This window comes from Pseudomonas sp. TCU-HL1, assembly GCF_001708505.1.
Taxonomy (GTDB): domain Bacteria; phylum Pseudomonadota; class Gammaproteobacteria; order Pseudomonadales; family Pseudomonadaceae; genus Metapseudomonas.
In genome coordinates, this window is sequence record NZ_CP015992.1 from 964,970 (window position 1) to 1,020,248 (window position 55,279).

Annotated in this window: 58 protein-coding genes (2 of these 58 cut by a window edge); 38 read left to right on the plus strand and 20 right to left on the minus strand. The window is 65.1% G+C overall.

The features are described 5' to 3' along the window. Together THL1_RS04450 and THL1_RS04455 are read left to right on the plus strand one after the other, a co-directional pair. Positions 1-1,177, plus strand: partial view of an amidohydrolase family protein gene (locus THL1_RS04450; protein WP_069082132.1) — the 3' portion only. Its footprint begins 221 nt before the window's first position; 1,177 of the gene's 1,398 nt are visible here — the last part of the coding sequence; its start codon lies off the left edge, out of view; it ends in the stop codon at positions 1,175-1,177. Positions 1,178-1,243: 66 nt separating this feature from the next. Further along, positions 1,244-2,077: a nucleoside-binding protein gene (locus THL1_RS04455; protein ID WP_069082133.1), complete on the plus strand. Its 834-nt coding sequence runs from the start codon at positions 1,244-1,246 to the stop codon at positions 2,075-2,077. A 174-nt stretch (positions 2,078-2,251) separates the two neighbouring features. On the opposite strand, the gene THL1_RS04460 is transcribed toward THL1_RS04455, so the two are convergent. Beyond that, the gene (locus THL1_RS04460) at positions 2,252-3,337 is read right to left on the minus strand and encodes an endonuclease/exonuclease/phosphatase family protein (RefSeq protein WP_145928256.1); all 1,086 of its coding nucleotides are present in this window, start codon (positions 3,335-3,337) and stop codon (positions 2,252-2,254) included. A gap of 88 nt (positions 3,338-3,425) precedes the next feature. Between THL1_RS04460 and THL1_RS04465 the strand changes: the two genes are divergently transcribed. Together THL1_RS04465 and THL1_RS04470 are read left to right on the plus strand one after the other, a co-directional pair. Beyond that, complete coding sequence (locus THL1_RS04465; protein ID WP_069082134.1) at positions 3,426-3,674, plus strand: CDGSH iron-sulfur domain-containing protein; 249 nt, start codon at positions 3,426-3,428, stop codon at positions 3,672-3,674. A gap of 53 nt (positions 3,675-3,727) precedes the next feature. Next, the gene (locus THL1_RS04470; protein WP_237234770.1) at positions 3,728-3,967 is read left to right on the plus strand and encodes a hypothetical protein; all 240 of its coding nucleotides are present in this window, start codon (positions 3,728-3,730) and stop codon (positions 3,965-3,967) included. Here THL1_RS04470 and THL1_RS04475 read toward each other — a convergent pair. The 4 genes from THL1_RS04475 to THL1_RS04490 form a co-directional block, all read right to left on the minus strand. Next, complete coding sequence (locus THL1_RS04475; protein ID WP_069082136.1) at positions 3,961-4,398, minus strand: VOC family protein; 438 nt, start codon at positions 4,396-4,398, stop codon at positions 3,961-3,963. The two genes, THL1_RS04470 and THL1_RS04475, sit on opposite strands and share 7 nt — an antisense overlap. A 103-nt stretch (positions 4,399-4,501) precedes the next feature. Next, positions 4,502-5,164: a YciC family protein gene (locus THL1_RS04480; protein WP_069082137.1), complete on the minus strand. Its 663-nt coding sequence runs from the start codon at positions 5,162-5,164 to the stop codon at positions 4,502-4,504. A 195-nt stretch (positions 5,165-5,359) separates the two neighbouring features. Continuing rightward, positions 5,360-6,085 carry a transporter substrate-binding domain-containing protein gene (locus THL1_RS04485; protein WP_069082138.1) on the minus strand — a complete coding sequence of 242 codons (726 nt, stop codon included), beginning with the start codon at positions 6,083-6,085 and terminating at the stop codon, positions 5,360-5,362. Positions 6,086-6,247: 162 nt separating this feature from the next. Beyond that, positions 6,248-6,814 (minus strand): cysteine hydrolase family protein, encoded by a 567-nt coding sequence (locus THL1_RS04490; RefSeq protein ID WP_069082139.1) that lies wholly within the window; start codon positions 6,812-6,814, stop codon positions 6,248-6,250. An 84-nt stretch (positions 6,815-6,898) separates the two neighbouring features. Here THL1_RS04490 and THL1_RS04495 point away from each other — a divergent pair, with 84 nt between their 5' ends. Continuing rightward, entirely contained in the window at positions 6,899-7,378 is a 480-nt protein-coding gene (locus THL1_RS04495) for an NYN domain-containing protein (RefSeq protein WP_069082140.1), read from the plus strand. A gap of 24 nt (positions 7,379-7,402) precedes the next feature. Next, the gene (locus THL1_RS04500) at positions 7,403-8,014 is read left to right on the plus strand and encodes a 3'-5' exonuclease (RefSeq protein ID WP_069082141.1); all 612 of its coding nucleotides are present in this window, start codon (positions 7,403-7,405) and stop codon (positions 8,012-8,014) included. A 51-nt stretch (positions 8,015-8,065) separates the two neighbouring features. Here the strand turns inward: THL1_RS04500 and THL1_RS04505 are convergent, their stop codons facing one another. Next, positions 8,066-8,542 carry an Lrp/AsnC family transcriptional regulator gene (locus tag THL1_RS04505; RefSeq protein ID WP_069086405.1) on the minus strand — a complete coding sequence of 159 codons (477 nt, stop codon included), beginning with the start codon at positions 8,540-8,542 and terminating at the stop codon, positions 8,066-8,068. Positions 8,543-8,704: 162 nt separating this feature from the next. Here THL1_RS04505 and yedA point away from each other — a divergent pair, with 162 nt between their 5' ends. From yedA to THL1_RS04545, 8 genes are all read left to right on the plus strand, one after another. Next, positions 8,705-9,631, plus strand: a complete 927-nt coding sequence (gene yedA / locus THL1_RS04510) for a drug/metabolite exporter YedA (RefSeq protein ID WP_069082142.1) — start codon at positions 8,705-8,707, stop codon at positions 9,629-9,631. A gap of 61 nt (positions 9,632-9,692) precedes the next feature. Then, on the plus strand, positions 9,693-11,021 hold the full coding sequence (locus THL1_RS04515) for a DEAD/DEAH box helicase (protein WP_069082143.1): 1,329 nt from the start codon (positions 9,693-9,695) through the stop codon (positions 11,019-11,021). 208 nt (positions 11,022-11,229) lie between these two features. Continuing rightward, positions 11,230-12,054: a response regulator transcription factor gene (locus THL1_RS04520; RefSeq protein WP_069082144.1), complete on the plus strand. Its 825-nt coding sequence runs from the start codon at positions 11,230-11,232 to the stop codon at positions 12,052-12,054. Positions 12,055-12,516: 462 nt separating this feature from the next. Further along, positions 12,517-13,635 (plus strand): ABC transporter ATP-binding protein, encoded by a 1,119-nt coding sequence (locus THL1_RS04525; protein WP_069086406.1) that lies wholly within the window; start codon positions 12,517-12,519, stop codon positions 13,633-13,635. Positions 13,636-13,709: 74 nt separating this feature from the next. After that, positions 13,710-14,855: an ABC transporter substrate-binding protein gene (locus THL1_RS04530; RefSeq protein WP_069082145.1), complete on the plus strand. Its 1,146-nt coding sequence runs from the start codon at positions 13,710-13,712 to the stop codon at positions 14,853-14,855. Positions 14,856-14,944: 89 nt separating this feature from the next. Continuing rightward, positions 14,945-15,856 (plus strand): ABC transporter permease, encoded by a 912-nt coding sequence (locus THL1_RS04535; RefSeq protein WP_069082146.1) that lies wholly within the window; start codon positions 14,945-14,947, stop codon positions 15,854-15,856. Next, on the plus strand, positions 15,856-16,668 hold the full coding sequence (locus tag THL1_RS04540; protein ID WP_069082147.1) for an ABC transporter permease: 813 nt from the start codon (positions 15,856-15,858) through the stop codon (positions 16,666-16,668). Before THL1_RS04535 ends, THL1_RS04540 begins: the two co-directional genes overlap by 1 nt. Positions 16,669-16,687: 19 nt before the next feature. After that, the gene (locus THL1_RS04545) at positions 16,688-18,154 is read left to right on the plus strand and encodes an aldehyde dehydrogenase family protein (RefSeq protein ID WP_069082148.1); all 1,467 of its coding nucleotides are present in this window, start codon (positions 16,688-16,690) and stop codon (positions 18,152-18,154) included. Positions 18,155-18,240: 86 nt separating this feature from the next. Here the strand turns inward: THL1_RS04545 and THL1_RS04550 are convergent, their stop codons facing one another. The 4 genes from THL1_RS04550 to THL1_RS04565 form a co-directional block, all read right to left on the minus strand. Then, positions 18,241-18,702 carry a PAS domain-containing protein gene (locus THL1_RS04550; RefSeq protein WP_069082149.1) on the minus strand — a complete coding sequence of 154 codons (462 nt, stop codon included), beginning with the start codon at positions 18,700-18,702 and terminating at the stop codon, positions 18,241-18,243. A 3-nt stretch (positions 18,703-18,705) separates the two neighbouring features. Then, complete coding sequence (locus THL1_RS04555; protein ID WP_237234815.1) at positions 18,706-19,680, minus strand: response regulator; 975 nt, start codon at positions 19,678-19,680, stop codon at positions 18,706-18,708. Positions 19,681-19,833: 153 nt separating this feature from the next. Then, positions 19,834-21,060, minus strand: a complete 1,227-nt coding sequence (locus THL1_RS04560) for a TIGR03862 family flavoprotein (RefSeq protein WP_069082151.1) — start codon at positions 21,058-21,060, stop codon at positions 19,834-19,836. A 218-nt stretch (positions 21,061-21,278) separates the two neighbouring features. Then, positions 21,279-22,220: a histone deacetylase family protein gene (locus THL1_RS04565; protein ID WP_069082152.1), complete on the minus strand. Its 942-nt coding sequence runs from the start codon at positions 22,218-22,220 to the stop codon at positions 21,279-21,281. A gap of 69 nt (positions 22,221-22,289) precedes the next feature. Here THL1_RS04565 and THL1_RS04570 point away from each other — a divergent pair, with 69 nt between their 5' ends. The 5 genes from THL1_RS04570 (at position 22,290) to THL1_RS04590 (ending at position 26,355) form a co-directional block, all read left to right on the plus strand. Further along, positions 22,290-22,844 carry a GNAT family N-acetyltransferase gene (locus THL1_RS04570; RefSeq protein ID WP_069082153.1) on the plus strand — a complete coding sequence of 185 codons (555 nt, stop codon included), beginning with the start codon at positions 22,290-22,292 and terminating at the stop codon, positions 22,842-22,844. After that, a complete protein-coding gene (locus THL1_RS04575) occupies positions 22,841-24,445 on the plus strand; it encodes a SagB/ThcOx family dehydrogenase (protein WP_069082154.1) in 1,605 nt (534 codons plus the stop codon). Before THL1_RS04570 ends, THL1_RS04575 begins: the two co-directional genes overlap by 4 nt. A gap of 31 nt (positions 24,446-24,476) precedes the next feature. Beyond that, positions 24,477-25,346 carry an acyl-CoA thioesterase II gene (tesB, locus tag THL1_RS04580; protein ID WP_069082155.1) on the plus strand — a complete coding sequence of 290 codons (870 nt, stop codon included), beginning with the start codon at positions 24,477-24,479 and terminating at the stop codon, positions 25,344-25,346. After that, entirely contained in the window at positions 25,343-25,948 is a 606-nt protein-coding gene (locus THL1_RS04585; protein ID WP_257785006.1) for an HAD family hydrolase, read from the plus strand. Before tesB ends, THL1_RS04585 begins: the two co-directional genes overlap by 4 nt. A 71-nt stretch (positions 25,949-26,019) precedes the next feature. Next, the gene (locus THL1_RS04590) at positions 26,020-26,355 is read left to right on the plus strand and encodes an endonuclease domain-containing protein (protein ID WP_069082157.1); all 336 of its coding nucleotides are present in this window, start codon (positions 26,020-26,022) and stop codon (positions 26,353-26,355) included. 131 nt (positions 26,356-26,486) lie between these two features. Here THL1_RS04590 and THL1_RS04595 read toward each other — a convergent pair whose 3' ends face one another. Both THL1_RS04595 and THL1_RS04600 read right to left on the minus strand, forming a co-directional pair. Beyond that, entirely contained in the window at positions 26,487-27,359 is an 873-nt protein-coding gene (locus THL1_RS04595; protein ID WP_069082158.1) for a KPN_02809 family neutral zinc metallopeptidase, read from the minus strand. Between the two features lie 100 nt (positions 27,360-27,459). Continuing rightward, a complete protein-coding gene (locus tag THL1_RS04600) occupies positions 27,460-27,894 on the minus strand; it encodes a DUF411 domain-containing protein (RefSeq protein ID WP_069082159.1) in 435 nt (144 codons plus the stop codon). A 140-nt stretch (positions 27,895-28,034) separates the two neighbouring features. Between THL1_RS04600 and THL1_RS04605 the strand changes: the two genes are divergently transcribed. Then, positions 28,035-28,421 carry a DUF4345 family protein gene (locus tag THL1_RS04605; protein WP_069082160.1) on the plus strand — a complete coding sequence of 129 codons (387 nt, stop codon included), beginning with the start codon at positions 28,035-28,037 and terminating at the stop codon, positions 28,419-28,421. 147 nt (positions 28,422-28,568) lie between these two features. Here the strand turns inward: THL1_RS04605 and trmA are convergent, their stop codons facing one another. Both trmA and THL1_RS04615 read right to left on the minus strand, forming a co-directional pair. Further along, positions 28,569-29,663 carry a tRNA (uridine(54)-C5)-methyltransferase TrmA gene (gene trmA, locus THL1_RS04610; protein ID WP_069082161.1) on the minus strand — a complete coding sequence of 365 codons (1,095 nt, stop codon included), beginning with the start codon at positions 29,661-29,663 and terminating at the stop codon, positions 28,569-28,571. Further along, positions 29,663-30,955 (minus strand): NCS2 family permease, encoded by a 1,293-nt coding sequence (locus THL1_RS04615; RefSeq protein WP_069082162.1) that lies wholly within the window; start codon positions 30,953-30,955, stop codon positions 29,663-29,665. Before THL1_RS04615 ends, trmA begins: the two co-directional genes overlap by 1 nt. 195 nt (positions 30,956-31,150) lie before the next feature. Here THL1_RS04615 and THL1_RS04620 point away from each other — a divergent pair, with 195 nt between their 5' ends. Further along, the gene (locus THL1_RS04620; protein ID WP_069082163.1) at positions 31,151-31,717 is read left to right on the plus strand and encodes a DJ-1 family glyoxalase III; all 567 of its coding nucleotides are present in this window, start codon (positions 31,151-31,153) and stop codon (positions 31,715-31,717) included. Positions 31,718-32,015: 298 nt separating this feature from the next. Here the strand turns inward: THL1_RS04620 and THL1_RS04625 are convergent, their stop codons facing one another. Beyond that, on the minus strand, positions 32,016-33,224 hold the full coding sequence (locus tag THL1_RS04625; RefSeq protein WP_069082164.1) for an MFS transporter: 1,209 nt from the start codon (positions 33,222-33,224) through the stop codon (positions 32,016-32,018). A gap of 292 nt (positions 33,225-33,516) precedes the next feature. Here THL1_RS04625 and THL1_RS04630 point away from each other — a divergent pair, with 292 nt between their 5' ends. The 8 genes from THL1_RS04630 (at position 33,517) to THL1_RS04665 (ending at position 42,776) form a co-directional block, all read left to right on the plus strand. Continuing rightward, positions 33,517-36,345 carry a xanthine dehydrogenase family protein molybdopterin-binding subunit gene (locus THL1_RS04630; RefSeq protein ID WP_069082165.1) on the plus strand — a complete coding sequence of 943 codons (2,829 nt, stop codon included), beginning with the start codon at positions 33,517-33,519 and terminating at the stop codon, positions 36,343-36,345. Next, the gene (locus tag THL1_RS04635) at positions 36,338-36,877 is read left to right on the plus strand and encodes a (2Fe-2S)-binding protein (RefSeq protein ID WP_069082166.1); all 540 of its coding nucleotides are present in this window, start codon (positions 36,338-36,340) and stop codon (positions 36,875-36,877) included. The genes THL1_RS04630 and THL1_RS04635 overlap by 8 nt, the downstream gene beginning before the upstream one ends. A gap of 2 nt (positions 36,878-36,879) precedes the next feature. Beyond that, positions 36,880-38,100: a cytochrome c gene (locus tag THL1_RS04640; protein WP_069082167.1), complete on the plus strand. Its 1,221-nt coding sequence runs from the start codon at positions 36,880-36,882 to the stop codon at positions 38,098-38,100. Positions 38,101-38,117: 17 nt separating this feature from the next. Beyond that, on the plus strand, positions 38,118-39,089 hold the full coding sequence (locus THL1_RS04645) for an XdhC family protein (protein ID WP_069082168.1): 972 nt from the start codon (positions 38,118-38,120) through the stop codon (positions 39,087-39,089). Positions 39,090-39,253: 164 nt separating this feature from the next. Beyond that, positions 39,254-39,835: a nucleotidyltransferase family protein gene (locus tag THL1_RS04650; protein WP_069082169.1), complete on the plus strand. Its 582-nt coding sequence runs from the start codon at positions 39,254-39,256 to the stop codon at positions 39,833-39,835. A gap of 341 nt (positions 39,836-40,176) precedes the next feature. Then, a complete protein-coding gene (locus THL1_RS04655; RefSeq protein WP_069082170.1) occupies positions 40,177-41,616 on the plus strand; it encodes a cytochrome ubiquinol oxidase subunit I in 1,440 nt (479 codons plus the stop codon). 2 nt (positions 41,617-41,618) lie between these two features. Continuing rightward, positions 41,619-42,626, plus strand: coding sequence for a cytochrome d ubiquinol oxidase subunit II (gene cydB, locus THL1_RS04660; protein WP_069082171.1), 1,008 nt, complete (start codon positions 41,619-41,621; stop codon positions 42,624-42,626). Between the two features lie 9 nt (positions 42,627-42,635). Continuing rightward, entirely contained in the window at positions 42,636-42,776 is a 141-nt protein-coding gene (locus THL1_RS04665) for a DUF2474 domain-containing protein (RefSeq protein WP_069082172.1), read from the plus strand. Positions 42,777-42,939: 163 nt separating this feature from the next. Here the strand turns inward: THL1_RS04665 and THL1_RS04670 are convergent, their stop codons facing one another. Next, entirely contained in the window at positions 42,940-44,064 is a 1,125-nt protein-coding gene (locus THL1_RS04670; RefSeq protein ID WP_069082173.1) for a methyltransferase, read from the minus strand. A gap of 83 nt (positions 44,065-44,147) precedes the next feature. On the opposite strand from THL1_RS04670, the gene THL1_RS04675 reads away from it, so the two are divergent. After that, complete coding sequence (locus THL1_RS04675; RefSeq protein ID WP_069082174.1) at positions 44,148-44,924, plus strand: ferredoxin--NADP reductase; 777 nt, start codon at positions 44,148-44,150, stop codon at positions 44,922-44,924. 99 nt (positions 44,925-45,023) lie between these two features. Here THL1_RS04675 and THL1_RS04680 read toward each other — a convergent pair whose 3' ends face one another. Together THL1_RS04680 and ccoN are read right to left on the minus strand one after the other, a co-directional pair. Continuing rightward, complete coding sequence (locus tag THL1_RS04680) at positions 45,024-45,269, minus strand: cbb3-type cytochrome c oxidase subunit 3 (protein WP_145928257.1); 246 nt, start codon at positions 45,267-45,269, stop codon at positions 45,024-45,026. After that, positions 45,262-46,698 (minus strand): cytochrome-c oxidase, cbb3-type subunit I, encoded by a 1,437-nt coding sequence (ccoN, locus tag THL1_RS04685; RefSeq protein ID WP_069082175.1) that lies wholly within the window; start codon positions 46,696-46,698, stop codon positions 45,262-45,264. Before ccoN ends, THL1_RS04680 begins: the two co-directional genes overlap by 8 nt. Before the next feature lie 305 nt (positions 46,699-47,003). On the opposite strand from ccoN, the gene THL1_RS04690 reads away from it, so the two are divergent. The 3 genes from THL1_RS04690 to THL1_RS04700 all read left to right on the plus strand — a co-directional run bounded on the left by THL1_RS04690 (position 47,004) and on the right by THL1_RS04700 (position 50,988). Then, positions 47,004-48,674, plus strand: coding sequence for a nitrite/sulfite reductase (locus THL1_RS04690; protein ID WP_069082176.1), 1,671 nt, complete (start codon positions 47,004-47,006; stop codon positions 48,672-48,674). Next, the gene (locus THL1_RS04695; protein ID WP_069082177.1) at positions 48,671-49,147 is read left to right on the plus strand and encodes a DUF934 domain-containing protein; all 477 of its coding nucleotides are present in this window, start codon (positions 48,671-48,673) and stop codon (positions 49,145-49,147) included. Before THL1_RS04690 ends, THL1_RS04695 begins: the two co-directional genes overlap by 4 nt. A 278-nt stretch (positions 49,148-49,425) precedes the next feature. Beyond that, positions 49,426-50,988: a TerC family protein gene (locus THL1_RS04700; RefSeq protein ID WP_069082178.1), complete on the plus strand. Its 1,563-nt coding sequence runs from the start codon at positions 49,426-49,428 to the stop codon at positions 50,986-50,988. Positions 50,989-51,112: 124 nt separating this feature from the next. Here THL1_RS04700 and mscL read toward each other — a convergent pair whose 3' ends face one another. Beyond that, the gene (mscL, locus tag THL1_RS04705) at positions 51,113-51,523 is read right to left on the minus strand and encodes a large-conductance mechanosensitive channel protein MscL (protein WP_069082179.1); all 411 of its coding nucleotides are present in this window, start codon (positions 51,521-51,523) and stop codon (positions 51,113-51,115) included. A 190-nt stretch (positions 51,524-51,713) separates the two neighbouring features. Between mscL and THL1_RS04710 the strand changes: the two genes are divergently transcribed. The 3 genes from THL1_RS04710 (at position 51,714) to radA (ending at position 53,723) form a co-directional block, all read left to right on the plus strand. Further along, positions 51,714-51,959, plus strand: coding sequence for a YdcH family protein (locus tag THL1_RS04710; RefSeq protein WP_069082180.1), 246 nt, complete (start codon positions 51,714-51,716; stop codon positions 51,957-51,959). A gap of 78 nt (positions 51,960-52,037) precedes the next feature. Beyond that, positions 52,038-52,316, plus strand: a complete 279-nt coding sequence (locus THL1_RS04715; protein WP_069082181.1) for a hypothetical protein — start codon at positions 52,038-52,040, stop codon at positions 52,314-52,316. A gap of 42 nt (positions 52,317-52,358) precedes the next feature. Next, positions 52,359-53,723 carry a DNA repair protein RadA gene (gene radA, locus THL1_RS04720; RefSeq protein ID WP_069082182.1) on the plus strand — a complete coding sequence of 455 codons (1,365 nt, stop codon included), beginning with the start codon at positions 52,359-52,361 and terminating at the stop codon, positions 53,721-53,723. A gap of 201 nt (positions 53,724-53,924) precedes the next feature. On the opposite strand, the gene THL1_RS04725 is transcribed toward radA, so the two are convergent. Further along, positions 53,925-54,293, minus strand: a complete 369-nt coding sequence (locus THL1_RS04725; RefSeq protein ID WP_069082183.1) for a PilZ domain-containing protein — start codon at positions 54,291-54,293, stop codon at positions 53,925-53,927. 241 nt (positions 54,294-54,534) lie between these two features. Here THL1_RS04725 and THL1_RS04730 point away from each other — a divergent pair, with 241 nt between their 5' ends. Continuing rightward, a complete protein-coding gene (locus tag THL1_RS04730) occupies positions 54,535-55,041 on the plus strand; it encodes a DUF3015 domain-containing protein (protein WP_069082184.1) in 507 nt (168 codons plus the stop codon). A 154-nt stretch (positions 55,042-55,195) separates the two neighbouring features. Further along, positions 55,196-55,279: the start of a carbon starvation CstA family protein gene (locus THL1_RS04735; protein WP_069082185.1), read on the plus strand. Its footprint extends 1,983 nt past the window's final position; only the first 84 of its 2,067 coding nucleotides appear in the window; its start codon is at positions 55,196-55,198; the stop codon falls past the right edge of the window.

Below are 55,279 nucleotides of genomic sequence, written 5' to 3' on the forward strand. Positions count from 1 at the left end.
GAACCTGCTCAAGGCCGTGCCTGCGGGGCTGAATCAGGGGCTGGAGGAGTGGTTGGCCAGCGTGCCCTATCCGCGACTGGCGCGCTTCACTCCAGAGCTGGTGCGCATCGCCGCAAGGTTGGGCATGGCCGAACTGCTGCTATCCGGTGTGACGACCTGCGCCGATCACCACTACCTGTACCACGCTGGCGGAAGCACTGAATCCGGGGACGTGCTGTTCGATGTCGCCGAAGAGTTCGGCATGCGCTTCGTGCTGTGTCGCGGTGGCGCCCTGGAGTCGGCCGCGTCCCACCCCGGGCTCTCCCGGACGGCGCTGAAGCCGGAGAGCCTCGACGCCATGCTCGGTGACGTCGAGCGGCTCAAGGCGCGATACCACCAGAGCGCTTCGGATGCCATGCGCCGCGTGGTGATCGCGCCGACCACGCCGACCTTCTCCCTGCCGCCGGGCTTGCTCGGAGAACTGGCGCATGCGGCGCGCAGCATGGACCTGCGCCTGCATTCTCACTTGTCCGAAACGCAGAACTACGTGCGCTTCTGCCGGGAGAAGTACAACTGCCTGCCGGTGGAGTTCGTTGCCGAACACGAGTGGCTGGGGCCCGACGTGTGGTTCGCCCATATGGTGCATCTGCAGCCCTCGGAAATTCGCCTGCTGGCGCAGACCGGAACCGGTGTCTCGCATTGCCCGGTGAGCAACAGCAGGCTGGGCAGCGGAGTCGCACCGATACCACAGATGGCGGCGGCAGGAGTCCCGATCTCGCTGGGCGTCGATGGTGTTGCGTCCAACGAATCCGGCAGCATGACCAACGAGGTGAACACCGCCTGGCTGCTTCATCGCGCCACGCAAGGCGCTTCAGCGACCGAAGCCGAAGATGTCATCCATTGGGCAAGCGCTGGCGGTTCGCAGGTACTGGGGCTGGGAGCGGTTGGCTCGTTGGAGGTCGGCCAGGCAGCGGACCTGGTGCTGTACGACATCAACCATCCCCGTTTCTTCGGCTTCCATGATGTGGCCTTGGCTCCAGTGGTAGCGGGTGAGCCCATCGCCGTGCGCTACAGCATCATCAGTGGCTGTGTGGTGGTGGATAGGGGCGTGATTCCCGGGCTGGACCTGGCGCGCCTGCGCAGCGATGCGCGGGACGGCGTGCAGCAGTTGCTGATCGAGTTGGACAACGCAGGTTAACGACACGGCGATTGTCCCTCCGCTCGGCTGAGCGGGCAGTCGCCCATGAACAGGCTGACAATAACAATGAAATGGAAAATACACGGCACAGCAGCGGTTCTGGCAATGTTGAGCATGGGGCCGGCATCCGCCCTCGAGTGGATGAACAACAGCGTCGGCTTCCGCTACGGACGGGAATTCACCAACCCGAAGAACCCAGCCTCCATATCCAAGCGGATCTACAGCTTCACCCACGCCGATGGATACCGCTATGGCAGCAACTTCCTCAATCTCGACGTGCTCCTGTCCGATAGCAACGACCCACGAAAGGGCACCGATCATGGCAGTAGCGAGGTCTATGCTGTCTATCGGCACCAGCTGTGGTCCTCGCGTGTGTTCGACCTGCCCCAGGGCTCGGGCCTTATCAAGGACTACGCACTGACCTTGGGCTTCGATGCCAACCGGAACAACAACCGAGCTTCCTCGAACAAGCGCGCCATCGTGTTCGGTCCCACATTGAAGTTCAACACCGTCGGCGTGCTGGACTTCAGCCTGCTGTACTACCGCGAACACAATCAGACCGGTATCCCCGGAGCCCGCCACGAGGAACTGACGTTCGACGGTACCTACAACCTCAACCTGACGTGGCTGCGACCTTTCCAGGTCGGCAATCATGCGGCCAAGTTCCAGGGTTTCATCAACCACATCGGTGAGAAAGGCAAGGATTACAACGACAACGACACTGCTGCCGATACCTTGATGCGTACCTCGCTGTTGTTCGCGGCCCGCCCGGGCAAGAACGTCAAGCCCAATGCCTGGTTCGGCGTGGGCTACGAGTACTGGCACAACAAGTTCGGCGTCGATGGTGGGCGAGGCAGCCGAACGTCAACCCCTACGATCAACATGGAAATCACCTTTTGAGTGATTCGCCTTCAGCGCCCATGGGCGTTGAAGGCGCTTTCATCGTCGGTCCATGGCGTCGATTAAAAAAACAGGCACCCGATCAATGTCGCCCCACCTCCGGGTGCGCGGCGACCCTGGCCGGACTACGTGAGTCATAACGACCTCTGCCCGAACGGCCAGGGGCGAACGGCTTCAATGCCCCGAAGGCAAAAAGAACCTCGCCGTCAGCGGCAGGTGATCGGAGATGCGCAGTGTATCGCTCTGCCGCACGCGCGCCTCGATGCGCGTCAGGCTGGGGCTGTGGAACACGTAGTCCAGGGTTCGGTCAGGGCCTTTCACCCGCGGGTCGTTGGGGTAGTGGGTGAACCACTGCGCCTGCTGCGCACCGCTGGCTTCCTCGACGCTGGGAATCATCGGGTACTGGCTCCAGAGCGCTTTCAGCTCGCTGTCGCGGACATAGGGACGGCGCAGGGCTTCCGGTAGGCGTTCGTACTGGCCGGGTGGCAGTTGGTTGAGGTCGCCGGCCAGCACCCAGGGCACGCTTTCGGCCTCAAGCTGATCGAGCAGGCCGCGTGTCATGGCGACCTGTCGCTGGAGGGTTTCCGGCGTATCGGTCAGGACATCCAGATGGGTGTTGATGGCTGCCAGGCGACCGCCACCGCGAATCGGCAGGTAGCTCACCAGCAGGGCGTGCCTCTTGTCGAACTGGCGGCTGAGCGGGTCGTTGTCCGCAAGGGGGAGTTGCACGCGCTCGGCGCGCTCGATGCGGAAGCGGCTGAGGGTGGCGAGCTTCATGCCGACGCTGCCGAAAATGTGGGGCTGGGGCACGAAGGCAGCCTTCCAGTAGAAGGCCTGGCTGGCACAGGGATAAAGGTCGGTCAGGCGCTCCTGGAGCAGCGCCAACTGGTCCTGGTAGTCGGTGGCGCGGGCGCCTTCGTGCAGCTCCTGGAGGTTGATGATATCCGGCTGTTCTTCGCGTATCACCCGCACGACCTCGTCCAGGCTGTAGGCCAGGTCTTCTGCCGTGGGGCGCTCGTCGGGGCCTTCGCCGTCGGGCAGGTCGTAATAGAAGACGTAACGCTTGCCGGCCAGGTACTGCAGGTTCCAGGTCATCACCTTGAGCGCCTGGCCCGGCTGCAATTGTGGCGCTTCGGCCTGACAGGCGAGGGCGGCCGGTTCGCGGGCAGCGGGGTGCCAGGTCAGTGCGTAGATCAGGGCGATCAGGCCAACGGCGAGGACTGACAGGCTGAGCAGGGCGAAACGCAGGACTCGGGGCATCGGCAAAGGCAGGGAACTATGCTGGAAGAGGGCGAGCATACCCGAGCGGCCGCTGCGGCCCAAGACAGGCACACCCGGGAGGCATACCGTGACCAGTGAAGCGATAATCGCCCAGAAGGGCCCCTACGACGTGGAGGTGTTGGCCGGCCAGGATTACTTCTGGTGCCGTTGCGGTCGCAGCCAGCAGCAACCCTTCTGCGATGGGTCGCACAAGGGCACCGGCCTGGTTCCACTGAAGTTTCATGCAGAGGTCAGCGAAACTCTGTATTTCTGTGGCTGCAAACATAGTCATACGCCACCGCTCTGCGATGGCACTCATCACCAATTGCCCGACTGATCCAGGAGCCAGCATGCCGCTGGGTGCAGTCCTCTGGTCATTGCTGGCTGCACTTGCTCGCCCCGTGCCTTGTGCTTGGCTCGTCCTATTTCAAACCCTTCAATTCGGACAAGTCGCTGTGCAAGGTTGGTGTCAGCAGCGAGGGGCAATTGCTGGAAATGCTGCGCCGAAAGCGCTTGCAACAGCGGCCCCTGCAGGCCCAGCGCCACGCCATCGCGCAAGCGCTGGACCAGATGATCGACGAGGGCTGGGTGCTGGACGCCGCGCGGCGTTATCGCCCCGGCGCTCAGTGAGCGTGGGGCTCGACGTAGAGCTCGTAACTCTGGTCCAGCGTCATGTCCCAGAAGGCTGCTTCGATCTTGTGGCCATCCAGGTCGCGAATGAAGCAACCGTAATAGGGCTCGCCGTATTCCAGTCGCGGGCCGGGCTCGCCATCGCCCTGGCCGCCGGCATCCAGCGCCGCCTCGAAGAAGGCGAGCACCGCGTCCTTGCTGGCTGCGAAGAAGCCGATGTGAGTGCCGTTGCCGACGCTGGCCGGGCGGCCGTCGATGGGCTTCTGCACCCAGAATTCCGGGTATTCGCGGCCGTAGGCCACGGCGCCGGGGTGTTCCATGATGCGTTTGCAGCCCAGGGTGGGCAGGACCTTGTCGTAGAAGGCGACGGCGCGCTCGAAGTCGTTGGTGCCCAATGAGATGTGGGACAGGATGCTGGGGTTCTCAGCCATGGGGAGTCCTCCTTGAGTGACCCAAATAGCCTAGCAGCCTGCCGGAAAACCACTGCCCCTCCTTTCCATGGGGAGGTTCCAGGAGGTTACCCGTGGCCGCGCATCACTGCTCGGTTTCCCGCTCCGTGACCAGGGTGAACATCCGGTACAGGGCAATGCTGACGAACAGCTGGAAGAAGCTGTTGACGCTCTCCAGCACCACGGTGCCCACCGGGTCGGGGTTTTCACCCAGTTCGCGGTAGGCGAACCAGTCCACCAGCCAGATCGGGCCCATCACCAGCAGTACGCAGGCCAGAATGGTCCAGAAATGTCCCCGGGTCAGCGCGAAGCTTTCCTTGACGGCATCCAGCGGCGACTTGCCCTCCAGTACCAGCATGTATTCGGCGAAGGCCAGTTTGATCATCACGTAGAGGCCAGGAAGGATCAGCATCCAGGCACCGACCATGATCAGCAGGGTGCTGATAGCGGCCAGCACGGCGAAGGAGGGCCAGCGGAACAAGGCCATCTCCAGTACCTGCCTGGGCTTGAGGCGGACGCTGTGGCTGCGGCTGTCGACGAAAATGATCAGCGCGCCGACGTAGACGGGATAGAACAGCATGCTGACGACGATGGATGGCCCCTGGGATTTGTCCGGGCCGAGCCAAGCGATCAGGCCCTGTTGGGAAATGGCCTCGATCAGGATCGCCGGCAGGCAGAGCAAGGCGATTTCGCCGGCGTTGCGGGAGAAGAAGTACCAGGAGGCGCGCAGCAGCTCGAATGGATTCATCAGCGGGCATTCACATCTTCAGGGCAGTCAGTCCTGCCCACTTTAGCCCAAGCCGGGGCCGCCTCCAAAGGCCACCTCAGACGGAACGATAGTGCAGGACCCGATTCGGCAGCGTTGGCAGCAGGCGCGCGAGATCGGAGGTAGCCACCTCCAGCGTGTGCTCCGGCGGGCCGGGGGAATAGATCAGGTAGTCGCTCAGGGTGGGCTGAGGTCATCGAGTCCAGCCTCGTGCAGGACCTCCTGCTCGATCTCCCGCAAGCGGCCTGTCTGCGCCATGTGCTGCAGCACCTCCTCCAGGCGCGGCGCCAGATCGCGGTGACGCGGGTTGAGGTAGTGGTGCATGGAGAAGCGTTCCAGCACCGGGTGCAGGGGCTGGATACCGCGCATGCCTCTCTGGCGCAGGATGCACATGCCCGAGTAGTAATCTTCCACGTGCACGTCCACGCGTCCGCCGGCCAGCTTGCGCATGCCATTCTCCACCCCGTTTGAAGGCGACAGGCGAACGCCCTTCAGGCGCAGCTCCAAGGCCGCCTTGCCGCGCTCGAAGCCCACCAGATAGGGCTTGAGGCTGGACCAGCCGCGTAGCGCCAGCGGGCGGTTGGCGAAGGCCACCGCGTACGACTCGAACAGGGGCGTGCGAATCAGCAGCAGGTCGCTGCGCTGTTCGGCGATCAGGCTGGTGCGGCACAACTCGCCGTCGTTCATCCCGCGCTCGGCGTATTGCAGGGCGCGGGCAGCCGGCGCGGCGCGGGTTTCGATGCCGATACCCAGTTCGCCATAGGCTTCCACCAGGATGCGCTGGCAGATCCGGAACAGTGGCAGGCCCTGGTCGGGAAAGGCGCTGAACACCAGGCGTGCCTCGGACTGGCAGGGGGCGGAAAGCAGCAGCAGGGCAAGCAGGCAACATCCGTGAGCGCGCATTGCACATTCGTCTGGGGCACGGTCTGCGCTGGAGTGACTGCCAGACGGCGCCGCCTGCCATGGCGGGCGCCTTGCTCCCTGCAACAGACCTATACGGTGGGTCTCGGCGTCTTCCCCGTTCTGAATGCTCGCGGGGTTAGCTGGAACTATAGACGCCCGTGGTCAGAGCGTTGACCAGGCGGCCAGCAGTTCGTCTGCCAGCAGCACCTGGGCATATTCGCCCTGCAGGTTGGCCATGGCCATGTCATGCACCTCTTCGGCGCTGCGCGGCCGGCCGGCAAAGTCAGCCTTGGCGAAGGTGTAGCAGGCATCCGCCACGACCCGCGTGACGAAGCCCAGGTTGCCGGCGCTGCGCGCCGTGGCTTCCACGGAGTTTTCACTGGCCACGCCGACGATCACCACTGAGGCGATGTCGCGCACCCGCAGCCAGCGCTCCAGGCCGCTGTTGATGAAGGCATCGGGGACGTTCTTCTCCAGCACCTGCTCGCCTTCCCGTGGCGCGAGTTCCGGCTGGAACAGGGCGCCGGGCTGGCCGGGGGCGAACACCGAATCCGGCTCGCGGGAGATGTGGCGGATATGCACCAACGGCCAGCGGGCCTGGCGCCAGTGGTCGAGGAGGACGCCGATACGGCGCTCGGCGTCGGGGTTGTTGCGCGGCCGGTCCAGGCGCTGGATGCCTTGCTGCTGATCGATGATCAGCAGGGCACCCGGTGCGTTCTGCAAGGTCATATCCACTTTCCACTCCCTGAGGCTGGCATACTGGCCGCAATCTACCCTTATCGAGTCGCCGCCAGCCAGCCGCGAGGAGCCGCGTTGAAGAACATCGCAGTATTCGCCGACGTGCAGAACCTCTACTACACGGTGCGCCACACTTATGGCTGCCATTTCAACTATGGCGCCTTCTGGCAGGGCATTCAGGCCGAAGGCCAGATCGTCGAAGCCAACGCCTATGCCATCGATCGTGGTGACCCGAAGCAGCAGCAGTTCCAGCAGATCCTGCGCAACCTGGGGTTCACGGTGAAGCTCAAACCCTTCATCCAGCGCAGCGACGGCTCCGCCAAGGGTGACTGGGATGTCGGCATCACCATCGACGTGCTCGACGCCGCTCCCCGCGTGGATCTGATTGTGCTGGCCTCTGGCGATGGTGACTTCGACCTGTTGCTGGAGCGGGTGGCCCAGGCCCATGGCGTGGAAACCCTGGTTTACGGCGTGCCCGGCCTGACCGCCCAATCGCTGATCCGGGCCGCCAGCCGCTATCAACCTATCGAAGGCAGCCTGTTGCTGCGCAATTGAGCTTGCCCCAACCTGGAATCATCCGTGGACCCCATAGCTGTCATTGACTTCGAAACTACCGGCGTCATGCCCGGACCCGCTTGCCGCGCCACCGAGATTGGCATCGTCATCCTGGAGGGCGGGCGCATCGTCGACCGCTACCAGAGCCTGATGAACGCCGGCATCCCGGTGCCCTCCTTCATCCAGGGCCTCACCGGGATCACCACCGCCATGCTGCGTGACGCGCCGCCGGTGGCGCAGGTGATGGGCGAGGCCGCCGACTTCATTGGTGACCTGCCGCTGCTGGCGCACAACGCGTCCTTCGACCAGAAGTTCTGGGATTTCGAACTGGCCCGCATCGGGCGCTCCCGTCGCCAGCCGTTCGCCTGCTCGCTGCTGCTCGCCCGGCGCCTACTGCCGGAGGCGCCCAGCCACAAGCTCGGCAACCTCGACACGTGGGCGTGCCTGCCCAACACCGGCAAGGCCCACCGCGCCCTGGCCGACGCCGAGATGGCCGCCAACCTCACCCGGCACCTGGCTGGCTGCCTGCGTGACAAGCACGGGATCGGCGAGGTATCGCACAAGCTCTTCTGCAGCCTGCAGAAGGTCCCGGCGGCGAAGATTCCCGAAGCGCTCAGGCGGCATCGGGAGGGCTGAGCGCCCTGTAGGTTGGTCCGGGCGCAGCGAGGCCCAACCTACACGAGCGAATCAGCCTTTTGCCGTACGAAGGGTTTCGACCTTGCCGCGCTCCTGCAGCACGTCCGGAATCCTCTGCTCGAAGGGCGTCGACAGGATCAGTGAGGTCTTGGTCGCACCGAACTTGCCGATCTGGTCGATCAGGTCCTGCAATTCCGGCATCGACGCCACGGCGGCCTTGATCAACAGGCAGGCATCGCCGGTGACGCGGTGGCAAAGGGTCAGTTGCGGGATCATCTCCAGGGCTTCCTGGGTGCGCTTGTAGTCGCGGTCGGTAATGCGCAGCTCGATCACGCATTCGATGGGCAGGCCCACCTTCGCCAGATCCACGCTGGCGTGGTAGCCCGTGACGATACCGGCGGCTTCCAGCTTGGCCACCCGGTCGGCCACTGCCGGGGGTGACAGGTTGACCCGGCGCGCCAGGTCGGCGAAGGATGCGCGGCCATTCTCGATAAGGGCTGCCAGCAGCAGGCGGTCGTACTTGTCCACAGGGACCTCCGAAATCAGCATCTGTCGAATCCAAGCTGGAAACACATCAATTCAGTGGTTTCCAAGGTTTGGTTGGCGATCAAGCTGGTTTTGATCCTTATTTGCCCCTTATCGCCTTTCATAGAATAGACACCTCATTCCTGCCCGTGTCGAGTTCCGATCATGCCTGCGCGTCGCTTTCCGCTCCTGCTCATAGGAGCCTTCATCGCTCTGTACCTGATCTGGGGTTCCACCTACCTGGCGATCCGCATCGGCGTCGAATCCTGGCCGCCGCTGCTGATGGCCAGCGTCCGTTTCGTGGTGGCCGGTGCCCTGATGTACGGCTTCCTGCGCTGGCGCGGGGTGCCCAACCCGACCTGGCAGGAATGGAAGGCCGCCGCCGCCATCGGCTTCCTGTTGCTCAGCTGCGGCAACGGCGGCGTCACCCTGGCCGAAGACCTGGGGGTGGCGTCTGGCGTGGCGGCTCTGGCGGTGGCCACGGTGCCGCTGTTCGCCCTACTGTTCGGGCTGATCTGGGGCCAGCGCACCACGCGCCTGGAGTGGGCCGGCATCCTGCTCGGGCTGGTGGGTATCGGCCTGCTCAACCTTGGCTCCAACCTCCAGGCCAGCCCCCTGGGGGCCGTGCTGATCATCTTCGCCGCGGCGGCCTGGTCCTTTGGCTCCATGTGGAGCAAAAGCCTCAAGCTGCCCGCCGGCCCCATGGCCAGTGCAGTGGAAATGCTCGCCGGCGGGTTCGCCCTGCTGGCCGGCAGCCTGCTCAGCGGCGAGCGCATGGTCGCCGCGCCCACCGCCGCCGGTTGGGGAGCGTTGGCCTACCTGATCGTGTTCGGCTCCATCATCGCCTTCAGTTCCTACCTCTACCTGCTGAAGAACGTCCGTCCTGCGGCAGCCACCAGCTACGCCTACGTCAACCCGGTGGTGGCGGTGCTGCTGGGCATCGGCTTTGCCGGCGAAACCATCGGCATCGAAGAGGGCCTGGCGATGCTGGTGATCATCGGCGCCGTGGTGCTGATTGGCCTGCCGCAATGGCGCGAGCGCAAGGACGCGAAGGTGCAGAAGGCAGAAGGGCTGGAACAGCAGACCAGTTGATCCCGGAGGTGGTGGGCAGCCTGATAGAATTGCGCCTTTTCCGCACACTATGGCTGCCCCCATGACCTTCGCTTCCCTCGGCCTGATCGAACCCCTGCTGCGCGCCACCGAGGCGCTCGGCTACCAGACCCCATCGCCGGTGCAGGCCGAGGCGATTCCCGCCGTCCTCAAGGGGCGCGACCTGATGGCCGCGGCCCAGACCGGCACCGGCAAGACCGCCGGCTTCGCCCTGCCGCTGCTGCAGAAGCTGACCCAGGAAGGCCCGCAGGTCGCCAGCAACTCGGTACGCGCCCTGGTGCTGGTGCCCACCCGCGAGCTGGCCGAACAGGTCAACGAAAGCTTCCGCGTCTACGGCCAGCACCTGCCGCTGCGCAACTACGCGGTCTATGGCGGCGTCAGCATCAACCCGCAGATGATGAAGCTGCGCAAGGGTATCGACGTCCTGGTCGCAACGCCTGGCCGGTTGCTCGACCTCTATCGGCAGAATGCGGTGAAGTTCAACCAGCTCCAGGCGCTGGTGCTGGACGAGGCCGACCGCATGCTCGACCTGGGCTTCGCCCGCGAACTGGACGAGCTCTTCACCGCGCTGCCCAAGCGCCGCCAGACCCTGCTGTTCTCCGCCACCTTCTCCGATGCCATTCGGCAGATGGCCCGCGAGCTGCTGCGCGACCCGCTGTCCATCGAGGTCAGCCCGCGCAATGCCGCCGCCAAGAGCGTGCGCCAGTGGTTGATCCCGGTGGACAAGAAGCGCAAGAGCGAGCTGTTCCAGCACCTGCTGGACGATCGCGGCTGGGGCCAGGTACTGGTCTTCGTCAAGACCCGCAAGGGCGTCGACCAACTGGTGGATGAGCTGCAGGCGCGGGGCGTCAGCGCCGACTCCATCCACGGCGACAAGCCGCAACCCTCGCGCCTGCGTGCTCTGCAGCGCTTCAAGGCCGGCGAAGTACAGATACTGGTGGCCACCGACGTGGCGGCCCGTGGCCTGGACATCGACGACCTGCCGCTGGTGGTCAACTTCGACCTGCCCATCGTGGCCGAGGACTACGTTCACCGTATCGGCCGTACCGGCCGCGCCGGCGCCACCGGCGAGGCGGTGTCCCTGGTCTGTGCCGACGAAGTGCAGTCGCTGTCCGCGATCGAAGTGCTGATCCGCCAGACCCTCCAGCGTCGTGATGAACCGGACTTCATCCCCGATCACCGCGTGCCCGTGACCGACGCCACCGGCCAGATCCTGAAAAAGCCGAAGAAACCGAAAAAGCCCAAGGAGCCCCAGGTCGGCGCCAGCAAGGCGGGCAAGGGGGCGTCGCTGGGCCGCTGGATCGACAGCGAAAAGCCCAAGGTCAAATCGGTGCGCAAGGCACCGGGTTTCGGCAAGGCGAAAAAAGGCTGAACCCGCGCCCAGGCGTCACCGCACTGTGGTGATGGGTGACGCCTGGTGGGGCAATGGGAGCCGTAATGGGGCAGGGTAGGGAGCAGGTACGCCCGTGCCAGAGCGGCCGGCTGGGCAATCAGGATATTGGCGCGCTTCCTGCATTTCTGTGCGAAATGCTGAACGCCTATAGTGATTGAAGCGCAGCCCAACCTCAGGCATTTCCCACATGCGCCACAAGGAACTCAAACACTGGACCTCCGGTGTTGCCCATTTGCTTGCCCAACCCGCCGGCCGGGCGCGTCTGCTCGGCCTCAGCCAGTGGCTGCAGCAGATCTGCCATGTCGACCACTTCGTGCTCTTCGTCTACGAAGGCAATCACCGGCCGCTGGCCCTGTTCGACACCTTCCCGCCGGACAAGCGCCACGTCTACGTCGAGGACTACCAGGTCGGCCCCTATCTGCTCGACCCCTTCTACCTCGCCTGCACCCGCAACCAGGCGCCCGGCCTCTGGCGCTTGCGCCAGTTCGCCCCGGACCACTTCTACCTCGGTGAGTACTACGTCACCTACTACCAGCAGACTGGCCTGACCGAGGAGATCGCCTTTTTCATCGACCTGGCCGACGGTGCCAAGGCGGTGCTCTCGCTGATGCGCAGCACCTGCAGCCCGGCTTACAGCCGTGACGATATGCAACTGCTCGATTGCGCCCAGCCGGTGGTGGAGCAGGTGGTGAACGAAGCCTGGGACCAATGCCGCGCCCATGCACCGCGTCCTTTGCAGGACCTGGACTACAAGATCCGCGAGGCCTTCGACCAGTTCGGCGCCCATGTGCTGACGGCGCGGGAGCAGGAAGTGGTGCAGATGCTCCTGCGTGGCCACTCCAGCGCCTCGGTGGCCGAGCACCTGTCCATCAGCCCCGGCACGGTGAAGATCCACCGCAAGAACCTCTACGCCAAGCTCGGCATCGGCAGCCAATCGGAACTGCTGGGGCTGTTCGTGCGTGAACTGGCGGGCCAGCGGGATGAGCCGGAAGCGCTGCAAAAGGCGGTTTAACCTTATCGCTATTCGCGATTAAAGCGATGCTGATCAATAACCGTACAGTCTTTGCTGGCCCAGCTGCCATCGGCATCCGGCGCGGATGCCCACGAGTTATCCACAACGATTTGCACAGAATTTGTGGGTAGCGGCGACGTCGGGCGAATTCACTGCTGTAGGGGCGAATTCATTCGCCAAGGGCAACGCAGTTGCCCCATGGAATCTGGCGAGGCACGCCTTCGGCCTGCTTGGCGATTGAAATCGCCCCTACAATGGGCATCTGAGGCTGCTCAAATTTCAACCACCTTCCGCAATCCCCCGTCCCGCGCAGCCTGCAGCCCATCATCCATAACTTACCCACAGGCTGCTCCACAGTTTCTGTGGAGGGCGCGCCTATCCCCGGAGGGATATATACAGGCGAAAACCGCCATTGCTAGCGTGTTGCCATATGCCAAGAACACCTGGAACAAGGGGCCGGCCGTGAGTGATGCAAGCGAGTGCTTCGATATCGAATTTCGCCATGTGGTCAAACGCTACGGCGCGGTAACGGCGGTCAATGGCCTGAGTTTCAAGGTGCGGCGCGGCGCCTTCCATTCCTTCCTCGGCAGCTCCGGCTGTGGCAAGACCACCACCCTGCGGATGATCGCCGGCTTCGAGCAGCCCAGCGAAGGCGAAGTGCTGCTGGCCGGGCGTTCGGTGGCCGGGGTGCCCGCTCACCAGCGACCGGTGAACATGGTGTTCCAGAGTTATGCACTGTTCCCGCACCTCTCCGTGGCGGAGAACATCGCCTATGGCCTGCGTTACCACCAGCCGCGTCCGGACAGCGCCAAGCAGCGCCGCCTGGCTGACGAAGCGCTGGAGATGGTGCACCTCTCCGGCTTCGGCCAGCGCAAGCCCCATGAGCTCTCCGGCGGCCAGCAGCAGCGGGTGGCCCTGGCCCGTGCACTGGTGAACAAGCCCACGGTGCTGCTGCTGGACGAACCCCTGGCGGCGCTGGACCGCAAGCTGCGCAAGGAGATGCAGTCCGAACTGCTGCGTCTGCAGCGCGAGGTCGGCATCACCTTCGTGCTGGTCACCCATGACCAGGAAGAGGCGCTGTCCATGAGCGACAGCATCAGCGTCATGCAGGACGGACAGATTCTCCAGAGCGCCAGCCCCGAGCAGTTGTACGAAACCCCGGCGAGCCGCTACGTGGCCGACTTCATCGGCGAATCCAACCTGTTCGACGGCACGGTGCGGCATATCGACGGCGGCCGTGTGCTGCTGGAAACCCCCCACGGCCTGAAACTGGCCAGCCCGCAGACGCCCACCGGTCCCGCCCTCAAAGCCTCGGAACCGGGGTGTATCGCCGTGCGCCCGGAGCTGATCGCCATCGGCGCCGGCGAAGAGGCGTTGCCCCGCGAGATCACCCTGCCCGGCGAGGTGGTGGACCGCATCTACCTTGGCAACCTCACGGAATACCGCGTACGCACCGAGCCCTTCGGCATCGTCTGCGTGCGCGTGCCGCGCCACGGCTCGAACGAGCGCTCGGCCTTCGAACATGGGTCGCCGGTACGGATCGGCTGGGATCAGGCCAGTGGACTGGCGATGACCCTTTGATGTCGCTGAGAAGCGGCATCAATCGTTGTACGGAACGGACAAGAACAACCCACCCTCACAGGCAGGTAGCAGCAATGGACCGGAAAGACTTCATCAAGCAACTGCGCAGTTGGCAGAACGGCTCCATCAGCCGTCGCGAGTTCCTTGGCCGTACCGGCCTCGGCGTGGCCATGGCGGTGATGGCCGCGAACATGCCCGGCCTGCTCACCAGCAACCGGGCCTTCGCCGCAGAGAAAGGCGCCATCGGCGACCGTGTGGTCCTGGCCACCTGGCCGAACTATCACAACGCCGAGAACTTCTCCGCCTTCGCCGAGCAGACCGGCGCCCAGATACAGATGAACGTGTTCGGCTCCAACGAGGAAATGCTTGCCAAGCTCCAGGCTGGCGGCAGCGGTTGGGACGTCTTCGTGCCCACCAACTACACCATCAGCACCTACGCCGAACTGGGCCTGATCGAGCCGCTGGACCTGTCGCGCCTGCCCAACTTCGATCCGGCCTCCTATGAAAAGCGCTTCATGGAACAGGGCGTCATCAACGGCAAGACCTATGCGGTACCGAAGAACTGGGGCACCACCGGCTTCGTCTATGACGGCGAGAAGATCAAGGCCAAACCCACCACATGGAAGGAATTCTGGGAGCTGAGCAAAGGCGAGGCCACCGGCCGGGTGATGGTCCATGACTATCAGCTCACGGTGATCGGCAATGCGCTGAAATCCTTTGGCTACAGCTTCAACTCCATCGACCCGAAGGAACTGGCCGATGCCGAGAAGCTGCTGCTGGAGGTCAAGCCGCATCTCTTCGCGATCAACTCCGACTATCAGCCGTCCATGCGCAACGGCGATGCCTGGATGTCCATGTGCTGGACCGGTGACGCCTCGCAGCTGCACCGCGACATGCCGCAGATGACCTACGTGCTGGGTCGTGAGGGCGGCGAGCTGTGGAGCGATTTCTTCGCCATTCCGAAGAGCGCCGAGCGGCCGGATGCGGCCTACGCGCTGATCAACTTCCTGCTCGACCCGCAGGTGAACAAGCGCGAGGTGGAAGCCCACGGCTACCCCACCGGCGACAGGCGCGTGGATGCGCTGCTGCCCAAGGCCATGCTCGACGACCCGATCATGTACCCGGCCGCCGACCTGCTCAGCGCCCTGGAGTTCGGCGCCGCCGCGACCCTGACCAGTCCGGCCCGGGCGGAACTGATGGCGCGCTTCAAGGCGGCTTGATCGGAACGGGGCGGGGGCTACCCTCTCCCCGGCCCTCTCCCTGAAGGGAGAGGGGGAATATGCGAATCGTGCGGACCAAGGAATCCTCCATGAACGTCGCCCTCAGCGCCCCCGCGCTGGCCGATGCGGGCCAGCTCGCGCCGGCGGAAAGCCGCAGCCTCGGCCAGCGTGTCACGCTGCTCCTGCTGTTGCCGTCCACCCTGTGGTTCCTGCTGCTGCTCCTGCTGCCGCTGGTGATCATCCTGGTGTTCAGCCTGGGTGAACGAAGCCCGGTGGGCGGCTACAGCGCGGCCCTGACCCTGGACAACTACCTGAACCTCGGCTCGCGAGCCAAGGCCTTCTACAACACGCTGCTGCTGGCGCCCCTGGGCACCCTGGTATGCCTGGTGGCGGCCTACCCGCTGGCCTACTTCCTGGCGGTGAAAGTGCAGCGCAGTCGCTCGCTGCTGCTGACCTTGGTGATCGTGCCGTTCTGGACCAGCTTCCTGATCCGCACCTACGCCTGGATTTTCATCCTCGGCGGCAAGGGCATCCCGGCGCTGCTGGCCATGGTCGGGATGGAGGATGTGCGGCTGATCAACACCCCGACCGCGGTGCTGATCGGCATCGTCTACGGCTACCTGCCGCTGATGGTGTTCCCCATCTACGTCAGCCTGGAAAAGCTCGACAAGCGCCTGCTGGAAGCCTCGTCGGACCTGGGCGCCAGCGCCTTCGAAACCTTCCGCCGGGTGACCCTGCCGCTTTCGGCCCCCGGCGTCATCACCGGCGCCATGCTGGTGTTCATCCTGCTGATGGGCGAGTTCCTGATTCCGGCGATCCTCGGCGGCGGCAAGGTGTTCTTCGTCGGCAACGCCCTGGTGGACCTGTTCCTGCAATCGCGCAACTGGCCGTTCGGCAGCGCGGTGGCCATGACCCTGGTGGCGATGATGCTGGCGATCATCGCCCTCTACCTGAAACTGGTGGCGCGCTACGGCAAGCGCGGCACGGAGGGGATGCTCTGATGTGGCTGCGCAGTTACTCCACCTCGCTCTACCTGTTCCTCTATGCACCCATTGCGCTGATCGTGCTGTTCTCCTTCAACGCCGGGCGCAGCGGGCTGGCCTTCGAGTGCTGTTCGGTGCAGTGGTTCGGCCGCGCCTTCGGCAACCCCTTCATCATGGAGGCCCTGGGCACCAGCGCGCTGATCGCCCTGTGCTCGGCCCTGATTGCCACGCTGTTCGGCACCCTCGCGGTGTTCGGCCTGCAGCGGGTGGGCAAGCGCGTGCGGATGTTCTTCGACGCCATGACCTACTGCGCCATCATCATCCCCGGCATCGTCATCGGCATCGCCACCCTGATTGCCTTCATCAGCCTGTTCGAGGTGGTCAACCCGCTGCTCGACCTGTTGCTGGGGGCTGGTTTGCCACGCCTGCGCATGGGGTTGTTCACGGTGATCGCGGCGCACTCGCTGTTCACCATGGCACTGGTGATAGTGATCGTCCGTACTCGCGTGGAGTCCCTGGACCAGGCCCTGCTGGAGGCCTCCGCCGACCTCTATGCGCCGCCCCTGGAAACCTTCCGCCGGGTGACCCTGCCGCAGATCGCCCCGGCGATCCTTGCCGGCTTCCTGCTGGCGTTCACCTTCAGCTTCGATGACTTCATCGTCGCGTTCTTCGTCGCCGGCTCGGAAACCACCTTGCCGATCTACATCTTCTCGTCGATCCGCCGGGGCATCACCCCGGAGATCAATGCCATCTCGACGGTGATCATCTGCGTCTCGCTGGCGCTGCTGTTCACCTCCCGCTATCTGCAGAACCGCCGCAGCGGCGCCTGAGCGCCCATGGAGCAAAGCCATGCGTGACCAGCTGTACATCAACGGGCAATGGGTCCGTCCCGATCTGGGTGCCTATTTCGACGTGCTGGACCCCAGTAGCGGCGACCTGATCCAGCGGGTGCCGGCGGCCACCGAAGAAGACATCGACCACGCCGTGCACGCCGCCCGCCAAGCCTTCAACCGGGGCTGGGGGCAGACCAGCGGGGCCGAGCGTGCCACCTGGCTGGACGCCCTGGCCGATGAGCTGGAAAGCCGCCAGGACGCCCTGGCCGTGCTGGAGGTGCGCGACAACGGCAAGCCGCTGCCCGAGGCACAGTGGGACATTGCCGACGCCATCGGCTGCTTCCGCTACTACGCCGAACTGGCGCGGGAGCTGGATAGTCGCCAGGACGAGCCGCTGGTGCTGCCGGACGACCGCTTCAGCTGCCGAATCCGCCATGAGCCGGTGGGCGTGGCCGGGCAGATCATCCCCTGGAACTACCCGCTGCTGATGGCCAGCTGGAAGGTCGCCCCGGCCTTGGCGGCGGGCGCTACCTGCGTGCTCAAACCATCGGAGCTGACGCCGCTGACCGCCCTGGAACTGGCCGGCGCCGCCGAACGTATCGGTTTGCCCTCCGGCGTACTCAACGTGGTGACGGGACTGGGCAGCGAAGCCGGCGGCCCGCTCAGCCAGCACCCCGGTGTGGACAAGCTGGCCTTCACCGGCAGCGTGCCGACGGGGGCGAAGATCATGTCGGCGGCGGCGGCCGACATCAAGAACATCAGCCTGGAGCTGGGCGGCAAGTCGGCGTTCATCGTTTTCGATGACGCCGATGTGGACGCCGCGGTGGAATGGATCATGTTCGGCATTTTCTGGAACCAGGGGCAGGTGTGCAGTGCCACCTCGCGCCTGCTGGTGCAGGAGGGCATCGCCAACCGGTTGATCGAGCGCCTGGTGGAAGAAACCCGGCGCATCAGCATCGGCCCGGGTCTGGAGCGTGGCGTGCTGCTGGGGCCGCTGGTCAGCGCCGGCCAGTATCAGAAGGTCATGGGCATGATCGAACAGGGACGGCAGGAGGCCAGCCTGCTTACCGGCGGCAAGCGTCCGGCGCATGTGTCCCATGGCTACTTCGTCGAACCGGCGGTGTTCGATGAACCCGCCGACAACAGCCGCATCTGGCGCGAGGAAATCTTCGGCCCGGTGCTCTGCGTGAAGCGCTTCAAGACCGAGGCCGACGCCCTGCGCATGGCCAACGACAGCCGCTTCGGCCTGGCCGCTGCGGTGATGAGCGCCGACCTCGACCGCGCCGCGCGAGTGGCCAACGGCTTGCGCGCCGGCATCGTCTGGGTCAACTGCTCGCAGCCCACCTTCACCCAGGCGCCCTGGGGCGGCATGAAGCAGAGCGGTATCGGCCGCGAACTGGGCCGCTGGGGCCTGGACAACTATCTGGAGGTTAAGCAGGTCACCGAGTACCGCAGCACAGAACCGTGGGGGTGGTACCTGTAGGGGCGATTTCAATCGCCATGCAGGCCGGAGGCCTGCCTTGCTGGTTCGCGGGGCTGCTGAGCAGCCCTTGGCGAATGAATTCGCCCCTACAAGAGCCGCGGACGACTTGTCTCCGCCAACTGCCGCTTCAACCGCGCCACCTCGGTCATGTCGGTGATCACCAGGCACACGCGCTCCACCTGGCCACCCGCCGCCGCCAGGGGCAGTACCGTGAGGTTCTGGTACATGAAGTCTTCTTCGCCGGTGATGGGGCGGTAGTTCTCGAAGCGGATCAGGTAGGGTCGCTGCTCCCACAGGCTGAACGCGCGGGTGCCCAGTTGCAGCACGGTGTCCACCTTGCGCCGCAGCCAGTTGCGGTCGATCTCCGGGAACAGTTCGAAGAGGTTTTTGCCGTGCACACGGTCGGGTCCGAGACCGGAGTGATTCTCCATGAAGCTGTTCCACACCTCGACGCGGTACTGGCGGTCCAGCACCACCACGCCGACGTCCAGGCACTGGACGATGTCGAGCAGCCAGTGGAGTTCCTTGAAATCGATCTGTGTCGGCATGGGTCAGTCCATCAGGTAGTGGATCTTCTGGGTCAGGCGCGCGATGGAGGTTTCGGTGAAGAGCAGCAACAGGTCGAAGTGCAGGTTGTGGTCTTCGATGGCGTAACTGATCTCCACCGCCAGCGTCTTGCGCCAGCGCCGATTGTTGAGCTGGAACAGCCGCTCGATGGAGCTGTGCTGGCCCAGCAGTTCGGGGTGGCCCTGGGAGAAGCGCACGTCGATCTGCTCGGCAATGCCGGCCAGGCAGGCACCGATCAGGATGCTCGCCAGGTCCAGCAGCATTTCCGCCTGGTTGTCCTGGCCCTGGGGTTTCCAGCCGAGCAGGCGGGCCACTTCGGCGTTCTCGGCATCGTGGAACAGCAGCAGCGCCTCGCCGGCGATGGATTCCCCGATGAACCCCTGGCACACCGCAGACAGCCGCTCGCCGCGCTGGGCATCGGCGAGGGCCATGTGCAGTTCGCTGACTTCGAAGAGGTTGACGTTGGGCACCGGCAACTGGACGAAGACGCCGAGCACCCGCGCCAGCAGGGCGGCAGCGCGGCCCATGGCGACGTTGCTGACTTCGCGCAGGGCATCGCGGAAGTTCACCCGCAGGTCAGGCTCGATCCGGACGGGGACGCCCGTAACCGGACTGGTGGACGGTGCCGGGCGCAACAGGCCGAGGCTGATCAGGGTTTCCCGCAGCTCGTCCGGATCGGCCGGCTTGCGGACGAAGGCCAGTGCGCCGAGTTCGTGGACGCGGCGCTGGGCTTCCTCCTGGATATCGCCGGATACCACCACCACCCTGGCATTCAGGCCCTCGGCGCGAATGCGGCTGAGCACCTGGTAGCCATCCATGACCGGCATGGTGAGGTCGAGCAGAACCACCTGGCCGTGGCCCTGGCGGATGGCATCGAGGGCTTCTTCGCCGTGACTGGCCTGGGTGATATGCACCGGCCAGTCCAGCGGCAGCGCGCGAATCAACTGCTTGCGCGCCATCATCGAGTCGTCGCAGACGAGAAGGGGAATCACCTTGGGGGCACCGCACGGAGAAAGCTGGGCTCTGGGCAATCATAGACGCTGGCCGCGTGCCAGCCGACACCTTGCGGCCAGCTTCCGATCAGCTGTGATTTCTGGCGAGCTGCCGGTTGGTCAGCTCGTCGAGAGCCAGCGCAGCAAGCCCTGTGCGGCGACGCGGCCGCTGGCGAAGCAGGCGGTGAGCAGGTAGCCACCGGTAGGGGCTTCCCAGTCGAGCATTTCGCCGGCGCAGAACACGCCCGGCAGTTGCTTGAGCATCAGGTTTTCATCCAGTGCCTCGAAGGGCACGCCACCGGCCGAACTGATCGCTTCGTCCAGTGGACGCGCCCGCACCAGCGTCAGCGGCAAGGCCTTGATGACGGCTGCCAGACGCGCGGGATCGGTGAAGTCATCCTTGGCGGACAGTTCTCGCAAGAGGCCGGCACGGGCGCCGTCGATGCCCAGCTGGCTGTGCAGATGCTTGGCCATGGAGCGCAAACCGCGCGGCCGGGACAGCGCCCTGAGGATTTTATCCACAGGCTGGTTCGGCAGCAGGTCCAGGTACAGCGTGGCGCTGCCGCGGGCATTGATCCGCTCGCGAATGGCGGCGGAGAAGGCATAGATGAGGCTGCCTTCCACGCCGGTGGCGGTCAGCACGAACTCGCCCTGGCGCGGCGCCGTGTCGTCCAGGCGAACCGTCACCGACTTGATCGGCGCGCCGGCGAACTTCTCCTTGAGCAGCGGGCTCCAGCCTTCCACCTCGAAGCCGCAGTTGCTTGGCTGCAAGGGCGCGATGGACACACCGCGCTGTTGCAGCAGCGGCACCCAGGCGCCATCCGAACCCAGGCGCGCCCAGCTGCCGCCGCCGAGGGCGAGCACGCAGGCATCGGTGCGGACTGCCGATTCCCCGTCCGGCGAGGCGATGCGCAGGGCGCCGTCGTCGGTCCAGCCCAGCCAGCGGCTGCGGGTGTGGATAACCACGCCTTGCTCGCGCAGGCGCTTGAGCCAGGCACGCAGCAGCGGCGCGGCCTTCATGTCGGTGGGGAACACCCGGCCCGAGCTGCCGACAAAGGTGTCGATGCCCAGGCCATGAATCCACGCCTGCAACTCCTCGGCGCCGAAGCCTTCCAGCAGCGCAGCGACCTCGTCGCGACGTGCGCCGTAACGGCCGAGAAAGGGCACTTTCGGTTCCGAATGGGTGATGTTCATCCCGCCCACACCAGCCAGCAGGAACTTGCGCCCCACCGAGGGCATGGCATCGAACAACTCCACCCGCGCACCGCCCTGGGCCAGGACTTCGGCGGCCATCAGGCCAGCGGGGCCACCGCCGATGACGGCGACGAAGGGGGAGGAGTCATTCATGGGGGAGAAACGCGGAAGTGGGATAAGGGACGCATTCTACCGGACTGCGGGCATCCTATAGGCCTGCACGACGGCTTTTCGTAGGGTGGAAATCGCTCTTCATTTCCACCATTCGATGTCGGCCTCTCCCCCGATGGTGGACTGATGACGCGTGGTCCAGCCCTTTGATGGGTTTCGCAAGCTCTACCCATCCTACAAAGGGCAGACATTCCCCCGGCCTATGAGCCAGGAGGCCGTCCGTTTCCCAACCCCATCTCGCGCCAGACCCGGTCAGCACTGTGATGGAGGATGCCGTGGCGTCGCGCCAGCGCCGCGCGGTCCTTGCTGTAGCCGCCGCCGATCACCCCCACCACCGGGATATCCCGGCCCAGGCAATGGCGGATCACCCGCTCGTCGCGCTCGGCCACGCCGACATCGGTGAGTTGCAGGTAGCCCAGGGCATCGTCCTTGTGCACGTCCACGCCGGCGTCGTAGAGCACGATGTCCGGCTGGTAGAGCGGCAGCAGGTAGTTGAGGGCATCCTCCACCACTTGCAGGTAGTCGGCGTCGCCCATGCCCATGGGCAGGGGAATGTCCCAGTCGCTCTCGGCCTTGCGCGCGGGGAAGTTTTTTTCGCAATGCAGCGAGACGGTGACGGCTTCCGGCGTATCGGCCAGCAGCCGCGCGGTGCCATCGCCCTGGTGCACGTCGCAGTCGAAGATCAGCACCCGCTGCGCTTTGCCCGCTTGCAGCAGGTAATGGCTGATTACCGCCAGGTCGTTGAAGATACAGAAGCCCGCCGCATGGTCGAAGTGCGCATGGTGGGTGCCGCCGGCGAGGTGGCAGGCCAGGCCGTGCTTCAGGGCGAGGTCGGCGGCCAGCAGCGAGCCGCCCACCGCGCGCACTGTGCGTCGAGCCAGCGGCTCACTCCAGGGCAGGCCGAGGCGGCGCTGTTCCTCGCGGCCCAGTTCGCCGTCGAGGAAGCGCTGGATATAGTCCGGGCAGTGGGCCAGGGCCAGCACCTCGGGTGGGCAGATTTCCGGTCGATGCAGGCGCGCGTCGGTGGTCAGGCCGCTGTCCAGCAAGTGCTCGTAGAGCAGGCGGAACTTCTCCATGGGGAAGCGGTGCTCCGCCGGAAATGGCGGGCTGTAGTCGTCGTGGTAGACCAGTGGCAGGAACATCGATAGGCACTCGGGGCGGTACGCCGGCAGTATGATGGGGCCCTTGCGTCGTGCTCAAGAGACTGCCCCGTGACCGAACTCAACACCCCGCGTCTGCGCCTGCGCGCCTGGCGCGACGATGACCTGCCAGCCTTCGCCGGACTGAATGCCGACCCGCAGGTGATGCGGCACTTTCCCGCCTGCATGAGCCAGGAGGAAAGCGATGCCCTGGCGGCCTGTATCCGCCGGCATACCCTGCTGTGCGGCTTCGGCCAATGGGTCGTCGAGCATCGTGGCGATGGCGGCTTTGTCGGGGTTGTCGGCCTGCAGAATGTGAACTTCGCGGAGCGCTTCACCCCGGCCGTGGAAATCGGCTGGCGCCTGATGCCTGGCTACTGGGGGCACGGCCTGGCCAGCGAGGCGGCACAGGCAGCCCTGGCGTTCGGTTTCGAGTCCCTGCAACTGGCGGAGATCGTGGCCTTCACCGTACCGGCCAACCTGCGTTCCCAGGCGGTGATGCAACGCATCGGCATGCAGCGCGACCCGGACGGCGACTTCGAACACCCGCTCCTGCCTGTTGGCCACGCGCTGCGTCGCCATGTGCTTTACCGGCTGGGGCGCGCTGAATGGGAAGCGCTGCGATGAATGACGCCGTGCGTGCCTACCACGAACTCAGCAAGCACCGCCCGGATCGCTTCGCCCCCGGCCCCGGCCAACTGGACTGGGCCACCCAGCCGGCGCCTTTCCGTCGCTACAGTGGCGCGCGTCTGCTTGAACTGTTTCACCGTCCGCTGGAAGAGACGCCACCATACGATGCCGTGTTCGCCGCGCCGGTTGGCCGGCCGGCACCGCTCGATCGCGAAAGCCTGTCGCAACTGCTCTACGACAGCCTGGCCATTTCCGCGTGGAAGGAAGCCGGCGCCAGCCGCTGGGCGCTACGGGTCAATCCGTCGTCGGGCAACCTGCATCCCACCGAAGCTTATCTGCTGTTGCCACCCGGCGCGGCCGGGGAGGGCGGTCTGCTGGCCCATTACGCGCCGGATGCCCACGCCCTGGAGGTGCGCGCCGAATTGCCGTCGCCCCTGGCCGCGCAACTGGCCGCAGCGCTACCGCCGGGTGGCTTCCTGCTCGGTCTGGCCAGCATCCCCTGGCGGGAGGCCTGGAAATACGGCGAGCGTGCCTACCGCTATTGCCAGCACGACCTGGGCCACGCCCTGGCGGCCCTGGCGATTGCCGCGTCCGCCCTGGGCTGGCAGGTACGGGCCATGGGCGGCGTTGCCGAACAGACGCTGGACAGGCTGCTGGGGTTGGATCGTCCTGGCTTCGTCGAACGCGAATATGCCGATGTGCTGCTGTGGATTGGCCCCGCCCAGGAGCGCGAGTTCGCCCTGAACCAGCCTCTGCTCGACGGTATCGCAGCGCTGGAGTTGCAAGGCACGCCTAATCGCCTGTCCCGCGAGCAGTACCCCTGGCCGGAGCTGGAGCGCGTCCACGGCTTGTGCCGCGCACCGCGCCTGCCGTTGTCCGAATGGCGCACCGTGGAGGCCACCGCCGCTGTGGATAACCCCGGCCTGCCCTTGCGTCCGCTGCTGCACCGGCGGCGCAGCGCCCAGTCCATGGACGGTCGCAGCGGCATCCAGGCCGAACTGCTGCTGGCCTGGCTGCGTCGCCTGATGCCGGCGCGCTCGCCGGTGCCCTTCGCCTGCCTCGGTGCGCCCCAGGTGGACCTGTTGCTGTTCGTCCACCGGGTCCAGGGCCTGGAGCCAGGGCTCTATTGGCTGGCGCGGGGCGCGGCGTCGGAGGGCGAGTTGGCGGCAGGCCTGCGCAGTGATTTCCTCTGGCAGCGGGCCAGCGACGAGCTGCCGCTGTACCGCCTGCTGGAAGGCGACGCCCGCGGCCTGGCGGGGTTCCTTTCCTGCGGTCAAGACATCGCCGCCGACGGCTGCGTTGCGCTGGCGATGCTCGCGCGCTTCGACGCGGCCCTGGAACGGGGCGCCTGGCACTACCCTCGGCTTTACTGGGAGTGCGGGCAGATTGGCCAGTTGCTCTATCTGGAAGCCGAAGCCGCTGGCTTGTCCGGTACCGGGATCGGTTGCTACTTCGACGATTCGGTACATGAATTGCTGGAAATGGCCGACAGTCGCTGGCAAAGCCTTTACCATTTCACCATCGGCCGCGCGCTGTGGGACGAGCGCCTGACAACGCTGCCAGCCTACCCGGAACTACGAAGACCGCCCCGGCCATGACCGGGGTGGCAGCCTTGCAGAGGAGATCCCCATGACCCAGGTGCTCGACGAGCTGGTCGCGCTGCTGAGCCTTGAATCCATCGAAGAGAACCTGTTCCGTGGCGTCAGCCAGGACCTGGGTTTCCGCCAGTTGTTCGGTGGCCAGGTGCTCGGCCAGTCCCTTTCCGCCGCCAGCCAGACAGTAGAACCCGAGCGCCATGTGCACTCCCTTCACGGTTACTTCCTGCGCCCGGGCGATGCCGGCCTGCCGGTGGTCTACTCGGTCGAGCGGGTGCGCGATGGCGGCAGCTTCAGCACCCGCCGCGTCACGGCGATCCAGAAGGGCCAGCAGATCTTCACCTGCAGCGCCTCGTTCCAGCAGGATGAAGGCGGGTTCGAGCACCAGCTCGGCATGCCCGATGTGCCAGGGCCGGAGAACCTGCCCAGCGAACTGGAGCTGGCACGGCAGAACGTCCACCTGCTGTCCGAGCGGGTACGCGACAAGTTCCTCTGCGCCAAGCCCATCGAGATCCGTCCGGTCACCGTGGAAAACCCCTTCGACCCGCGTCCGGGCGAGCCGGTCAAGTACGTCTGGTTCCGCGCCGACGGCAGCCTTCCGGACATCGCGGCGATCCACAAGTACATCCTGGCCTACGCCTCCGACTTCGGCCTGCTGACCACGTCCATGCTCCCGCACGGCGTGTCGGTGTGGCAGAAGTTCATGCAGGTGGCCAGCCTCGACCACGCCCTGTGGTTCCACCGCGACCTGCGCGCGGACGACTGGCTGCTCTATTCCATGGACAGCCCCTGGGCCGGCAACTCCCGTGGCTTTTCGCGCGGCAGCATCTTCAACCGTGCCGGCCAACTGGTCGCCTCCGTAGCCCAGGAAGGGCTGACCCGCTTGCGTGAGGATTGGAAGTGACGGTTCCGAGCACTGGACTTGGGCGATACCGCCACTGGGTGTTCGACATGGACGGCACCCTGACCATCGCCGCGCACGACTTCGCGGCGATCCGCGTGGCACTGGAGATTCCGCCGGAGGACGACATCCTCCACCACCTTGCCTCCCTGCCCGAGGAGGTGGCCGCCGCCAAGCACGCGTGGTTGCTGGAACACGAACGGGAACTGGCGCTGAACGCCCAGCCCGCCGCCGGTGCGGTCGAACTGGTGCGTGAGCTCCACCAGCGCGACTGCCAGCTTGGCATCCTCACCCGCAATGCCCACGAACTGGCGCTGCTTACCCTGGAAGCCATCGGCCTCGGCGACTGCTTCGCCACCGCCGACATCCTCGGCCGCGGCGAAGCGCCACCCAAACCCCACCCTGGCGGCCTGCTGCACCTGGCCGACCGCTGGCGGGTCGAACCCCGCGAGCTGGTGATGGTGGGCGACTACCGTTTCGACCTTGACTGCGGCCGGGCGGCCGGCGCCGGCACCGTGCTGGTGAACCTGCCGGAAAACCCCTGGCCGGAACTGGTGGACTGGTTCGCGCGGGATTGTGGGGAACTGTTGGGGATGGTGAGGTAACGGCCTTTGGCCCCCTCTCCCGCTTGCGGGAGAGGGCGGGGGGAGAGGGCGATACTGAGCAAGGAGGCTCAATGGAACTGAAGAAATTTGCCAGGGAATTGCGCAGCAACATGACTGATGCTGAGCATCACCTCTGGTACTACCTGCGTGGACATCGGTTCTTCGGACTCAAGTTCAAACGACAGAAGCCAATGGGGCGCCACATAGTTGACTTCGTTTGTCTGGAGCAGCTGCTGGTGATCGAACTGGATGGTGGCCAGCATCAGGAACAGGCTGCTCAAGATGGCGAACGCGATCGCTGGCTGTCAAAGCAGGGCTATCGGGTGTTGCGCTTCTGGAATCATGAAGTGCTGGGGGAGACGGACGCTGTGCTTGAGGCGATAGCACGTGCGCTCGGTAAACTCTGACCCCTCTCCCCAGCCCTCTCCCACGAGTGGGAGAGGGGGCGGTCCGTGTTCGTCGTGACCAGATCGCGCCGATCAGGCCCCCTCTCCCGCCTGCGGGAGAGGGCGGGGGGAGAGGGTAAGAGAACAGCACGCTAGAGCCTCGCCGTCGCAAACGTATCGCAGCGTCCCACTTCCCCTTTCTCGAACCCCAGCTTGAACCAGCGCACTCGCTGCTCCGATGTTCCGTGGGTGAAGGAGTCGGGCATCACCTGGCCTCGGCCCTGGCGTTGCAGGCGGTCGTCGCCGATGGCGTTGGCGGCATTGAGGGCTTCTTCCAGATCGCCCGGTTCCAGCCATTTCAGGCGTTGCTGGGCGTGGAAGGCCCAGACGCCGGCCAGGCAGTCGGCCTGGAGTTCCTGGCGCACCAGCAGGCCATTGTCGCCTTCCACGCGCTCGCCACGCTGGCGGGCGGCGTTGACCTTGGCGGAGACCCCCAGCAGGGTCTGCACGTGGTGGCCCACTTCATGGGCGATCACATAAGCCTGGGCGAAATCGCCGGCGGCCTGGAAGCGGCTGGCCATTTCCTCGAAGAAGTCCAGGTCCAGGTAGACCTTGCGGTCACCCGGACAGTAGAAGGGGCCGACTGCCGAGGAGGCGAAGCCGCAGGCCGATTGCACGCCGCCGTTGAACAGTACCAGGGTCGGGTCCTGGTACTGGCGGCCGGCGGCCTGGAAGATGGCGCGCCAGGTGTCTTCGGTGTCGCCGAGGATGGCGCGGACGAACTCGCGCTCTTCCGGGGTTCCGGTCGGCATGGCCGATTGTTGCTGGGGATTCACCGAGGCGCCCTGTTGGGTCATCTGGCCGAGGATCTGCAGCGGGTCCTCGCCCATCAGCAGCGCCACCACCACCACAATTGCGATTCCGCCCAGGCCCAATCCCTTGCCACCGCCCAGGCGCATGCCGCGATTACCCATGCCACCGGCGTCTTCCACATTGTCGCTGCGACGCGCACGTTGCCAGCGCATGATCACCCTCCGTTCCAAATGCGAGTTAATCAGTGTTGACGCTGGTGGCGGGCACCGCCAGCCCGGTCGTCAGTCCAGCACGATTGGCGGCGGCGGGGTATCAGCGTGCAGGATACTCGCTGAGCACGCTCAACTTGCCACCCTGGGCGACACCCACCACCTGGTAGGCATCCTGGCGGTCACCCATTTCCATGCCGGGGGAGCCGACCGGCATGCCGGGAACGGCAGCGCCCAGCAGGTCGGGACGCTCGCGCAGCTTGAGCACGTCGCTGGCCGGTACGTGGCCTTCGACGAACTTGCCGTCCACCACACCGGTGTGGCACGAGCCGAGCTGGTAGGGCACGCCGACGCGCATTTTCACCGCAGCCATGTCGGTTTCCTCGTGGTCGCGGACCTGGATGCCATTGTCCCGCAGGTGGCTGGTCCAGGCTTTGCAGCAGCCGCAGTTGGGATCGCGGTAGACGTCCATGGTGATGGGCTCGGCAGCCTGGGCGAGGCCGGCGAACAGGGTGGTGAGCAGGAGGAGGGAGCGCATGTGGACTCCTTGCGGCCAGGCTGGCCGGAGACAAAGAAAGGCAGGATAGCGCCGCACCGCACCGGGCCCAAGCAAAGCTCTGTGTCAGACTGTTCCCGACGGGCCTATGCTTTTTCCTGACCTCTTTATGAGACCGGACGATGCTCTTCACCCGCCTTCTGCTGGGCCTGCAGGCCCTGATCCTCGCTGGCTTCGGCTTGGCTTACTTCATTCGCCCGGAAGAAATGGCCAGCCTCAGCGGCATGCTGTTGATGGACCCCTCGGCAGTGACCGATGTGCGCGCCTACTACGGCTGCCTGCAACTGGGCATTGCCGCGTTCCTGCTGCTGGCCCAGCTGCGCCTGCAACTGGCGCGAGCCGCCCTGGACCTGCTGGTGCTGGTCTACGTCGCCCTGGCCCTGGGGCGAGTCAGCGGGCTCTGGCTGGACGGCAGCCTGGGGCAGACCTTCAACCTCTACGCGCTGCTGTTCGAGGTGGTCTCGGCAGGTTTGGCCTTCGCTGCGCTGCGCAGGCTGGATGGGGCGTAGGCTGGGCATGAACTTCGGTCACCCGTCTTAGCTTCCAGTGCCGTAGGGGGATCACGCTTTATCGATCCACCATCGTGCTCCGCACGGCCTCGCAAGGTGGGCATGAAAACGATGTCCACTCTACGTCTGGTGGGCCGGAGCAGGAGCTCAGCGCCGCTCCAGCAGCACCCCGGATTCCATATGGTGGGTATAAGGGAACTGGTCGAACAGCGCGCAGCGCACCACTTCGTGGGTGTCACTGAGCTGCTGGATGTTCGCCGCCAGGGTCTCCGGATTGCAGGAGATGTAGAGGATGCGGTCGAAGCGGCGGGTCAGTTCGCAGGTGTCCGGGTCCATGCCGGCGCGGGGCGGGTCGACGAACACGTTGCCGAACGCGTAGCCCTTGAGGTCGATGCCGGCCAGGCGGCGGAACGGGCGAACCTCGTTCAGCGCCTCGGTCAGTTCCTCGGCGGACAGGCGCACCAGGGTGACGTTATCCACCGCGTTGTCGGCCAGGTTAGCCAGGGCGGCGTTCACCGAGGTCTTGCTGATCTCGGTGGCCAGCACCTTGCGTACGCGGGTGGCCAGCGGCAGGGTGAAGTTGCCGTTGCCGCAGTACAGCTCCAGCAGGTCGTCCTGGCGTTCGCCCAGCACGTCATAGGCCCAGCCGAGCATCTTCTGGTTCACTTCGCCGTTGGGCTGGGTGAAGGCGCCTTCCGGCTGGCGGTAGCGGAATTCACGGCCGGCCACGGTCAGCGCTTCCTCGACGTAGTCGCGGCCGATGACGATGCGCTTGCCTTTGGAGCGGCCCACCAGGGAAACACCCAGTGCGGCGGCGAGCTTCTCGGCTTCGGCTTTCCAGGCGTCGTCCAGCGGACGGTGGTAGCAGAGGGTGATCAGCGCATCGCCGGCCAGGGTGGTGAGGAACTCCACCTGGAACAGCTTGAACGACAGCACCTGGTTCGCCTGCCAGCCGGCCTTGAGAAGCGGCATCAGTTCGTTGATGCGGCGGCTGGCGATGGGGAAGTCTTCGATCAGCACCGGGGTGAATTTGTCGCCGGCCTCGAACATCGCGTAGTGGCGTGTCTCGTTGCCGGTTTCGCGCCACAGGCGGAACTCGGCGCGCAGGCGGTAGTGCTCGCGGGGGGACTCGAAGACTTCCGGTTCCGGGGCGTCGAAGGGCGCCAGCAGCGCCTTCAGGCGCTGCGTCTTCTCGGTGAGCTGGGCGGCGTAGGCCGCCGGGTCGAACTGGGGACGACTCATCAGTGGAAGAAACCCATCTTGATAACGAAGAGCACGGCGAGGATCACCAGCGCCGGGCTGAGCTCCTTGTAGCGGCCGGCCAGGGTCTTGATCGCGGCCCAGGCAATGAAGCCGAAGGCAATACCATCGGCGATCGAGTAGGTGAACGGCATCGCCAGGGTGGTGATCAGCACCGGTGCGGCGGTGGTCAGGTCGTTCCAGTCGATCTCGGCCAGGCCCGAGGCCATCAGCACGGCGACGAAGAACAGCGCCGGCGCGGTGGCGAAGGCCGGCACGCTGCCTGCCAGCGGCGAAAGGAACAGGGCCAGCAGGAAGAGCACGGCGACCACGATGGCGGTCAGGCCGGTACGGCCGCCAGCACTGACGCCTGCGGCGGATTCGATGTAGCTGGTGGTGGTGGAGGTGCCCAGCAGGGAACCGCCCATTGCCGCGGTGGAGTCGGCGATCAGGGCGCGGCCCATCTTCGGCATGTAGCCATCGGCGCGCATCAGGCCGGCTTTCTTGGCCACGGCGATGAGGGTGCCGGAGTTGTCGAACAGGTCGACGAAGAGGAAGGCGAAGATCACGCTGACCAGGCCGATTTCCAGCGCACCCTTGATGTCCAGCTGGAGGAAGGTGGGCGCCAGCGACGGCGGCATGGAGAAGATGCCGCCGAACTGGGACACGCCCAGGGCGATGCCGAGGAGGGTCACAGCGAGGATGCCGATCAGCACCGCGCCGGTCACCTTGCGCGCTTCCAGGGCGACGATCAGGAAGAAGCCGAGCACAGCGAGGATCGGCTCGGGCCTGGTCAGGTCACCGACGGTCAGCATGGTCACCGGATGGGCAGCCACGATACCGGCTTTCTGCAGGGCGATCAGGCCGAGGAACAGTCCGATTCCCGCGGCGATGGCCGAGCGCAGTTCCAGCGGAATGCTGTTGATGATCCACTCGCGGATCTTGAACACCGAGAGCACGAAGAACATGCACGCGGAGAGGAACACTGCACCCAGCGCCACCTGCCAGGTGTGGCCCATCTGGAGCACCACGGTATAGGTGAAGAAGGCATTCAGGCCCATGCCGGGGGCCAGGGCGATGGGGTAGTTGGCGATCAGCCCCATGGTGGCCGAGCCGATGGCGGCGGCCAGGCAGGTGGCGACGAAGATCGCCCCCTTGTCCATGCCGGTCTCGCCGAGGATGGCCGGGTTGACGAAGAGGATGTAGGCCATCGTCAGGAAGGTCGTCAGACCCGCCAGAACCTCGGTGCGCACGTTGGTGTCGTGCGCCTTGAGTTGGAACAGCTTTTCCAGCATGTGTGGGCTCCCCGTGACGCACTGCGTCGTTGTCATTCCGCTGGCAAAAAGCAAAGCACAAATGCACGGCACACGCGGGCGCCATGGACTTTTCTCTGCCAGTCTGAAAAAAGGCGGGCATCATACCAGCTCGCCCAGGAGCGGTGAATTTATGACCGGACGGACAGCTTCGGTTTCCGGGAACAGGAGGACACCATGCATACCCAACCTCAACTCCAGGCCCTGATCGCCGTCGCCGAAGGCGTGGAAGACCTGGAAACCGTGACCCTGATCGACGTTCTGCGACGCGCCGACATCAAGACAGTGGTGGCCAGCATTGAGACCCGCCGGATGATCACCCTGGCCCGTGGCACCCGCCTGACCGCCGACACCATGCTGCTGGACGTGCTGGCCCAGGATTACGATCTGATCGTGCTGCCGGGTGGCATGCCCGGCGCCCAGCGCCTGGGCGAGCACGAGCCTCTGGCCGAGAAGGTCCGCGAGCAGGCCAGGGCCGGGCGCTTCTTCGCCGCCATCTGCGCGTCCCCGGCGATGGCCCTGCAACCCTACGGCGTACTGCGCCAGCGGCGCATGACCTGCTACCCGAGCTTCAGCGACCGCCTGTCCGGCTGCACCTTCGTCGACCAGCCGGTGGTGGTGGATGGCAACTGCATCACCAGCCAGGGCCCCGGCACCGCCCTGGCCTTCGCCCTGACCCTGGTAGAGCAGCTGTGCGGCAAGGCCAAGCGCAACGAAATCGCCAAGACGATGCTAGTGCCCTGACGGCGGGCTCGCAGGGGATTCGCCTGTCAGCTTTGTAGGGTGGATGGCGCTTTTTCATCCACCATCGCCGCCATGCCGGACCTCGGATGGTGGACCTGTAGGGGCGAATTCATTCGCCAAGGGCAGCGCAGCTGCCCCGTAGGTTGGTGCGGGCGGCGTTCCGTCAGAGCGTAGCGAAGCCCAACGATCGTCGTTTACCCGTGACCTCGAAGGGCAGACCTTTGGCCTGCCTGGCGATTGAAATCGCCCCTACAGAGAATAAATTCACCCCCCCAAGGAAACCCTCCCCGGGATGGGATCAGTGCAACTTGTCCCGCTTGGCCAGTGTGGGGAACAGCTTTATCCACAGCCCGGTCACGATCAGCGTACCCACGCCACCCATCACCACCGCCGGTACGGTGCCGAACCAGGCGGCGGTGACGCCGGATTCGAACTCACCCAACTGGTTGGACGCGCCGATGAACAGCCCATTCACGGCACTGACCCGGCCGCGCATCTCGTCTGGGGTGTGCAACTGCACGAAGGCGCCACGGATCACCATGCTGATCATGTCCGCCGCGCCGAGTACCGCCAGCACCGCCAGGGAGAACCAGAAGGAGGTGGACAGGCCGAAGGCGATGGTCGCCACGCCGAAGATCCCGACCGAGGTGAACATGATCCGGCCGACATTGCGCTCGATGGGGAAGCGCGCCAGCCAGAAGGACATCAGCAATGCGCCGACCGCCGGAGCCGAGCGTAGCAGGCCCAGGCCCCAGGGGCCGGTGAGCAGGATGTCCTTGGCGAACACCGGGAGCAGCGCGGTGGCGCCGCCCAGCAGCACGGCGAAGAGGTCCAGGGAAATGGCGCCGAGGATGTCGGGCCGGCTGCGGATAAAGCGGATGCCCGCCAGTAGGTTCTCCAGGTTGGCCGGTGCCTTGTTGGCCTGCTGGTGGCTGCTGGAGAGCCCCAGCATCAGGATGCAGGCCGCAATATAGAGGATGGCAGTCGGTCCGTAGACCCACAGGCTGCCGAAGGCATAGAACAGGCCACCCAGGGCCGGCGCGACAATGGTCGCCGCCTGCATGGCCGAGGCCGAGGCGGCCACCGCGCGGGGGAAGAGTTCCTTGGGCACCACGTTGGGCAGCAGCGCCTGGGTGGCCGGCATCTCGAAGGCCCGCGCGGCGCCCAGGACGAAGGCCATGAGGAAGATCAGCTCGCGGCTGGCGCTGTCGGTGGCACTGGCGAACACCAGTGCCCCGGCCACCACGGCCTGCAGCACCTGGCAGAGGGCAGCGACGCGGCGGCGGTCGAAGCGGTCGGCCACATGCCCGGTGTGCAGCATGAACAGGACCCGCGGCAGGAACTCCACCAGGCCGACCAGGCCCAGGTCGAGCACGCTGCCAGTGAGTTCGTAGATATGCCAGCCGATGGCGACCGTGATCATCTGGAAGCCGCTTGCTGTACAGACGCGCGCGAACCAGAAAGCCAGGAATGGGCGATGGTGGCGTAGGAGAAGGGGCTGGGGCATATCCGAAAATGCTTAGGTTGCTATCGGTGGGGCAGCCTAGCACGGCGACTGAAACATTCGGTTGCATTTGCCGAACAAAGCGTTCGATCAGCGAGTCCCTCATCTGAGATTTCTGACCAAAGAGACAGATTTTTCCTTTGTCTCTGTCAGTGATTTCGTTAGAATTTGACTCTAAAGTCAGGTTCATCCCTCCGACTACTCTCATATCTACGCCCCTTCTCCCTGAATGGGTCGACAACCGTGTATTGCACAAAGAAAGGGGCCGGCCAACGCCGGTCGATGAGGAACGGGCATGTCCACTCCTGAGTTATCCCGCCGCGCCTTCCTGCAAGGCAGTGTCGTCGCCGGCATCGGCATCACCCTTGCCCCCTTGGGCAGCAAGGCCTTCGCCGCGCTGTTCGAAGAGCAGGTCACTCGCACCCCCGAGCCCTGGTACACCGCTGGCGGCCAGGCCCGTGGACGGATCGACGGCGTCAGCAAGGTCTGCGGCGGCAAGGTGTTCGCCCGTGATATCCGCGCCAAGGACATGCCCGGCTGGCCGCAGCAGCAAGGCCATGCGCTGCTGCTCAAGGCCACCCGTGCCGACCATCTCTATCAAGGTTTCGACCTGTCGATGCTGGGCGATGAGCTGAAACCGGATCGCGTGGTCACCGCCGTCGACCTGGCGCGCGACGGCATCGCCTTCCCCGAAGGCCACAGCCCTGATCCCTTCCTGCCGGAAGGCCAGGTGCCCATGTTCATCGGCCACCCGGTGGCGCTGCTGATCTGGAAGGACTTCGACCGCTACCGCCGGGCGAAGAACATCCTCAAGTTCAACGAGAAGGTGGTGCGTTATGGCGATAAGGCTCCGTTGTACCAGCGCGACCCCTACGGCAGCTTCCGCTTCGTGCGCGTTGGCGGTGCCACGCCGTTCGAGCCGGATACCTTCTCCAGCCTGAAGGACAGCATGCTGTTCCCGCTGATCCGCGAGCGCAAACCCACCTGGGGCGCCGGCAACCCGGCGGGCGACCTGACCGCCCGGGGCATCTACCACGCCGAGCAGATGCAAGCGAAGCTGGCCAATCCGCCGGAAGGCTGGATGGTCTTCGATGAGCGCTTCAAGACCCAGTCCATCGAGCCGGCCGCCCTGGAAGCGGACAACGGCAACGGCTGGTACGACCCGGCCAGCGGCACCCTGCATTTCGTCGTGGCCACCCAGTGCCCCTTCGAAGTGGCTGAGCAGACCGCGCACATGCTGGCGCCGTCACGCTTCAAGGTGCAAAAACTGAATATGCACCCCGGCTACACCGTGGGTTACGGCTCCAAGGACAACAACATCTTCGTGTTCTACGCCGCGCTGGCCGCCATCTACGGCGATGGCGTGCCGGTGCGCCTGGCCAATGACCGCTACGAGCAGTTCCAGAGCGGCATCAAGCGTCACCCGTTCGACATGCACTACCAACTGGCGGTGAAGAAGGACGACCTGTCGTTCCAGATCTTCCGCGCCCACATGGATGTCGACGGCGGTGGCCGCATCAACTACAGCCCCTCGGTCGCCGCCGTGGGCGCCACCGCTGCGCAGTCCATCTATTACCTGCCACAGAGCGACCTGGCCGCCACCGCCTACCACTCCCGTGGCGTCGAAGCCGGCTCCATGCGCGGCTACGGCACCCTGCAGACCATGGCCGCCACCGAGATGATGGTGGACGAAGTGGCCGCGCGCCTGGGCGTCGACCCCATCGAACTGCGCCGCAAGAACGTCTTCAAGTCCGGCATGAAGAACACCCAGGGTGCGATTCCCGCCGGTGCCCTGCGCCTGCAGGAAATCCTCGACAAGGCCGCCCAGCACGACGTCTGGAAGAACCGTGACGCCCGCAAGCGCGAGGAAGAGGCGAAGGACCCGGACCACTACTACGGCGTCGGCTTCGCCATCTGCCAGAAAGACTTCGGCACCGGCTCCGAGGCGCCGATGGCGAGCCTGGAGTTCACCGCCGAAGGCCGCGTGATGCTGCGCCAGATCGCCATCGACATGGGCACCGGCATGGCCACCTCCCAGGCCCTGCTGGTGGCGGACTATCTCGGCCGCCCAGCGCATGAAATCCGCACCGGCGTCACCGAATGGGCCGAACTGGACCTGACCACCAGCGGCAACCCCTATCTGATCAGCCAGGCCGAGCAGGACGCGGCGCTGAAGAACCCGCGCTGGGTCGGCAAGCTCGCCTCGCCGTCCTCGGCGACCAACTCAGCCTACTACTCCGGCCACGGCACCCGCGAAGCGGCGCGCCTGCTGTTCAACCACGGCCTGTGGCCGGCGGCGCTGGCCATCTGGGGCCGTGGTGAGTTCGGCGGCCTGGCCAATCCCTACGTGGTGCGCCGCGAGGACGCCCACTGGGTGGAAGGCAAGCTGACCGCCAACGGTCTGCCGCCGATTCCCTTCGAGGTGCTGGCGCACAAGGCCCATGAACTGGGCCTGGTCACCGGTGTCAGCGTCCACGGTTTCAACCGCTGGGCCTGGGCCGAGGGCGAGTTCGAGATCGACGGCAAGCGCGACACCTTCCCGCTGGACGCGGTGGCGGTGAAGTACGGCGACGGGGCCACCAAGGAGAAGAAGGCGAAGATGACCAGCTACGGCTATCACCTGCTGGATCGCACCGCCATCAGCTACCCGCCGACCCAGTTGAACAACGCCATGGTCACCTACTACAGCCCGGTGGCCACGCTGGTCGAAGTGAAAGTGAACAAGGGCAGTGGCGAGGCGCGAGTGATCAACCATCACTCCTGGCTGGAGTGCGGCCGGGTCATCGTGCCCGAGCTGGTGCGCGGCCAGCTCGAAGGCGGTATCGCCATGGGCATTGGCCACGCACTGCTGGAAGACATGCCCCTGTATGAGGGCGGTCCCGGCGAAGGCACCTGGAACTTCAACCGTTACCAGCTGCCGCGCGCCAAGGACTGCGCGGTCTGGAAACAGACCGCCGAAATCCTCCCGCCGCTGTCGCCCAGCGACCCGGCCAAGGGCATCGCCGAAGTGGTGATGATCCCCGTGGTCGGCGCCATCGTGAACGCCGTGGCCCACGCCACTGGCAAGCGCCTGCGCGACCTTCCCCTGACTCCGGCCCGCATCAAGGAGGCCCTCCATGGCTAAGCGCGCCCTCAGCATGACACTCAACGGCCGGGCCGTCGGCCCGTTCACGGTGGACGACGACCTGATGATGATCGAGTTCCTCCACGAACACCTGAACCTCACCGGTTCGCGCCTGGGCTGCGGCCAGGGCATCTGCCACGCCTGCGTGGCGATCCTCGACAAACCGGACGGCACCAGCGAGGAAATCCGCACCTGCATCACCGGCGCGCACTTCTTCGACGGCAAGAAGGTGCGCACCATTGAAGGCCACGCCAAGCGCGATGCCAAGGGTGAAGTCACCGAGCTGAACCCGATCCAGCAGAAGTTCATCGACCAGTTCGCCTTCCAGTGCAGTTACTGCACCCCCGGCTACGTCAACGCCGCCACCGTGCTGGTGGAAAAGCTCCAGCGCCAGCCGGTCAAGCGCAGCGAACTGGAAGGGGAGATCGAGCACGCCCTGGGCAACCATATCTGCCGCTGCACTGGCTATGTCCGCTACTACAACGCCGCGCGCGAAGTGGTAGAAGGCCTCGGCCTGGTCAAGGAGGGTTGAGGATGCGTTCGTTACTCCTCGCGGCCCTGCTGCTGCCCCTGACCGCCCAGGCCGCTGAACAGCCGGCGGACAAGGCGCTGATCGAGCGTGGCAAGTACCTGGCCCGCGCCGCCGACTGCGTGGCCTGCCACAGCATCGAAGGTGGCGCCGAGTACGCCGGTGGCCTGCCGCTGGTATCACCGTTCGGCACCATCTATGGCACCAACATCACCCCAGACAAGGAACACGGCATCGGCCACTACAGTGCCGACGAGTTCTTCAAGGCGGTGACCCAAGGCGAGCGCAAGGACGGCGGCAAACTCTACCCCGCCATGCCCTACACCTCCTATCACCTGCTCAAGCGTGACGACTCCGACGCCATCTACGCCTACCTGATGAGCCTGGACCCCATCGCCAAGCCGAGCCCGAAGACCGAACTGGCCTTTCCCTTCAACGTGCGCTTCGGCATGACCTTCTGGAACATGCTCTACAAGAACCGCGTGCAGCTTGAACCGGCTGACGGCAAGGGCGAGGAATGGCAGCGCGGCCAGTACCTGGTGGAAGTGCTCGGCCACTGCGGCGAGTGCCATACCCCGCGCAACGCCGTTGGCGCCCTGCAGCAGGACCTGCGCATGACCGGCGGCGTGATCCTCGGTTACGAGGCACCCAGCCTGCTGGCCAGGGACCTCGCCGAACGTGGCTGGACCACGGACGACCTGACCACCTTCCTCAAGCACGGCATCAGCGACCAGGGCTCGGTGTTCAACGAGATGTACCCGGTGCTGCACCACAGCACCCAGTACCTGCCCCGGGACGATCACCGAGCGATGGCCACTTACCTGCTGGGCGAACAACCGCCGACGCCACGCAAGATCGCCGCCGTGGCCGAGGCGGAACTAGGGGAAAGCGCCGCTCGCGGTCGCCAGGACTACCTCAACGTCTGCGCCGGTTGCCATGGCGCGGCAGGCGAGGGCGTTCCCCATGTGGCAGTGGCCATGAATGGCAATACAACCCTGCGGCTGGCGGATTCCCGCAACCTGCAGCGAGTGATCGACGATGGCATTCGCGAGCAGCAGTTCACCGGCTTCGAACGGATGCAGCCAATGCCCGGTTTCAGGGATAAACTCGACGACGGCCAGATGCGCGACCTGCTCAATTACCTGCGCCAGACCTGGGGTGGCCTCGACGGCGAGGTAAGCTCGGAGCGGGTGGCGGAACTGCGCAGCGAAGCCCCGTCCCACTGATAACGGTATCCCCCACGATGCAACACCTCGATCTGCTGGTCGTGCGCAAGGCCCTGGAGTGGTCGACTTCCGGCCAGCGCGTGTGGCTTTGCACCGTCCTGGCCACTTACGGCTCGGCGCCTCGCGCGCCGGGCTCGCTGCTGGCGGCCACCGCCGACGGTCACTGGATCGGTTCGCTGTCCGGCGGTTGCGTGGAAGATGATTTCCTCGAACGCCTGTCCGCCGGAGCCTTCCCCGAACCGGTGCAAACAGTGCGCTACGGCGACGGCAGTGACACCCAGTCGTCGATCCGCCTGCCCTGTGGCGGCATTCTCGACGTGCTGGTGGAGAACCTGCCCGCCGATTGCGACGTCCAGGCCCACCTGCGCGAGCTGGAAAGCGCCCTGGCCGGCCAGCGCCGGCTGATTCGCGAGGTTTCCCTGCCCGACGGCGCGCGCCGCCTGCTGCCGGACCGCGAGCACGGCCCACGAGTGGAGCGCCAGGGCGACCTGCTTCACCTTCGCGTCGGCGCCGCCCAGCGCCTGTTGCTGGCGGGCTATTCCTCCGTGGCCCAGGTGTGCGCCGAGTTCGGCCAGAGCCTGGGCTTCGAAGTGGTGCTCTGCGATCCGCGCGATGAGGCGTTGCAGGGCGTCGAGTTGCCGGGCGTGGAAATCCGTCGCGAACTGCCGTCGGAGTTCATCCGCCAGGGTGGTTGCCATGCCGATACCGCCGTGGTCGCCCTGACCCACGATCCGAAGATCGACGACCTGGCGATGATCGAGGCGGTGCGCACCGAGGCCTTCTACATCGGCGTGATGGGCTCCATGGCCACCAGCGCCAAACGCATGGAGCGCCTGCGCCGGGTGGGTGGCCTGAACGAGACGGAACTCGCCCGCATCATCGCGCCCATCGGCCTCAACCTGGGCAGTAAGACCCCGTCCGAAATCGCCTTGGCGGTGCTCGCGGACATCCTGCGAGTGCGCAATGGGATTGCGCGGGAGAGGGTTTAAGGCAGGCCTGCTTTTCTTTTGTAGGGGCGAATTCATTCGCCAAGGGCAGCTATGCTGCCCCCTTCGGTCCTGCAGGGCAGACCTTCGGCCTGCTTGGCGATTGAAATCGCCCCTACAGTGGATGAGTTCACCCCTACAGTTTCATCGCCCTCGGGAGTTGATGCATGCCCACTGTCCCCGCCCTGATCCTTGCTGCCGGCTTCGGCACCCGCTTTGGCAGCGACAAGCGCCGCGCCACCCTGCCTGACGGCCACACCCTGCTGGCCGCCAGCCTGGCGCGGGCGCAGGTGGTGTTCGACGAGGTTCACCTGGTGCTGCGCCCGGAGGACGATCCGGCGGAGTTGGGGCTGCCGGAAGGCTGCAATATCATCCTTTGCAAAGACGCCGGGCAGGGCATGGGCCACAGCCTGGCAGCGGGTGCGCGGGCGTTGGCGGGCGGAGAAGGGGAGGCCATCGCCGTGTTGCTCGGCGACATGCCCTGGATCGCCGAATCCACCCTCTGCGCGCTGGTGGCCAAGGCCGCGTCGAGCCGTATCGTCTTCCCCGTCCACCATGATGAACGCGGTCATCCCGTGCTGTTTGGCCGGGAGTTCTGGCCTGAATTGCAGGCGCTCACGGGCGACGAAGGCGCGCGCCGGGTCCTGCGTGCCCATGCCGCTGCCTGGGTGGCGGTCGGGGTGGACGATCCGGGGGTGCTACGCGACGTGGACAGCCCAGCAGCCCTCTCCCCCGACCCCTCTCCCTGAAAGGTAGAGGGGTGACTCGCGCCTGGCGCGCCACGCCTTTCCTGTGGGCGCGAATTCATTCGCGAAAGGCCGCGCAGCGGCCCTGACAGGCATGCGGCGGTCGGCCGCGCGGCAACCTGTCGCGCGGCAACGAACCACAGCTTCCAGAAAGCCTTGAACGGCTAATCTCTATGCATTGCTTGATCCGCGTCAAAACCCTTGGCGCGGATTTGTGAAGGGTCGACCTGGCCCGCATCCAGTCGCAGCAGACCCCACAAGAACAATTCGGCTCGGCCTGGCTCCTGTACACAAGGGAGCTGCGCGGGGCCCGTGCCCGTATCAACCTGATTAGAGGATTCGCCATGTTCGGATTGGAGGCTCTCGATCTCGCCCGAATGCAGTTCGCCTTCACCGTGTCGTTCCACATCATCTTCCCGGCCATCACCATTGGCCTGGCGAGCTACCTCGCCGTGTTGGAAGGACTGTGGCTGAAGACCGGGCAGGAGGTCTACCGCGACCTCTATCACTTCTGGTCGAAGATATTCGCCGTGAACTTCGGCATGGGTGTGGTCTCCGGCCTGGTCATGGCGTACCAGTTCGGCACCAACTGGAGCGCCTTCTCCGACTTCGCCGGGGCCGTCACCGGGCCACTGCTGACCTATGAGGTATTGACCGCCTTCTTCCTCGAGGCCGGCTTCCTTGGCGTGATGCTGTTCGGCTGGAACCGCGTGGGGCCGAGCCTGCACTTCTTCTCCACGGTGATGGTGGCCATCGGCACCATCATCTCCACCTTCTGGATCCTCGCTTCCAACAGCTGGATGCAGACCCCGCAAGGCTACGAGATCATCGATGGCCGCGTGGTGCCGGTGGACTGGCTGGCGGTGATCTTCAACCCGTCGTTCCCCTACCGCCTGCTGCACATGGCCACCGCCGCCTTCCTCGCCACCGCCTTCTTCGTCGGCGCTTCGGCGGCCTGGCACCTGCTGCGCGGCCGCGACAACCCGGCGATCCGCAAGATGCTCTCCATGGCCATGTGGATGGCGCTGATCGTGGCCCCGGTACAGGCGTTCATCGGCGACCTGCACGGCCTCAACACTCTCAAGCACCAGCCGGTGAAGATCGCCGCGATGGAAGGCCACTGGGACAACAGCAGCGGCGAAGCCACCCCGCTGATCCTTTTTGGCTGGCCGGACATGGAACGCGAGGAAACCCGCTTCAAGGTGGAGGTTCCCTACCTCGGCAGCCTCATCCTGACCCACAGCCTGGACAAGCAGGTGCCGGCACTGAAGGACTTCCCCAAGGAAGACCGCCCCAACTCCACCGTGGTGTTCTGGTCCTTCCGTATCATGGTCGCCCTGGGGCTGCTGATGATCCTGGTCGGCGTCTGGAGCCTGTGGCTGCGCTGGCGCGGCGGGCTGTTCCGCTCGCGGCCGTTCCTCTACCTGTGCCTGTGGATGGGACCCTCCGGGCTGATCGCCATTCTTGCCGGCTGGTTCACCACCGAGATGGGCCGCCAGCCCTGGGTGGTCTATGGCCTGATGCGCACGAGCGAGGCAGCGTCCAATCACAGCGTCAGCCAGATGAGCCTGACCCTGGTGAGCTTCGTGGTGGTGTACTTCGTGCTCTTCGGCGCGGGGCTGGGCTACATGATGCGCCTGGTGCGCAAGGGCCCGGTCACCGACGAAGGCAAGGAACAGGGCATCGGCGGCCCCGGCCAGCACCGAACCCCCGCCCGCCCGCTCTCGGCGACCGAAGAGGGCATGGACGATGACGACAACGCTGCAACCCTGCCGAGGAATTGAACATGGGCGTCGACCTTTCACTGATCTGGGCCATCATCATCATCTTTGGCGTGATGATGTATGTGGTGATGGACGGTTTCGACCTCGGAATCGGCATCCTCTTCCCCTTCGTCAAGGATGACGGCGAGCGCGACGTGATGATGAACACCGTCGCGCCGGTCTGGGACGGCAACGAGACCTGGCTGATACTCGGCGGCGCCGGCCTGTTCGGCGCCTTCCCGCTGGCCTACTCGGTGGTCCTCTCCGCGCTCTACCTGCCGCTGATCCTGATGCTGCTGGGCCTGATCTTCCGTGGCGTGGCTTTCGAGTTCCGCTTCAAGGCCAAACCGGCCAAGCGTCACCTCTGGGACAAGGCCTTCATCGGCGGCTCCATCGCCGCCACCTTCTTCCAGGGCGTGGCGCTCGGCGCCTACATCGAAGGTATTCCGGTGGTGGGCCGCACCTTTGCCGGCGGCTCGCTGGACTGGCTGGCACCCTTCCCGCTGTTCTGCGGCCTGGGCCTGATCGCCGCCTACGCGCTGCTGGGCTGCACCTGGCTGATCATGAAGACCGAAGGCCGCCTGCAGCAGCAGATGCACGACTTGGCGCGCCCGCTGGTGCTGGTGCTGCTGGGCATCACCGGCATCGTCAGCATCTGGACCCCGCTGGCCCATGAGGACATTGCCGCGCGCTGGTTCAGCCTGCCCAACCTGTTCTGGTTCATGCCGGTGCCGATCCTGGTGCTGATCTGCACCTGGGCGCTGCTGCGCGCGGTGGCCAACAACGCCCACCACGCGCCTTTCGTGCTGACCCTGGTGCTGATCTTCCTCGGCTACAGCGGCTTAGGCATCAGCCTCTGGCCGAACGTGATCCCGCCGTCCATCTCCATCTGGGAGGCCGCCGCTCCGCCGCAGAGCCAGGGCTTCATGCTGGTGGGCGCGTTGTTCATCATCCCGTTCATCCTGATGTACACCGCGTGGAGCTACTACGTGTTCCGCGGCAAGGTGACCCAGGAAGACGGTTACCACTAGGAGAGGCCTGTGGATAACGCCGAGAATAAGCCCCTGTGGAAGCGCCTGGGCTGGCTGGTGGGCATCTGGGCCCTCAGCGTGCTGGCCCTGGGCGCGGTGGCCTACCTGTTGCGGATGGTCATGACGGCGGCGGGGTTGAGTACGCAGTGAGGTAAGTCCGAGCGGGCGTCAGCTTCCCTCACCCCAACCCTCTCCCAGAGGGAGAGGGGGCTGTCCGTGCCTAGGGCTGACCGGCGTGAGTCACCCCTCTCCCCTTGGGAGAGGGGCCGGGGCGGGCCGCGTTCGGATGAGGGTAGTCAGGCCCCGCACGGAGTTATTTGCTCGCCTTCAACACCACGAATTTCGGCGTGGCCGCCACCTGCTCCACCCCCCGGAACAGGCGCTTGAGCTTGGCGTGGTAGCCCAGGTGACGGTTGCCCACTATCCACAGCTCGCCCCCTGCAACCAATGCATTGCGCGCCTGCACGAACATGCGCCAGGCGAGGAAGTCGCCCACCACCTGCTGCTGGTGGAAGGGCGGATTGCACAGCACCAGGTCCAGCGAGTCCGCCGGCTGTTCGGCCAGACCGTCGCCGGCGCGGATATCCACGGGGCGTTCGCCCAGCGCTGCTTGCCAGTTTTCCCGCGCTGATTGCACTGCCATGTACGACTCGTCCATCAGGGTCATCTGCGCCTGCGGGTTGGCCAGGGCGTAGGCGATGCCGAGCACGCCGTTGCCGCAGCCCAGGTCCGCCGCGCGGATGTCCGCCAGGCTGCGCGGCAGGTGCGGGAGGAAGGCGCGAGTGCCGATATCCAGCCCTTCGCGGCAGAACACGTTGGCGTGGTTGATCAGCGTCAGGCGTGGCTGGTCCAACTGGTAGCGGGTGGGGTAGGGCGAGGCGATGGCCGGTTTCTGCTCGGGCGTTGCGATCAGCAGGCGGGCTTTCTTCACGGCAAGGGACGGCTGCATCGGGCCGATGTATTTCGCCAGCAGTTCGCCTGCGGCGTGAGGCAGGTGCTTGACCATGCCCGCAGCGACCACGGTCGCGCCGGGAGCCAGTTGGCCATGCAGGCGGATCAGTTGCTCTTCCAGCAGCGCCAGGGTCTTGGGCACGCGGATCAGTACCCGGTCGAACGGACCCTCGGCCACCTCGCTGGCGGGCACGAAACGCACGTGTCCGGCCTCCAGTCCATTGCGCGCCAGGTTGCGCTGCAGGGCGATGTGGCCCAGGTGGGAGTCGCCGCTGCTGGTGACCTGCGCGTGAGGGGCAAGGCTGGCGGCCAGGGCGCCGAAACTGTCGTTCAGCACCAGGATGCGCGTATCGCTCGTGAGGCCCTGCTCATGCAGGTGGCTGAGCAGGTATTCGTCGGCGGCGTCGAAGGCCTGCAGCGGGTCGTCCTGCTGCTCGGGCTGGCGAACGAGGTCGAGCTGGGCGAAAGGCGTAGCAAATATAGGCATAAGAACCGGCGGTGTTTCTGAAGGCCGCTTTGCGCGACACTGGGACGGCCTTCGAACGAATCGGAAATGAGTGGGAGCGGAGTATGACCGCCAGCGAAGAGAAGTTCACCCGTCAGACCTTGCTGGAAGTAGAGACCCTGACCCCCAGCTTGTTCACCCTGCGTACCACCCGTGACGCGGGCTATCGCTTCCGCGCCGGCCAGTTCGCCCGCCTGGGCGTGACCAAGGCCGACGGCAGCACGGTCTGGCGCGCCTATTCCATGGTCTCGGCGCCCCATGATGAGTACCTGGAATTCTTCTCCATCGTCGTACCGGGGGGCGAGTTCACCAGCGAACTGTCGCACCTTGCGGAAGGTGACACCCTGATGGTCGACAAGACGGCCTTCGGCTTCCTCACCCTCGACCGCTTCGTCGACGGTCGCGACCTCTGGCTGCTGGCCACCGGGACGGGCCTCGCGCCCTTCCTGTCGATCCTCCAGGACCTGGAAGTCTGGCAACGCTTCGAGCGCATCATCCTGGTCTACAGCGTGCGCCAGGCTGCCGAACTGGCCTACCAGCCGCTGATCGACGACCTGAAAAATCGCGATTACCTGGAGGGCGTGGCCGAGAAGCTGCTGTACATCCCCGTGGTGACCCGCGAGGACGTTTCCGGCGCGCTGCACGGGCGCATCACCACCCTGATCGAGAACGGCGAACTGGAACGCGCCGCGGGCCTCGACCTGATCCCGGAACATTCCCGCGTGATGCTCTGCGGCAACCCACAGATGATCGATGACACGCGTGCCGTGCTGAAAACGCGTGACATGAACCTGAGCCTGACCCGTCGACCGGGGCAAGTGGCAGTGGAGAATTACTGGTAGAGAGGCATCGCGAATGAGTTCGCTCCCACAGGGGGCACCGGATGCCTTTCATTGTGGGAGCGAATTCATTCGCGAAAGGGCTGCATAGCAGCCCCTGATTCACGCCTCCATCTCGACCCGGCTCGCACAACCCCCATCACACCTCCCTGGGCAACTGCACCCGGTACTGCTGCGCCCGGTGGCGCGTTCCATGCGCCGGGCCACGGGTTCGTCGTCGGCAAACGGCAGCATGGTGGCTTCGTCCAGCTGGCGTTGGTCGCGGCCCCCCAGGCAGGCCTGGGTGGTGAGGTAGAAGAACGCCAATGCGGCCAGGCTGAGCAGTGCATAGGCGCCTTCGCTATCCATGGGCGACCGCCTGCGGCACCACTTCGGTGGTGCGCACATCGCCGACGCGAACCGTGCGCCAGGTGTTCCAGGCCATCAGCAGCATGCCGGTGACGAAGAAGATGCCGCCCACCATACGCACCACGAATCCGGGGTGGCTGGCTTCCAGAGCCTCTACGAAGGAATAGGTGAGGGTGCCGTCCTCGTTGACCGCACGCCACATCAGGCCCTGGGTGATGCCGTTGACCCACATGGAGGCGATGTAGAGCACGGTGCCGATGGTGGCCAGCCAGAAGTGCGCGTTGATCAGACCGGTGCTGTGCATCTGCGCGCGGCCATACAGCCGGGGGATCAGGTGGTAGAGCGAGCCGATGGTGATCATCGCCACCCAGCCCAGCGCCCCGGCGTGCACGTGGCCGATGGTCCAGTCGGTGTAGTGGGACAGCGCGTTGACCGTCTTGATGGCCATCATCGGGCCTTCGAAGGTGGACATGCCGTAGAAGGCGAGAGAGACCACCAGAAAGCGCAGGATCGGGTCGTCGCGCAGCTTATGCCAGGCCCCGGAGAGGGTCATCATGCCGTTGATCATGCCGCCCCAGCTGGGAGCCAGCAGGATGATCGACATCACCATGCCGAGGGACTGCGCCCAGTCGGGCAGGGCGGTGTAGTGCAGATGGTGCGGACCGGCCCAGATGTACAGGGTGATCAGCGCCCAGAAGTGCACGATGGATAGCCGATAGGAATACACCGGACGCCCGGCTTGCTTGGGAATGAAGTAGTACATCATCCCCAGGAAACCGGTGGTCAGGAAGAAGCCCACGGCGTTGTGGCCGTACCACCACTGCACCATGGCGTCGGTGGCACCGGAGTAAACCGAGTAGGACTTGAACCAGCTCACCGGAATGGCCAGGTGGTTGACCACGTGGAGCATCGCCGTGACCAGGATGAAGGCGCCGAAGAACCAGTTGCCCACGTAGATGTGCTTGGTCTTGCGCTTCATCACGGTGCCGAAGAACACCACTGCGTAGGCGACCCAGACGATGCCCATCCACACCGCGCCGGTGAACTCCACCTCGGCATATTCCTTGGTGGTGGTCAGCCCCTGAGGCAGGGTGACCAGCAAGATCACCACCAGCGCCTGCCAGCCCCAGAAGGTGAAGGCGGCAAGCCCGCCGCCGAACAGCCGCGCCTGGCAGGTGCGCTGCACCGTGTAGTAGCTGGTGGCGAACAGCGCACTGCCGCCGAAGGCGAAGATCACCAGATTGGTGTGCAGTGGGCGCAGGCGGCCGAAGCTGGTCCAGGGCAGATTGAGGTTCAGGTCCGGCCAGACGAGCTGGGCGGCGATGAACACCCCCATGCCCATGCCGACGATGCCCCAGACCAGGGTCATCAGGGTGAACTGGCGAACCACCTTGTAGTCGTAGGCGGGTGCCTGAAGTGCGGTACTCATGTGCGAGCCTTTCGGTTGGGAGGACTGAGCGGCCGTCATTCTGGAAATCCCGTTGCCGGGGAAACAGACTCAGATAAACGTACTTTTTAGTGCTCAGACTGGGGGCCGTCTCTGCAGGTAACCACCGAGGTCCCTGTAGGCGCGAGCTCTGCTCGCGAACCGGGCCTTCGCGAGCAGAGCTCGCTCCTACGGAAGTTGAATCCCTGGCTGATCTGATACGGTTTTTCACACTGAAACTGGCGCTGTTTATAGGCAGCCCTGCTGGCCATAGTGACGGCTCCGCCTGCCTTGCTGGAGCCGCTTGCATGTACCACTACGACGACTACGACCGCGCCCTGGTGCAGGAGCGCGTGGCGCAATTCCGCGACCAGGTGGCGCGGCGCATCAGCGGAGAACTGAGCGAGGAAGAGTTCCTGCCGTTGCGCCTGCAGAACGGCCTCTATATGCAAAAGCACGCCTACATGCTGCGGGTCGCCATTCCTTACGGGACGCTGTCGTCGAACCAGCTCCGCTGCCTGGCGCGCATCGCCCGCGAGCACGATCGCGGCTACGGCCACTTCACCACCCGGCAGAACATCCAGTTCAACTGGATCGAATTGGCCGAGGTGCCGGACATCCTCCAGCAGTTGGCCGAGGTCGAGATGCACGCCATCCAGACCTCCGGCAACTGCGTACGCAACATCACCACCGAAGCCTTCGCCGGGGTCGCCGCTGACGAGTTGCTGGACCCGCGCCCGCTGGCGGAAATCCTGCGCCAGTGGTCCACGATCAATCCCGAGTTCCTCTTCCTGCCGCGCAAATTCAAGATCGCCCTCTGCTCCGCCGGGCAGGACCGCGCAGCAGTGCAGATGCACGATATCGGCTTGTACCTGTATCGCGACGATTCCGACGAGATGCGCCTGCGGGTGCTGGTGGGCGGGGGATTGGGACGCACGCCGATTCTTGGCCAGCAGATCCGCGACGGCCTGCACTGGCGCCACCTGCTGTCGTATGTCGAAGCCATCCTGCGGGTCTACAACCGCCATGGCCGGCGCGACAACAAGTACAAGGCGCGGATCAAGATCCTGGTCAAGGCACTGGGCATCGAGGCCTTTGCCCGCGAGGTGGAAGCCGAATGGCAGTACCTGAAGAACGGCCCGGCCGAGTTGACGGAGACTGAGTACCAACGGGTCGCCAGTAGCTTCGATGCGCCGACCTATGCGCGGCTGGATGACACTGACCTCGACTTTGGCAGTCAACTGGCACGGGACCCGGAGTTCGCCCGCTGGTGCGCGCGCAACCTGCAACCGCACAAGGTGCCGGGTTATGCTGCCGTGGTGCTGTCCACCAAGCCCGGGCCGGGTGCCCCGCCCGGCGATGTCACCGATATCCAGATGGAGGCCGTGGCCGATTGGGCCGAGCGCTTCGGCTTTGGCGAAATCCGCATCGCCCATGAACAGAACCTGGTGCTGCCCGACGTGCGCAAGGCCGACCTGCACTCGCTCTGGCTGCTGGCCCGCGAAAAGGGCCTGGCGACCGCCAACATTGGCCTGCTCACCGACATCATCGCCTGCCCGGGTGGCGACTACTGCTCCCTGGCCAATGCCAAGTCCATCCCCATCGCCCAGGCCATTCAGGCGCGCTTTGTCGACCCGCTGGCGTTGCAGGAACTGGGTGAGCTGAGTCTCAACATCTCCGGCTGCATGAACGCCTGCGGGCATCACCACATCGGCAACATCGGCATCCTCGGTGTGGATAAGGGTGGCAGCGAGTGGTACCAGATCACCCTGGGCGGCGCTCAGGGCATGGACAGCGAGTTGGGCAAGGTGATCGGGCCTTCCTTCAGTGCCGACGAGGTGCCGGATGTGATCGGAAAGGTTGTGGAAACCTTCCGCGATTACCGCGAGCCGGAGGAGCGCTTCGTCGACACCGTGCGGCGTATCGGCCTGGACCCCTTCAAGGAACGGGTCTACGCCCGCTTGGAGGTATCGGCATGAACAACCTGATCAAGCTCGTGGACGGTGAAGCTCGCCTGGTGGAGGACCCCTGGACCCTCGTTCGCGAGGCAGGAGAATCCCTGCCTGACGGGCAGCTGGTCCTGCCGCTGGCGCTCTGGCGCGAGCGCGGCGGCCGCGACGGGCTGTTGCTGCAGCCGGATGATGAAGTGGAGCCGCTGGCGCCGTTGGCCGGCGATCTGCCGCTGATCGCGGTGGACTTTCCGAACTTCCGTGACGGTCGCGGCTACAGCCAGGCCTACCTGCTGCGTACCCGCCTGGGATGGCGCGGAGAGCTGCGTGCGGTAGGCGATGTACTGCGCGACCAGCTCAGCCACATGCGCCAGTGCGGTTTCGATGCCTTCGCCGTGCGTGAAGACAAATCCGTCGAAGACGCACTCAAGGGGCTGGCCGGTGTGAGCGTGCTGTATGGGCGCTCGGTGATCGAGCCAAAGCCTCTATTTCGTAGGCGCTAAGAGATTTCGTACATGAATGGTAAAAATTCCTCGCTTAGAGTTGCTGATTTTCTGACCTAGCATTCGCAGTTCGTTTATCCGAACTGGAAACCAATGGACAGCGATAGTTGTAAGCCGCCCCCTGCAACCCCGGGTGCGGCCGTCCCCCTCCCCACTGGCGTCTGCGCACGCCGATTCGAATTACAGCTCCCCGCTGCCTACTCTTCGTGCATGTCGATGCAACGCCCGCAGGCGTGGTTCGCGCCTGCCCGTAAACCTGGTTCGAGCGCCTGACCCCAATGGAATGGATAGTTGACCCCACGGCCTGGCTGGGCCTCTTGACCCTGATCGTCCTGGAAATCGTCCTGGGCATCGACAACCTGGTATTCATCGCCATCCTGGCTGACAAGTTGCCGCCCCATCAGCGGGACCGCGCGCGGCTGATCGGCCTGTCGTTGGCATTGGTGATGCGCCTGGGCCTGCTGGCCAGCATCTCCTGGTTGGTCACCCTCACCACGCCGCTGTTCGAGGTGTTCGATAAGAGCTTCTCCGGCCGTGACCTGATCATGCTGTTCGGTGGTGTGTTCCTGCTGTTCAAGGCCACCATGGAATTGCATGAGCGCCTGGAAGGTCGGGTCCACAGCCAGGGCGGCAGCCGTACCTACGCGCTGTTCTGGCCGGTGGTGGCGCAGATCGTGGTGCTGGATGCGGTGTTCTCCCTCGACGCGGTGATCACGGCCGTGGGCATGGTTGAACACCTGGAAGTGATGATGATCGCCGTGGTGGTCTCCATCGGCCTGATGATCATCGCCAGCAAGCCGCTGACCGCCTTCGTCAACGCCCATCCCACGGTGATCATGCTGTGCCTGGGCTTCCTGATGATGATCGGTTTCAGCCTGACCGCCGAAGGCTTGGGCTTCCACATCCCGAAAGGCTACCTGTACGCCGCCATCGGCTTCTCGCTGCTGATCGAGGCCGCCAACCAGCTGGTGCGCTGGCGCCGCAAGCGCCAGCTCCAGGGCGACCGCAGCGTGCGTGAGCGGACTGCCCATGCCGTGTTACGCCTGCTGGGCGGCCGTGGTGTGGAGGCCGAAGAGGTGGGCGAGGACATCGCCGACCTGTTGCACGGCGACGATATTGGCAAGGTGCCCTTCGATCGTCGTGAGCGGATCATGATCAGCGGCGTGCTGGGTTTGGCCGACCGCCCGATTCGCACCCTGATGACCCATCGCAGCGACGTGGAACGCATCGACCTGGCCGAACCGCGTGAAAGCATCCGCGGCGCGCTTCTGCGTTCGCCGCACTCGCGTCTGCTGGTGATCCGTGGTGGCGACGTGGACGAGCCTCTGGGCTATGTGCACAAGAAAGAACTGCTGCGTGAACTGCTGCAGGGTGAAGGGCTGGAAATCGAGCAATTGCTGCGAATTCCGCCGAATCTGCCGGAAAGCGCCTCGGTGCTGACTGCCCTGGAAGAAATGCGCAAGGCCTCTACTCACGTGGGCTTCGTGGTCAACGAGTTCGGCGGTTTCGAGGGGCTGCTGACCATGACGGATATCCTCGAATCCATCGCGGGCGAACTGCCCGACGCCAGCGAGGTGGACGGTCTGGACATCGAGCCCTGCGAAGGGGGCTGGACAGTCAGCGGTGCGGTGACCCTTAGCCTGCTCGGCGAGCGCCTGGGGTTCTCCGCCAGGCCCGGCGAGGACTACCAGACGCTGGCCGGCCTGACCATGAGCCTGCTGGACCGCCTGCCGGTGACTGGCGATGCCCTGGAAATCGAGGGCTGGCAGTTGCAGGTGATCGAGGTTACAGAGCGACGGGTGAACCGCTTGCTGCTCAAACCCATAGCCCAGGTGAGCTGATGGTCTGTGGGAGCGACTTCAGTCGCGAAATGAAGAAGGGCCGCGATGCGGCCCTTCTTGCTGGTGCCCGGCGCGATCGCGAATGAATTCGCTCCCACAACCAGGCGCCTCCGGCGCTTCTGGACTACTTGTCCCGCTGCGACTTCAGCAGGTCGCGGATTTCGCTCAGCAGCTCCTGGTCCTTGGTCGGCGCGGGTGGGGCTTCCGGGGCCGCAGCCTCTTCGCGCTTGAGCTTGTTGATCACCTTCACCCCCATGAAGATCGCGAAGGCCACGATCACGAAGTCCAGGATGGTCTGGATGAACTTGCCGTAGCTCAACACCACTGCCGGGATATCGCCCTCGGCTGCCTTGAGGGTGATGGCCAGGTCGGAGAAGTCCACCCCGCCGATCAGCAGGCCAATGGGCGGCATGATCACATCACCCACGAAGGACGAGACGATCTTGCCAAAAGCTGCACCGATGATGATGCCCACGGCCATGTCGACCACGTTGCCCTTGACGGCGAAGGCTTTGAATTCGTTGAGCAGACTCATGTTTCACTCCCTGAGGTTCTGGATTTAACGCTGAAGTGTAATTCAGACGGTCAAGGCTGCCAGCCAAGGCGACCTCCCTGTGCGGGCGCACATGCTAGCGCACTGGCGCGTGGATTCCGTCAGGCGGCGCTTTCGCGCGGCGGCCGCTGGTCTAGCCTGAGAGGGAGGCTGCAAGAGGAGGGTCGCTGCCATGCCACTAGAACATCACCCGCTCAACCGTGAATTTCCCGAGTTCAAGGACACGATGCGCTCGCTGATGCAGAGCGATGCGCACTTTGCCCGGTTGGCGGGGGAGTATCAGAACCTGGATTCGCGTATCTACGAAGTCGAGGACGGCAATCAGGCCCTCGACGACAACGCCTTGCATGGTTTGAAGGTGCAACGGGTCGCCCTGAAGGACGAAATCGCCCGGATGCTCAAGAGCGCCAGAGGCTGAAGGGCTTCTTGACCGGGGTCAACGGGCGCCGGGAGGCCACCGGATAGGCTGCGGCACTCATCATCTGGAGCCTGTCCCATGCCTGCCACTCTCAAACTGTCCGGCGCGGACCTCTCGTCCGCGTCGTCCCCTTCCCCTGACCGCCAGGAAGCCAACGAGCGCCTGGACCGCCTGCAACAGCAGTACGATCTGCTGCAACTCCGAATCCAGCGCGTGGAGGAAGGCAGCGAACCGGACGACGGTTCCAACCTGACCAGCCTGCGTATGCGCCTGGACGCCTTGCAGCAGGACCTGGAACGGCAGCGCCGGCGCGCCAGCGGCCAGTGCTGCAACTGTGGGGGCGGCTGCCGGGGCTGATCCGCTATCATGCGGCCTTTCGTTTTTTGACGGAGGCCGCTGATGGCCAAGGCCAAGCGCATGTATGGCTGCACCGAGTGCGGCGCCACCTTCCCCAAATGGGCTGGCCAGTGCGCCGATTGCGGTGCCTGGAACACCCTGGTGGAAACCGTGCTGGAGGGCGTCGCTGCCACATCAGGCGGACGCACCGGCTGGGCGGGCCAGCAGGCGCAGATAAAGACCCTGGCGGAAGTCAGCGTCGAGGAAATGCCGCGCTTCTCCACCAGCTCCCACGAACTGGACCGCGTCCTCGGCGGTGGCCTGGTGGATGGCTCGGTGGTCCTGATCGGCGGCGACCCCGGCATCGGCAAATCCACCATCCTCCTGCAGACCCTCTGCAACATCGCTGCACGCTTTCCCGCGCTCTACGTCACCGGTGAAGAATCCCAGCAGCAGGTCGCCATGCGTGCCCGCCGCCTGGGGCTGCCGGAAGACAAGCTCAAGGTCATGACAGAGACCTGTATCGAGAGCATCATCGCCACGGCACGGGTGGAGAAGCCCAAGGTGATGGTGATCGACTCCATCCAGACCATTTTCACCGAGCAACTCCAGTCCGCCCCTGGCGGCGTGGCCCAGGTTCGCGAAAGTGCGGCCTTGCTGGTGCGCTTTGCCAAGCAGAGCGGTACGGCGATCTTCCTGGTGGGCCACGTGACCAAGGAAGGTGCTCTGGCCGGTCCCCGCGTGCTGGAGCACATGGTGGATACGGTGCTGTATTTCGAAGGGGAGTCCGATGGCCGCCTGCGCCTCCTGCGTGCGGTGAAGAACCGCTTCGGCGCGGTTAACGAACTGGGTGTGTTCGGCATGACCGACAAGGGCCTGAAGGAGGTCTCCAATCCCTCGGCCATTTTCCTCACCCGCGCCCAGGAGTCCGTGCCCGGCAGTGTGGTGATGGCGACCTGGGAAGGTTCGCGGCCCATGCTGGTGGAGGTCCAGGCCCTGGTGGATACCAGCCACCTGGCCAACCCGCGCCGTGTGACCCTGGGCCTGGATCAGAACCGCCTGGCCATGCTGCTCGCCGTGCTGCACCGCCACGGCGGCATCCCCACCTACGACCAGGACGTGTTCCTAAACGTGGTGGGCGGGGTGAAGGTTCTTGAAACCGCCTCCGACCTGGCGCTGATCGCCGCCATCATCTCCAGTCTGCGCAATCGCCCCATGGCCCATGACGTTCTGGTGTTCGGTGAAGTGGGGCTGTCTGGCGAAGTGCGCCCTGTACCCAGCGGCCAGGAACGCCTCAAAGAAGCCGCCAAGCATGGCTTCAAACGCGCCATCGTGCCCAAGGGCAACGCCCCCAAGGAAGACCCGCCAGGCTTGAGCGTGGTCGCGGTGACGCGCCTGGAACAGGCGCTGGATGTGTTGTTCGAGTAGCGGGGAACCTGACTTTCGCGAATGAATTCGCTCCCACAGGGGCAGCGCGCAGCCCATCGCCGGCACGGATAGCCCCCTCTCCCGCTTGAGGGAGAGCGCTGGGGTGAGGGTGGGGGGCTATGCAGGGAGTCCAGAGGGTGGACCTTCGGTCCGCTTCAGCGATTGAAATCGCCCTCACAAATTCAGGACGAGGCTCCAGTGCTAAGGCTCGCCCAATGCCGTCAGTTCCCGCTCCAGCAGCTCCTCGCTGCCCAGGTTGAGCTCCACCAGGCGCCGCAAGTGGCTGATGGAGTCCAGGTCGATATGCCGGCAGATGAAACCGAGCTGGCCGTCTTCGGCACGGGTCAGTTCCACATCCATTTGCACCTGGATGCCGGCACCGAGGTCGATGCATACATTGAACGGTCGGGTTGGGTCGCCGTCCCAGTTTTCCGGACGGATCACCAGCAAACCCTTGAGGGAGATGTCGTGCAGCTCCGCCGTCCAGCGCTGGTTGCCCTGGGCGATTTCGGTGGCGGCGTCAAAGTTGATGCGGTGGAAGCGCCGACGTTCGCTGGCGGTTTCACTCATGTTCATGCTCCTGCGAGATTTCAACCACTATAGACAAGGCTGGCGGAGCATTCATTCGCCCCAGCGCCAGTGATCCACAGAACACCGTTGACCTTGCACGGCGCTTGCTGTGGGTCAATTGGTCGGCGCGGTCCAGCGGTTCTCCAATGCTTCACGGGCCAGGTGGCGGGTTTGACAGTTCCCCATCCGTCGCCAAAGCTGCTTAGGCGGTTTTTCTATAAATCCATGCGGAGCGCAAATAATGGATAAGCGACTGCTTAGCAAGGGGTTGATCGTGGGGTTGCTGGGCGCAGCCAGCCTGGCGGCGCAGGCCGATGAAGCCGGCGGCAAGGGCTGCGGCTGGGGCAACATGGTGTTCGAAGGCCAGCGTGGCCTGGCTCCCCACCTGCTGGCGACCACCACCAACGGCACTTCCGGAAACGCCACCTTCGGCCTGACTTCGGGTACCAACGGCTGCGATTCCAGTGTGCGTATCGGCTACGGCGGCCGCTCCTTGCTGGCCATGAACGGCATGCTGGACAACATTGCCGAGGACATGGCCCAGGGTAAGGGCGAGGCACTGGACGCCTATGCCACCCTGCTGGGTATCGAGCAGTCCGACCGCGCCCACTTCGCCCAGGTCACCCAGGCCAACTTCTCCAGCATTTTCTCCGGCGCGGACGTCACCGGGGAGCAAGTGCTTGCCGCGACCCTGGACGTGATGAGCCGCGACCAGCAACTGGCCCGCTACGCCAAGCTGCCGAGCTAAGTTCCGCACTGCATAAAAGAGCCGGGCAATGCCCGGCTTTTTTCTAGCCCCCGGTCGCGCAAAGGGGCATTCCAGACGTTGGTCGGCACGCCGATGCCTCCAGAGCGACTAAGCTTGTGCCGCAGCGTGTCTGTTCATCCATTCGGAGCTTCCTATGAACAATAAAAACAGCGTCCTGCGCCACCTGCCCTGGGTGGTGCTGGCTGTGGCCGGCGCCTGTGCCCTGGGTGTCGTCGCG

Bases quoted from the DNA above. Each gene is read 5' to 3' on its own strand.
- THL1_RS04455 (WP_069082133.1), top strand. From the start codon at position 1,244: ATGAAATGGAAAATACACGGCACAGCAGCGGTTCTGGCAATGTTGAGC.
- THL1_RS04460 (WP_145928256.1), bottom strand. From the start codon at position 3,337: ATGCCCCGAGTCCTGCGTTTCGCCCTGCTCAGCCTGTCAGTCCTCGCC.
- THL1_RS04475 (WP_069082136.1), bottom strand. From the start codon at position 4,398: ATGGCTGAGAACCCCAGCATCCTGTCCCACATCTCATTGGGCACCAAC.
- THL1_RS04480 (WP_069082137.1), bottom strand. From the start codon at position 5,164: ATGAATCCATTCGAGCTGCTGCGCGCCTCCTGGTACTTCTTCTCCCGC.
- THL1_RS04485 (WP_069082138.1), bottom strand. From the start codon at position 6,085: ATGCGCGCTCACGGATGTTGCCTGCTTGCCCTGCTGCTGCTTTCCGCC.
- THL1_RS04490 (WP_069082139.1), bottom strand. From the start codon at position 6,814: ATGACCTTGCAGAACGCACCGGGTGCCCTGCTGATCATCGATCAGCAG.
- yedA (WP_069082142.1), top strand. From the start codon at position 8,705: ATGCCTGCGCGTCGCTTTCCGCTCCTGCTCATAGGAGCCTTCATCGCT.
- THL1_RS04515 (WP_069082143.1), top strand. From the start codon at position 9,693: ATGACCTTCGCTTCCCTCGGCCTGATCGAACCCCTGCTGCGCGCCACC.
- THL1_RS04520 (WP_069082144.1), top strand. From the start codon at position 11,230: ATGCGCCACAAGGAACTCAAACACTGGACCTCCGGTGTTGCCCATTTG.
- THL1_RS04530 (WP_069082145.1), top strand. From the start codon at position 13,710: ATGGACCGGAAAGACTTCATCAAGCAACTGCGCAGTTGGCAGAACGGC.
- THL1_RS04535 (WP_069082146.1), top strand. From the start codon at position 14,945: ATGAACGTCGCCCTCAGCGCCCCCGCGCTGGCCGATGCGGGCCAGCTC.
- THL1_RS04540 (WP_069082147.1), top strand. From the start codon at position 15,856: ATGTGGCTGCGCAGTTACTCCACCTCGCTCTACCTGTTCCTCTATGCA.
- THL1_RS04545 (WP_069082148.1), top strand. From the start codon at position 16,688: ATGCGTGACCAGCTGTACATCAACGGGCAATGGGTCCGTCCCGATCTG.
- THL1_RS04550 (WP_069082149.1), bottom strand. From the start codon at position 18,702: ATGCCGACACAGATCGATTTCAAGGAACTCCACTGGCTGCTCGACATC.
- THL1_RS04555 (WP_237234815.1), bottom strand. From the start codon at position 19,680: ATGGCGCGCAAGCAGTTGATTCGCGCGCTGCCGCTGGACTGGCCGGTG.
- THL1_RS04560 (WP_069082151.1), bottom strand. From the start codon at position 21,060: ATGAATGACTCCTCCCCCTTCGTCGCCGTCATCGGCGGTGGCCCCGCT.
- THL1_RS04565 (WP_069082152.1), bottom strand. From the start codon at position 22,220: ATGTTCCTGCCACTGGTCTACCACGACGACTACAGCCCGCCATTTCCG.
- THL1_RS04575 (WP_069082154.1), top strand. From the start codon at position 22,841: ATGAATGACGCCGTGCGTGCCTACCACGAACTCAGCAAGCACCGCCCG.
- tesB (WP_069082155.1), top strand. From the start codon at position 24,477: ATGACCCAGGTGCTCGACGAGCTGGTCGCGCTGCTGAGCCTTGAATCC.
- THL1_RS04590 (WP_069082157.1), top strand. From the start codon at position 26,020: ATGGAACTGAAGAAATTTGCCAGGGAATTGCGCAGCAACATGACTGAT.
- THL1_RS04595 (WP_069082158.1), bottom strand. From the start codon at position 27,359: ATGCGCTGGCAACGTGCGCGTCGCAGCGACAATGTGGAAGACGCCGGT.
- THL1_RS04600 (WP_069082159.1), bottom strand. From the start codon at position 27,894: ATGCGCTCCCTCCTCCTGCTCACCACCCTGTTCGCCGGCCTCGCCCAG.
- THL1_RS04605 (WP_069082160.1), top strand. From the start codon at position 28,035: ATGCTCTTCACCCGCCTTCTGCTGGGCCTGCAGGCCCTGATCCTCGCT.
- trmA (WP_069082161.1), bottom strand. From the start codon at position 29,663: ATGAGTCGTCCCCAGTTCGACCCGGCGGCCTACGCCGCCCAGCTCACC.
- THL1_RS04615 (WP_069082162.1), bottom strand. From the start codon at position 30,955: ATGCTGGAAAAGCTGTTCCAACTCAAGGCGCACGACACCAACGTGCGC.
- THL1_RS04620 (WP_069082163.1), top strand. From the start codon at position 31,151: ATGCATACCCAACCTCAACTCCAGGCCCTGATCGCCGTCGCCGAAGGC.
- THL1_RS04625 (WP_069082164.1), bottom strand. From the start codon at position 33,224: ATGCCCCAGCCCCTTCTCCTACGCCACCATCGCCCATTCCTGGCTTTC.
- THL1_RS04630 (WP_069082165.1), top strand. From the start codon at position 33,517: ATGTCCACTCCTGAGTTATCCCGCCGCGCCTTCCTGCAAGGCAGTGTC.
- THL1_RS04635 (WP_069082166.1), top strand. From the start codon at position 36,338: ATGGCTAAGCGCGCCCTCAGCATGACACTCAACGGCCGGGCCGTCGGC.
- THL1_RS04640 (WP_069082167.1), top strand. From the start codon at position 36,880: ATGCGTTCGTTACTCCTCGCGGCCCTGCTGCTGCCCCTGACCGCCCAG.
- THL1_RS04645 (WP_069082168.1), top strand. From the start codon at position 38,118: ATGCAACACCTCGATCTGCTGGTCGTGCGCAAGGCCCTGGAGTGGTCG.
- THL1_RS04650 (WP_069082169.1), top strand. From the start codon at position 39,254: ATGCCCACTGTCCCCGCCCTGATCCTTGCTGCCGGCTTCGGCACCCGC.
- THL1_RS04655 (WP_069082170.1), top strand. From the start codon at position 40,177: ATGTTCGGATTGGAGGCTCTCGATCTCGCCCGAATGCAGTTCGCCTTC.
- cydB (WP_069082171.1), top strand. From the start codon at position 41,619: ATGGGCGTCGACCTTTCACTGATCTGGGCCATCATCATCATCTTTGGC.
- THL1_RS04670 (WP_069082173.1), bottom strand. From the start codon at position 44,064: ATGCCTATATTTGCTACGCCTTTCGCCCAGCTCGACCTCGTTCGCCAG.
- THL1_RS04675 (WP_069082174.1), top strand. From the start codon at position 44,148: ATGACCGCCAGCGAAGAGAAGTTCACCCGTCAGACCTTGCTGGAAGTA.
- THL1_RS04680 (WP_145928257.1), bottom strand. From the start codon at position 45,269: ATGGATAGCGAAGGCGCCTATGCACTGCTCAGCCTGGCCGCATTGGCG.
- ccoN (WP_069082175.1), bottom strand. From the start codon at position 46,698: ATGAGTACCGCACTTCAGGCACCCGCCTACGACTACAAGGTGGTTCGC.
- THL1_RS04690 (WP_069082176.1), top strand. From the start codon at position 47,004: ATGTACCACTACGACGACTACGACCGCGCCCTGGTGCAGGAGCGCGTG.
- THL1_RS04695 (WP_069082177.1), top strand. From the start codon at position 48,671: ATGAACAACCTGATCAAGCTCGTGGACGGTGAAGCTCGCCTGGTGGAG.
- THL1_RS04700 (WP_069082178.1), top strand. From the start codon at position 49,426: ATGGAATGGATAGTTGACCCCACGGCCTGGCTGGGCCTCTTGACCCTG.
- mscL (WP_069082179.1), bottom strand. From the start codon at position 51,523: ATGAGTCTGCTCAACGAATTCAAAGCCTTCGCCGTCAAGGGCAACGTG.
- THL1_RS04710 (WP_069082180.1), top strand. From the start codon at position 51,714: ATGCCACTAGAACATCACCCGCTCAACCGTGAATTTCCCGAGTTCAAG.
- THL1_RS04715 (WP_069082181.1), top strand. From the start codon at position 52,038: ATGCCTGCCACTCTCAAACTGTCCGGCGCGGACCTCTCGTCCGCGTCG.
- radA (WP_069082182.1), top strand. From the start codon at position 52,359: ATGGCCAAGGCCAAGCGCATGTATGGCTGCACCGAGTGCGGCGCCACC.
- THL1_RS04725 (WP_069082183.1), bottom strand. From the start codon at position 54,293: ATGAGTGAAACCGCCAGCGAACGTCGGCGCTTCCACCGCATCAACTTT.
- THL1_RS04730 (WP_069082184.1), top strand. From the start codon at position 54,535: ATGGATAAGCGACTGCTTAGCAAGGGGTTGATCGTGGGGTTGCTGGGC.